The organism is Methylomarinovum caldicuralii, from assembly GCF_033126985.1.
In the GTDB taxonomy this organism is placed as follows: Bacteria; Pseudomonadota; Gammaproteobacteria; order Methylococcales; family Methylothermaceae; genus Methylohalobius; species Methylohalobius caldicuralii.
This window is the reverse complement of record NZ_AP024714.1, coordinates 1565439-1620270: the sequence shown is the minus strand read 5'-3', so window position 1 is coordinate 1620270 and position 54832 is coordinate 1565439. Positions and strand designations below refer to the sequence as shown.

At 63.9% G+C, this 54832-nt stretch carries 57 protein-coding genes and 1 pseudogene (2 of these 58 only partly in view); 30 read left to right on the top strand and 28 right to left on the bottom strand.

The annotated features are described in order from the left end of the window. On the bottom strand, positions 1 to 98 hold the start of the coding sequence (gene oadA, locus MCIT9_RS08300; RefSeq protein ID WP_317704435.1) for a sodium-extruding oxaloacetate decarboxylase subunit alpha. The gene continues 1675 nt to the left of window position 1, outside the view; the window shows 98 of its 1773 coding nt (coding positions 1-98); the start codon lies at positions 96 to 98; its stop codon lies beyond the left edge, outside the window. A 26-nt stretch (positions 99 to 124) separates the two neighbouring features. Then, a complete protein-coding gene (locus tag MCIT9_RS08295; protein WP_317704434.1) occupies positions 125 to 364 on the bottom strand; it encodes an OadG family protein in 240 nt (79 codons plus the stop codon). Positions 365 to 603: 239 nt separating this feature from the next. Here MCIT9_RS08295 and ftsH point away from each other — a divergent pair, with 239 nt between their 5' ends. The 11 genes from ftsH (at position 604) to MCIT9_RS08240 (ending at position 10785) form a co-directional block, all read left to right on the top strand. Then, entirely contained in the window at positions 604 to 2463 is a 1860-nt protein-coding gene (gene ftsH, locus MCIT9_RS08290; protein WP_317704433.1) for an ATP-dependent zinc metalloprotease FtsH, read from the top strand. 9 nt (positions 2464 to 2472) lie between these two features. Further along, positions 2473 to 2847, top strand: a complete 375-nt coding sequence (locus tag MCIT9_RS08285) for a (2Fe-2S) ferredoxin domain-containing protein (protein WP_317704432.1) — start codon at positions 2473 to 2475, stop codon at positions 2845 to 2847. A 315-nt stretch (positions 2848 to 3162) separates the two neighbouring features. Further along, positions 3163 to 4521, top strand: a complete 1359-nt coding sequence (locus tag MCIT9_RS08280; protein WP_317704431.1) for a Na(+)-translocating NADH-quinone reductase subunit A — start codon at positions 3163 to 3165, stop codon at positions 4519 to 4521. Beyond that, entirely contained in the window at positions 4521 to 5726 is a 1206-nt protein-coding gene (locus tag MCIT9_RS08275; protein ID WP_317704430.1) for an NADH:ubiquinone reductase (Na(+)-transporting) subunit B, read from the top strand. Before MCIT9_RS08280 ends, MCIT9_RS08275 begins: the two co-directional genes overlap by 1 nt. Next, a complete protein-coding gene (locus MCIT9_RS08270; protein ID WP_317704429.1) occupies positions 5719 to 6582 on the top strand; it encodes a Na(+)-translocating NADH-quinone reductase subunit C in 864 nt (287 codons plus the stop codon). The genes MCIT9_RS08275 and MCIT9_RS08270 overlap by 8 nt, the downstream gene beginning before the upstream one ends. Positions 6583 to 6593: 11 nt before the next feature. Then, positions 6594 to 7292, top strand: coding sequence for an NADH:ubiquinone reductase (Na(+)-transporting) subunit D (locus MCIT9_RS08265; RefSeq protein WP_317704428.1), 699 nt, complete (start codon positions 6594 to 6596; stop codon positions 7290 to 7292). Beyond that, on the top strand, positions 7292 to 7900 hold the full coding sequence (gene nqrE / locus MCIT9_RS08260) for an NADH:ubiquinone reductase (Na(+)-transporting) subunit E (RefSeq protein WP_317704427.1): 609 nt from the start codon (positions 7292 to 7294) through the stop codon (positions 7898 to 7900). Before MCIT9_RS08265 ends, nqrE begins: the two co-directional genes overlap by 1 nt. A 17-nt stretch (positions 7901 to 7917) precedes the next feature. After that, entirely contained in the window at positions 7918 to 9135 is a 1218-nt protein-coding gene (gene nqrF / locus MCIT9_RS08255; RefSeq protein WP_317704426.1) for an NADH:ubiquinone reductase (Na(+)-transporting) subunit F, read from the top strand. Between the two features lie 7 nt (positions 9136 to 9142). Beyond that, a complete protein-coding gene (locus tag MCIT9_RS08250; RefSeq protein WP_317704425.1) occupies positions 9143 to 10180 on the top strand; it encodes an FAD:protein FMN transferase in 1038 nt (345 codons plus the stop codon). Then, the gene (locus MCIT9_RS08245) at positions 10177 to 10377 is read left to right on the top strand and encodes a DUF539 domain-containing protein (RefSeq protein WP_422880172.1); all 201 of its coding nucleotides are present in this window, start codon (positions 10177 to 10179) and stop codon (positions 10375 to 10377) included. Before MCIT9_RS08250 ends, MCIT9_RS08245 begins: the two co-directional genes overlap by 4 nt. A gap of 15 nt (positions 10378 to 10392) precedes the next feature. Next, positions 10393 to 10785, top strand: coding sequence for a CBS domain-containing protein (locus MCIT9_RS08240; protein ID WP_317704424.1), 393 nt, complete (start codon positions 10393 to 10395; stop codon positions 10783 to 10785). A 15-nt stretch (positions 10786 to 10800) separates the two neighbouring features. Here the strand turns inward: MCIT9_RS08240 and MCIT9_RS08235 are convergent, their stop codons facing one another. Both MCIT9_RS08235 and MCIT9_RS08230 read right to left on the bottom strand, forming a co-directional pair. After that, entirely contained in the window at positions 10801 to 12636 is a 1836-nt protein-coding gene (locus tag MCIT9_RS08235; protein WP_317704423.1) for a Gldg family protein, read from the bottom strand. 4 nt (positions 12637 to 12640) lie between these two features. Then, complete coding sequence (locus MCIT9_RS08230) at positions 12641 to 13366, bottom strand: ABC transporter permease subunit (RefSeq protein ID WP_317704422.1); 726 nt, start codon at positions 13364 to 13366, stop codon at positions 12641 to 12643. On the opposite strand from MCIT9_RS08230, the gene MCIT9_RS08225 reads away from it, so the two are divergent. Both MCIT9_RS08225 and MCIT9_RS08220 read left to right on the top strand, forming a co-directional pair. Next, positions 13353 to 13646 (top strand): AbrB/MazE/SpoVT family DNA-binding domain-containing protein, encoded by a 294-nt coding sequence (locus MCIT9_RS08225; protein ID WP_317704421.1) that lies wholly within the window; start codon positions 13353 to 13355, stop codon positions 13644 to 13646. The two genes, MCIT9_RS08230 and MCIT9_RS08225, sit on opposite strands and share 14 nt — an antisense overlap. Beyond that, positions 13643 to 14038, top strand: coding sequence for a PIN domain-containing protein (locus MCIT9_RS08220; protein ID WP_317704420.1), 396 nt, complete (start codon positions 13643 to 13645; stop codon positions 14036 to 14038). Before MCIT9_RS08225 ends, MCIT9_RS08220 begins: the two co-directional genes overlap by 4 nt. Before the next feature lie 6 nt (positions 14039 to 14044). On the opposite strand, the gene MCIT9_RS08215 is transcribed toward MCIT9_RS08220, so the two are convergent. The 11 genes and pseudogenes from MCIT9_RS08215 to queD all read right to left on the bottom strand — a co-directional run bounded on the left by MCIT9_RS08215 (position 14045) and on the right by queD (position 23845). Continuing rightward, the gene (locus MCIT9_RS08215; protein WP_317704419.1) at positions 14045 to 15037 is read right to left on the bottom strand and encodes an ABC transporter ATP-binding protein; all 993 of its coding nucleotides are present in this window, start codon (positions 15035 to 15037) and stop codon (positions 14045 to 14047) included. Continuing rightward, on the bottom strand, positions 15027 to 15290 hold the full coding sequence (locus MCIT9_RS08210; RefSeq protein ID WP_317704418.1) for a hypothetical protein: 264 nt from the start codon (positions 15288 to 15290) through the stop codon (positions 15027 to 15029). The genes MCIT9_RS08215 and MCIT9_RS08210 overlap by 11 nt, the downstream gene beginning before the upstream one ends. Before the next feature lie 71 nt (positions 15291 to 15361). Then, positions 15362 to 15787, bottom strand: coding sequence for a hypothetical protein (locus MCIT9_RS08205; RefSeq protein WP_317704417.1), 426 nt, complete (start codon positions 15785 to 15787; stop codon positions 15362 to 15364). A 126-nt stretch (positions 15788 to 15913) separates the two neighbouring features. Beyond that, positions 15914 to 16504, bottom strand: a pseudogene (locus MCIT9_RS08200) (transposase); the annotation flags it as partial. A gap of 39 nt (positions 16505 to 16543) precedes the next feature. Next, positions 16544 to 17863 carry an IS4 family transposase gene (locus tag MCIT9_RS08195; protein ID WP_317706717.1) on the bottom strand — a complete coding sequence of 440 codons (1320 nt, stop codon included), beginning with the start codon at positions 17861 to 17863 and terminating at the stop codon, positions 16544 to 16546. A 36-nt stretch (positions 17864 to 17899) separates the two neighbouring features. Next, positions 17900 to 18664 carry a CobW family GTP-binding protein gene (locus tag MCIT9_RS08190; protein ID WP_317704416.1) on the bottom strand — a complete coding sequence of 255 codons (765 nt, stop codon included), beginning with the start codon at positions 18662 to 18664 and terminating at the stop codon, positions 17900 to 17902. A gap of 26 nt (positions 18665 to 18690) precedes the next feature. Continuing rightward, positions 18691 to 19107 (bottom strand): phosphoribosyl-AMP cyclohydrolase, encoded by a 417-nt coding sequence (gene hisI / locus MCIT9_RS08185; protein ID WP_031432563.1) that lies wholly within the window; start codon positions 19105 to 19107, stop codon positions 18691 to 18693. After that, on the bottom strand, positions 19104 to 19889 hold the full coding sequence (folE2, locus tag MCIT9_RS08180; RefSeq protein WP_317706716.1) for a GTP cyclohydrolase FolE2: 786 nt from the start codon (positions 19887 to 19889) through the stop codon (positions 19104 to 19106). Before folE2 ends, hisI begins: the two co-directional genes overlap by 4 nt. 17 nt (positions 19890 to 19906) lie before the next feature. Further along, positions 19907 to 21367 carry an IS66 family transposase gene (gene tnpC, locus MCIT9_RS08175; RefSeq protein WP_317704415.1) on the bottom strand — a complete coding sequence of 487 codons (1461 nt, stop codon included), beginning with the start codon at positions 21365 to 21367 and terminating at the stop codon, positions 19907 to 19909. A gap of 121 nt (positions 21368 to 21488) precedes the next feature. Continuing rightward, entirely contained in the window at positions 21489 to 22823 is a 1335-nt protein-coding gene (gene ltrA, locus MCIT9_RS08170) for a group II intron reverse transcriptase/maturase (RefSeq protein ID WP_317704409.1), read from the bottom strand. A gap of 392 nt (positions 22824 to 23215) precedes the next feature. Next, the gene (queD, locus tag MCIT9_RS13690; RefSeq protein ID WP_422880171.1) at positions 23216 to 23845 is read right to left on the bottom strand and encodes a 6-carboxytetrahydropterin synthase QueD; all 630 of its coding nucleotides are present in this window, start codon (positions 23843 to 23845) and stop codon (positions 23216 to 23218) included. 18 nt (positions 23846 to 23863) lie between these two features. On the opposite strand from queD, the gene MCIT9_RS08160 reads away from it, so the two are divergent. Then, the gene (locus MCIT9_RS08160) at positions 23864 to 25198 is read left to right on the top strand and encodes an IS4 family transposase (RefSeq protein WP_317706686.1); all 1335 of its coding nucleotides are present in this window, start codon (positions 23864 to 23866) and stop codon (positions 25196 to 25198) included. Here the strand turns inward: MCIT9_RS08160 and MCIT9_RS08155 are convergent. The 6 genes from MCIT9_RS08155 to MCIT9_RS08130 all read right to left on the bottom strand — a co-directional run bounded on the left by MCIT9_RS08155 (position 25164) and on the right by MCIT9_RS08130 (position 31831). Beyond that, positions 25164 to 25790, bottom strand: a complete 627-nt coding sequence (locus MCIT9_RS08155; RefSeq protein ID WP_317704413.1) for a hypothetical protein — start codon at positions 25788 to 25790, stop codon at positions 25164 to 25166. The two genes, MCIT9_RS08160 and MCIT9_RS08155, sit on opposite strands and share 35 nt — an antisense overlap. Continuing rightward, positions 25735 to 27411: a formylmethanofuran dehydrogenase subunit A gene (locus MCIT9_RS08150; RefSeq protein WP_317704412.1), complete on the bottom strand. Its 1677-nt coding sequence runs from the start codon at positions 27409 to 27411 to the stop codon at positions 25735 to 25737. The genes MCIT9_RS08155 and MCIT9_RS08150 overlap by 56 nt, the downstream gene beginning before the upstream one ends. A 10-nt stretch (positions 27412 to 27421) precedes the next feature. Continuing rightward, positions 27422 to 27910, bottom strand: coding sequence for a DUF1826 domain-containing protein (locus MCIT9_RS08145; protein ID WP_317704411.1), 489 nt, complete (start codon positions 27908 to 27910; stop codon positions 27422 to 27424). Next, positions 27907 to 29367, bottom strand: coding sequence for an IS66 family transposase (gene tnpC, locus MCIT9_RS08140; RefSeq protein ID WP_317704410.1), 1461 nt, complete (start codon positions 29365 to 29367; stop codon positions 27907 to 27909). The genes MCIT9_RS08145 and tnpC (MCIT9_RS08140) overlap by 4 nt, the downstream gene beginning before the upstream one ends. A 121-nt stretch (positions 29368 to 29488) precedes the next feature. After that, positions 29489 to 30823, bottom strand: a complete 1335-nt coding sequence (gene ltrA / locus MCIT9_RS08135) for a group II intron reverse transcriptase/maturase (protein ID WP_317704409.1) — start codon at positions 30821 to 30823, stop codon at positions 29489 to 29491. Between the two features lie 495 nt (positions 30824 to 31318). After that, the gene (locus MCIT9_RS08130) at positions 31319 to 31831 is read right to left on the bottom strand and encodes a ZIP family metal transporter (RefSeq protein WP_317704408.1); all 513 of its coding nucleotides are present in this window, start codon (positions 31829 to 31831) and stop codon (positions 31319 to 31321) included. Between the two features lie 169 nt (positions 31832 to 32000). On the opposite strand from MCIT9_RS08130, the gene MCIT9_RS08125 reads away from it, so the two are divergent. Next, the gene (locus tag MCIT9_RS08125; protein ID WP_317706715.1) at positions 32001 to 33335 is read left to right on the top strand and encodes an IS4 family transposase; all 1335 of its coding nucleotides are present in this window, start codon (positions 32001 to 32003) and stop codon (positions 33333 to 33335) included. Positions 33336 to 33505: 170 nt separating this feature from the next. Here MCIT9_RS08125 and MCIT9_RS08120 read toward each other — a convergent pair whose 3' ends face one another. Together MCIT9_RS08120 and MCIT9_RS08115 are read right to left on the bottom strand one after the other, a co-directional pair. Further along, positions 33506 to 35647: a type I restriction-modification system subunit M gene (locus MCIT9_RS08120; RefSeq protein ID WP_317704407.1), complete on the bottom strand. Its 2142-nt coding sequence runs from the start codon at positions 35645 to 35647 to the stop codon at positions 33506 to 33508. After that, positions 35644 to 37353, bottom strand: coding sequence for a proline--tRNA ligase (locus MCIT9_RS08115; protein ID WP_317704406.1), 1710 nt, complete (start codon positions 37351 to 37353; stop codon positions 35644 to 35646). The genes MCIT9_RS08120 and MCIT9_RS08115 overlap by 4 nt, the downstream gene beginning before the upstream one ends. A 43-nt stretch (positions 37354 to 37396) precedes the next feature. On the opposite strand from MCIT9_RS08115, the gene MCIT9_RS08110 reads away from it, so the two are divergent. After that, positions 37397 to 38086 carry an ABC transporter permease gene (locus MCIT9_RS08110; protein WP_317704405.1) on the top strand — a complete coding sequence of 230 codons (690 nt, stop codon included), beginning with the start codon at positions 37397 to 37399 and terminating at the stop codon, positions 38084 to 38086. A 1-nt stretch (position 38087) separates the two neighbouring features. Further along, positions 38088 to 39044 carry an ATP-binding cassette domain-containing protein gene (locus tag MCIT9_RS08105; protein ID WP_317704404.1) on the top strand — a complete coding sequence of 319 codons (957 nt, stop codon included), beginning with the start codon at positions 38088 to 38090 and terminating at the stop codon, positions 39042 to 39044. Positions 39045 to 39047: 3 nt separating this feature from the next. On the opposite strand, the gene MCIT9_RS08100 is transcribed toward MCIT9_RS08105, so the two are convergent. Continuing rightward, a complete protein-coding gene (locus tag MCIT9_RS08100) occupies positions 39048 to 39464 on the bottom strand; it encodes a hypothetical protein (RefSeq protein ID WP_317704403.1) in 417 nt (138 codons plus the stop codon). A 69-nt stretch (positions 39465 to 39533) separates the two neighbouring features. Between MCIT9_RS08100 and MCIT9_RS08095 the strand changes: the two genes are divergently transcribed. The 3 genes from MCIT9_RS08095 to MCIT9_RS08085 are packed head-to-tail and all read left to right on the top strand — an operon-like array spanning position 39534 to position 40800. Then, the gene (locus MCIT9_RS08095; protein ID WP_317704402.1) at positions 39534 to 39854 is read left to right on the top strand and encodes a hypothetical protein; all 321 of its coding nucleotides are present in this window, start codon (positions 39534 to 39536) and stop codon (positions 39852 to 39854) included. Beyond that, the gene (locus tag MCIT9_RS08090) at positions 39851 to 40393 is read left to right on the top strand and encodes a hypothetical protein (protein ID WP_317704401.1); all 543 of its coding nucleotides are present in this window, start codon (positions 39851 to 39853) and stop codon (positions 40391 to 40393) included. Before MCIT9_RS08095 ends, MCIT9_RS08090 begins: the two co-directional genes overlap by 4 nt. A 5-nt stretch (positions 40394 to 40398) precedes the next feature. Next, entirely contained in the window at positions 40399 to 40800 is a 402-nt protein-coding gene (locus tag MCIT9_RS08085; RefSeq protein ID WP_317704400.1) for a TraR/DksA family transcriptional regulator, read from the top strand. 12 nt (positions 40801 to 40812) lie between these two features. Here MCIT9_RS08085 and MCIT9_RS08080 read toward each other — a convergent pair whose 3' ends face one another. Continuing rightward, complete coding sequence (locus tag MCIT9_RS08080; RefSeq protein ID WP_317704399.1) at positions 40813 to 41055, bottom strand: hypothetical protein; 243 nt, start codon at positions 41053 to 41055, stop codon at positions 40813 to 40815. Between the two features lie 106 nt (positions 41056 to 41161). On the opposite strand from MCIT9_RS08080, the gene glnE reads away from it, so the two are divergent. The 9 genes from glnE to MCIT9_RS08035 are packed head-to-tail and all read left to right on the top strand — an operon-like array spanning position 41162 to position 50516. After that, the gene (glnE, locus tag MCIT9_RS08075) at positions 41162 to 44044 is read left to right on the top strand and encodes a bifunctional [glutamate--ammonia ligase]-adenylyl-L-tyrosine phosphorylase/[glutamate--ammonia-ligase] adenylyltransferase (protein ID WP_317704398.1); all 2883 of its coding nucleotides are present in this window, start codon (positions 41162 to 41164) and stop codon (positions 44042 to 44044) included. A 2-nt stretch (positions 44045 to 44046) separates the two neighbouring features. After that, complete coding sequence (locus MCIT9_RS08070) at positions 44047 to 44976, top strand: branched-chain amino acid transaminase (RefSeq protein WP_317704397.1); 930 nt, start codon at positions 44047 to 44049, stop codon at positions 44974 to 44976. Between the two features lie 4 nt (positions 44977 to 44980). Then, positions 44981 to 45193 carry a DUF4236 domain-containing protein gene (locus MCIT9_RS08065; RefSeq protein ID WP_317704396.1) on the top strand — a complete coding sequence of 71 codons (213 nt, stop codon included), beginning with the start codon at positions 44981 to 44983 and terminating at the stop codon, positions 45191 to 45193. A 55-nt stretch (positions 45194 to 45248) separates the two neighbouring features. Then, positions 45249 to 46946, top strand: coding sequence for a type II secretion system ATPase GspE (gene gspE, locus MCIT9_RS08060; RefSeq protein WP_317704395.1), 1698 nt, complete (start codon positions 45249 to 45251; stop codon positions 46944 to 46946). 2 nt (positions 46947 to 46948) lie between these two features. Then, on the top strand, positions 46949 to 48163 hold the full coding sequence (locus MCIT9_RS08055) for a type II secretion system F family protein (RefSeq protein ID WP_317704394.1): 1215 nt from the start codon (positions 46949 to 46951) through the stop codon (positions 48161 to 48163). Continuing rightward, entirely contained in the window at positions 48147 to 48599 is a 453-nt protein-coding gene (locus MCIT9_RS08050) for a GspH/FimT family pseudopilin (protein WP_317704393.1), read from the top strand. Before MCIT9_RS08055 ends, MCIT9_RS08050 begins: the two co-directional genes overlap by 17 nt. Continuing rightward, positions 48596 to 49000 (top strand): type IV pilus modification PilV family protein, encoded by a 405-nt coding sequence (locus MCIT9_RS08045; protein WP_317704392.1) that lies wholly within the window; start codon positions 48596 to 48598, stop codon positions 48998 to 49000. The genes MCIT9_RS08050 and MCIT9_RS08045 overlap by 4 nt, the downstream gene beginning before the upstream one ends. After that, on the top strand, positions 48997 to 49608 hold the full coding sequence (locus MCIT9_RS08040) for a type II secretion system protein GspJ (RefSeq protein WP_317704391.1): 612 nt from the start codon (positions 48997 to 48999) through the stop codon (positions 49606 to 49608). The genes MCIT9_RS08045 and MCIT9_RS08040 overlap by 4 nt, the downstream gene beginning before the upstream one ends. Then, complete coding sequence (locus tag MCIT9_RS08035) at positions 49605 to 50516, top strand: type II secretion system minor pseudopilin (protein ID WP_317704390.1); 912 nt, start codon at positions 49605 to 49607, stop codon at positions 50514 to 50516. The genes MCIT9_RS08040 and MCIT9_RS08035 overlap by 4 nt, the downstream gene beginning before the upstream one ends. Here MCIT9_RS08035 and MCIT9_RS08030 read toward each other — a convergent pair. Together MCIT9_RS08030 and MCIT9_RS08025 are read right to left on the bottom strand one after the other, a co-directional pair. After that, positions 50414 to 50914 (bottom strand): SRPBCC family protein, encoded by a 501-nt coding sequence (locus MCIT9_RS08030; RefSeq protein ID WP_317704389.1) that lies wholly within the window; start codon positions 50912 to 50914, stop codon positions 50414 to 50416. The two genes, MCIT9_RS08035 and MCIT9_RS08030, sit on opposite strands and share 103 nt — an antisense overlap. Next, positions 50911 to 51813 carry a TIGR01777 family oxidoreductase gene (locus tag MCIT9_RS08025; RefSeq protein WP_317704388.1) on the bottom strand — a complete coding sequence of 301 codons (903 nt, stop codon included), beginning with the start codon at positions 51811 to 51813 and terminating at the stop codon, positions 50911 to 50913. Before MCIT9_RS08025 ends, MCIT9_RS08030 begins: the two co-directional genes overlap by 4 nt. A gap of 83 nt (positions 51814 to 51896) precedes the next feature. On the opposite strand from MCIT9_RS08025, the gene MCIT9_RS08020 reads away from it, so the two are divergent. Further along, on the top strand, positions 51897 to 52487 hold the full coding sequence (locus MCIT9_RS08020) for a DUF4202 domain-containing protein (RefSeq protein ID WP_317704387.1): 591 nt from the start codon (positions 51897 to 51899) through the stop codon (positions 52485 to 52487). Here MCIT9_RS08020 and MCIT9_RS08015 read toward each other — a convergent pair. Further along, positions 52463 to 54832, bottom strand: the 3' portion of a protein-coding gene (locus MCIT9_RS08015) for an efflux RND transporter permease subunit (RefSeq protein ID WP_317704386.1). Its footprint extends 687 nt past the window's final position; 2370 of the gene's 3057 nt are visible here — the last part of the coding sequence; its start codon lies beyond the right edge, outside the window; the stop codon is at positions 52463 to 52465. The genes MCIT9_RS08020 and MCIT9_RS08015 overlap by 25 nt on opposite strands.

The following is a 54832-nucleotide window of genomic DNA, read 5'->3' as shown; positions in this document are numbered from 1 at the left end:
CAGATGGGCAGCATGTCCTCCAGGCGGAGACGGGTGGCCAGCAGGGACTGGTGGGCATCGCGCAGGACGACTTCGGTGATCCCCAGGGAATTGCTCATGGTCGGAAGGCTCCTTGTGGATGAATTCAGCGGCAACGGTGACGATAGCGGTGCACGGCGGCGCTGATGGCGGCGATCAGCTCGTCCTCCTCGGCAGGGGGCGCCGGCTGCGGACGGGCTGGCGCTGTGGGCGCCGCTTCGGCGAAGAAGCGCTGGATGATCCAGGACATGGCGCTGACCAGAATCACCAGCAGGGTCAGGAACAGGAACACGATTCCCATCCCCAAGCCCAACAGTTCCAGCGCGTTCGTGAACAGGCTCGTCATGGTTCGACCTTCAGAATTTTTTCTTCGTGATTGCCTGAAAGGCAAAAACCGCATAAATCTAGCATTTCGGACGTCAAAAATACACCGCGGCGACTTTGAAACCGCCGCCCTCGTCCCCAAATCCGTACAGATGACACCACGAAACGGAGGCGGCCATGGGTGACGACAAAGTCCCCCGATCGAACCGTTTTCTTGATAATCTGAAAGCCATTCTGGAATCGTTGCAAGGGATCGGACCGATGCGCAAGAAACCTGAAATCGAGATCAACAAGCCGGGAAAAGGCCCGTTCTGGCAGGATCCACGCTACAACTGGATCGCCTACCTCATCCTCGCCGTTCTGCTGCTGTCGCTGATGCAGAACTTCCAGCAGATGCGCGAGGTGGAGATCCCCTACAGCCAGTTTCTCCAGTACGTGGAGGCGGGCCGGGTGGACAAGGTGGTGGTCAGCGACAAGAAGATCACCGGTCTGCTCAAGCCTGAGGAACCCGAGGGCAGACCCCGGCCTTTCTTCACCGTGCCCCTGTGGGACGCCAACCTGACGGAGCTGCTGCAGAAGCACGGGGTCGAATTCGTGGTCCGCCCCGAGACCACCAACTGGATCGCCTATTTCTTCTTCAGCTGGTTCCTGCCGCTGCTGCTGCTGTTTTTGCTGTGGAGCTGGATGGCCCAGCGCATGGCCGGCGGGCGCAATTTCCTCAGCCTCGGGCGGCGGGCCAGGATCTATGCCGAGTCCGACGTCAAGGTCAGGTTCGACGACGTGGCCGGCTGCGAGGAGGCCAAGCAGGAGCTGAAGGAAGTGGTCGAATTCCTCAAGGATCCCAAGAAGATCCAGCGCCTCGGCGGCCGTCCACCCAAGGGGGTGCTGCTGGTGGGGCCCCCGGGAACCGGCAAGACTCTGCTGGCGCGCGCCGTGGCCGGGGAGGCCGGGGTGCCGTTCTTCAGTATTACGGGGTCCGAGTTCGTGGAAATGTTCGTCGGGGTCGGCGCCGCCCGGGTCCGCGACCTGTTCGAACAGGCGCGCCAGAAAGCCCCCTGCATCATCTTCATCGACGAGATTGATGCCATCGGCCGGGCGCGCGGTGCCTCGCCCATCAGCCACGAGGAGCGCGAGCAGACCCTCAACCAGCTGCTGGCGGAGATGGACGGTTTCGACCCCGCCGCCGGGGTGGTGGTGATGGCGGCCACCAACCGTCCGGAAATCCTCGACAAGGCCCTGCTGCGCCCGGGGCGTTTCGACCGCCAGATCGTGGTGGACAAGCCGGATCTGGCCGGCCGCGAGGCGATCCTCAGGATCCATACCCGCAACAAGAAACTGTGCCCGGACGTGGACCTGCACGTCATCGCCCTGCGCACGCCGGGCTTCGTCGGCGCCGAGCTGGAGAACGTCTGCAACGAGGCGGCGATCATCGCCGTGCGCCGGGGTCACGACTGCATTGCCATGGAGGACTTCGAGGCCGCCATCGACCGGGTCGTGGCCGGGCTGGAACGCAAGACCCGGGCCCTCTCGCCCGAGGAGAAGGCGCGGGTGGCGTTCCACGAATCGGGGCACGCCATCGTCGCCGAGATCGTCCCCACCGGCCAGCCGATCCACAAGGTGTCGATCATTCCCCGCGGCATCGGCGCCTTGGGCTACACCCTGCAGCTGCCGGTGGAGGAGAAGTTCCTGGCCACCGAAGAGGAGCTGAAGGACCAGCTCGCCATCCTCCTGGGCGGCCGCAGCGCCGAGGAAATCATCTACGGCAATGCCTCCAGCGGGGCCCAGAACGATCTGGAGAAGGCCACCGAAATCGCCCGCAACATGATCTGCTATCTGGGCATGAGCCGCAAACTGGGGCCGGCCACCTGGGGCCAGCGCCAGCAGCTGGCCTTCCTGGAGGGCAACGTCCAGGAAGTGCGCAACTACAGTGAGGAAACCGCCCGTCTCATCGATGCCGAAGTCAAGGAATTCATCGACGAGGCCCACCGGCGGGCGCGCACGATTCTGGAGGAACGGCGTGCGGCGCTCGATGCCCTGGCCGAGCGGTTGCGGGAGAAGGAGGTCCTCGGCGGCGAGGAGGTCAAAAAGATCATCGAGGAACATTCCCGCGCCGGCGGGTGAGGAGGCAAGGTGGATAAGGCACTGCAACAGCGGCTGGCGGCGGTCGTGGACGGACTCGGGCTGGCGCGGACCCGCCGCCACCTCTTTCTCTGCTGCGACCAGAGCACCCCTAAGTGCTGCAGCCGGGAAGCCGGGCTGGAATCGTGGGACTACCTCAAGCGCCGTCTTGCCGAGCTGGGACTGGCCGGCCGCGGCGGCATCCAGCGCACCAAGGCCAACTGTCTGCGGGTCTGCCTGGCCGGTCCCGTCGCGGTGGTCTATCCCGACGGGGTCTGGTATCACAGCTGCACCCCGGAGGTGCTGGAACGCATCATCCAGGAGCACCTGATCGGGGGGCGGGTGGTGGAGGACTACTGCTTCGTCCGCCCCGACAGCGGTGCGTAGCAGGAAACGCTGCGTTTCCTGGGTTCGGGAGGCTTCGGGCCGCGGGTTTGACCTGGATCAAAACGCCCCGCCTGGGAACGGCTAGACTGTTTCTCAAAGCCTCCTTTCCTGTCGTGAAACAGGACCTTTCAGCCATTTATCCTCTGGGAAGGGTTTGAGCGGGTGCCACGTGCCCCGCTCTTTTTTTTTGCCCTGCCGGGGTGGCGGGGCTTCATTGTCCGGTCTAGGCTTTTGTGATGTAATACCAAGAGTTTGCCTCGGGTCCGGGGCGCTGTTTTCTTACATCAACTCCATCTTCTAGCAGGCTCGAAATCTATGGCGATAAAAATCAAAAAAGGATTGGACCTGCCTGTCGCGGGGGAACCTGAACAGAAGATTTACGAGGATGGGGGTGCGGTCAAATCGGTCGCCGTCATCGGCCCGGATTTCATCGGCCTCCGTCCCTCGCTTCAGGTTCAGGTGGGGGACCGCGTCAAGCTGGGACAGCCGCTGTTTCTGGAAAAGAAGCATCCGGAGATCAAGTTCACCGCGCCCGGCGCCGGCACCGTGACCGCCATCCACCGCGGCGCCCGCCGGGCGTTGCAGGCGGTGGTCATTGAGCTCGACGGCGACGACGAGGAAACCTTCAACGCCTACAGCGCCGACGCGCTTCCGGAGCTGTCCGCCGCTCAGGTCAGGGAGAACCTGCTCAATTCCGGTCTCTGGACGCGGCTGCGCACCCGGCCCTACAGCAAGGTGCCCGTGCCGGACACCGAGCCTCATTCCATTTTCGTCACCGCCATCGACACCCATCCCCTGGCGGCCGATCCTGCAGTGGTGATCGCTGAGCGGGCCGACGATTTCCGCAACGGTCTGACCGTGCTCGCTCATCTGACCCAGGGCAAGGTTTTCGTCTGCAAGTCGCTGGCGACGGACGGTTTCCCGGCGGTGGCGTCGGAAAAGGTCGAAGTGGTCGATTTCGAAGGTCCCCATCCGACCGGTCTGCCCGGCACCCACATTCATTTCCTCGATCCGGTGAACGCGGAAAAGACCGTCTGGCATCTGGACTACCAGGCGGTGCTCGCCATCGGTGCCCTGTTCACCACAGGGCGTCTCAACGTCGAAAAGGTCGTTTCCCTGGCCGGGCCGATGGTCAAGCGCCCGCGCCTGCTGCGGACCCGCGTCGGTGCCAATCTTCACGATCTGACCGCTGGGGAGCTGGCGGAAGGGGAGGCGCGCATCATTTCCGGCTCGGTCCTGGGCGGACGCCGCGTGCGCGACTGGTCGGCCTGGCTGGGCGCCTACCACAACCAGATCAGCGTGATCGAGGAATATCACGAACGCGAGCTGTTCGGCTGGATCGAGATGAAAGGGTCGGACAGGAAGTTCTCGATCCTCAACGTCTTCCCGCTGCAGCGGGAAAAGCCAAAGAAGTATCGGCTGACCTCGGCCCTGTTCGGCAGCCCCCGCGCCATCGTGCCCATCGGGGTCTACGAGCGGGTGATGCCCCTCGACATTCTGCCGACCCAGCTGCTGCGGGCGCTGGTGGTGGGGGACACCGATACCGCCCAGCAGCTTGGCTGTCTGGAGTTGGATGAGGAGGATCTGGCCCTGTGCACCTTCGTCGATCCCGGCAAGCACAACTTCGGTCCGGTCCTGCGCAGGAATCTAACCCAAATCGAGAAGGAAGGCTGATGTCAAAGACACGCGAATTCCTGGACAAAATCCATCCGCTGTTCGCCAAGGGGGGCAAATACGAGAAGCTGTATCCACTGTACGAGATGGTGGATACCTTCCTGTATTCGCCGGCGGACACCACGCCCGACCCGGTCCACGTGCGCGACGCCATCGACCTCAAGCGGGTCATGGTGTACGTCTGGCTGGCGACATTCCCGGCCATCTTCATCGCCTGCTACAACACCGGCTATCAGGCCAACCAGGCGATGCAGGCCATGGGGCTGGAGACCATCGCCAACTGGCGCGGGCCGATCATGGACATCTTCGGCTACAACCCGTCCAATCCGCTGTCGTGTTTCCTGCACGGGGCGTTGTACTTCTTCCCGGTCTATATCGTGACCTTCGTGGTCGGTGGGCTGTGGGAGGTGCTGTTCGCGGTGGTGCGCAAGCACGACATCAACGAGGGCTTCTTCGTCACCTCGATTCTGTTTTCCCTGTCGCTGCCGCCGTCGATCCCGCTGTGGATGGTGGCGCTCGGGATCACCTTCGGGGTGGTGCTGGGCAAGGAAGTGTTCGGCGGCACCGGCAAGAACTTTCTCAACCCGGCCCTCACCGGCCGCGCCTTCCTCTTTTTCGCCTATCCGGCCTTCATGAGCGGGGACACGGTGTGGGTCGCGGTGGACGGCTACAGCGCCGCCACGCCGTTGGCTCTCGGCGCCGCCGGGGGCTTGCCGGCGATCCAGGAAGCCGGTTATTCCTGGGGACAGACCTTCTTCGGCTTCATGCCCGGTTCCATGGGGGAAACCTCGGTGATCGCGATTCTGCTGGGGGCAGCGTTCCTGCTCTACACCGGCGTCGCCAGTTACCGCATCATGGCCGGGGTGCTGATCGGCGTCATCGCCACCGCATTGCTGTTCAACCTGGTCGGCAGCGACACCAATCCCATGTTCGGCCTGCCGTGGTACTGGCATCTGACCCTGGGCGGCCTGATGTTCGGCCTGGTGTTCATGGCCACCGACCCGGTCAGCGCGGCGATGACCGATACCGGCCGCTGGATCTTCGGGATCCTCATCGGCGTGATGACGGTGTTGATCCGCGTGGTCAATCCGGCCTTCCCCGAAGGGACCATGCTGGCGATCCTGTTCGCCAACATCTTCGCACCGCTGATCGACTACTTCGTGGTTCAAGCCAACATTAGAAGAAGGGCCAAACGTTATGTCTGAGAACACTCAAGCTACCAGCCAACTGGCGGAAAAATGGCAGGTCTGGCGGGCGAAGGCCGAGGCCTATTACCAGCGGCTCCTGTCCCTGCCCAACGACAGTTTCGAAAAAACCCTGGCGGTCGCTTTCTGGCTGTGTCTGATTTGCGCCGTGGTGGTCTCCTTCGCCGCCGTGGCCCTCAAACCGCTGCAGGAAGCCAACAAGGCCGCCGACATGAAGCGCAACATCCTCGAAGTCGTCGGCCTCTACGAGCCGGGTATGGATGTCGATGCGGCCTTCAAACAGTTCGAAATCAAGGTGGTGGATCTCAAGCGCGGCGATTTCGTCGAGGATATCGATCCCAACACCTACGACATGCGCAAGGCCGCCCGGGACCCGAAGCTGAGCGCGCCGGTTCCCAAGGAACGGGACATCGCCCAGGTCAAGCGCAAGCCCAAATACGCCACGGTCTATCTGCTCAAGGACGAAAACGGTGAGCTGAAGGCAATCGTGCTGCCGGTCTGGGGTTACGGGCTTTGGTCCACCATGTACGGCTTCCTGGCCCTGGAGCCGGACTGCAACACCGTCATCGGCATCAACTTCTACGATCAGGGGGAAACGCCGGGTCTCGGTGGCGAAGTGGTCAACCCCGCCTGGCGCGCCCTGTGGAAAGGCAAGAAGGTTTACGATGAAAGCGGCCAGCCGGTGCTGCGCCTGGTGAAGGGCAACGTCAGTCCTGACCAGCCCGGTGCCGAATACATGGTGGACGCCCTGGCCGGCGCGACACTGACCAGCAACGGGGTCAGCAACCTGATCCGCTTCTGGCTCGGGGAGGACGGCTACAAGCCGTTCCTGGACAAATTCTGCGGCAAGCTTTGAGGAGAACAGCCATGAGTGACGAAATTCAGGCAGTGGAAGAGGAAGAATTCGATTTCGAGAAGGTGAAGCCGGTCCTGGTGGAGCCGCTGGTGGACAACAACCCCATCATCATGCAGGTGCTGGGGATCTGTTCCGCCCTGGCGGTCACCTCCCAGCTATCGACCGCGCTTATCATGAGCATCGCCCTCACCTCGGTGGTGGCCTGCTCCAACACCGCGATCTCGCTGATCCGCAACCACATTCCGGCGAGTATCCGCATCATCGTGCAGATGACCATCATCGCCTCGCTGGTGATCGTGGTGGACCAGATCCTCAAGGCGGTGGCCTACGACATCAGCAAGCAGCTGTCGGTGTTCGTCGGTCTGATCATCACCAACTGCATCGTCATGGGCCGGGCCGAGGCCTATGCGATGCAGAACCCGCCGCTGGCGAGCTTTTTCGACGGCCTCGGCAACGGTCTGGGTTACAGCCTGATCCTGATCACCGTCGCCACCATCCGCGAGCTGTTCGGCTCCGGCAGTCTGCTGGGAAAGGAGATCCTGCCGCTGGTGAAGAACGGCGGCTGGTACGAGCCCAACGGTCTGCTGCTGCTGCCGCCGAGCGCCTTCTTCATCATCGGCCTGCTCATCTGGGCGGTGCGGAGCTGGAAGCCGCAGCAGGTGGAAGCGCCTGAATTCAAGATCCTGCCGGCAGACGGGGAGGTGGCGTGATGGAAGGTCTGATCAGTCTGTTTGTCAAATCGGTCTTCATCGAAAACCTGGCCCTGGCGTTCTTCCTGGGGATGTGCACCTTCCTGGCGGTGTCCAAGCGCATCGCCACCGCCATCGGCCTGGGGATCGCGGTGATGGTGGTGCAGACCCTGACCGTGCCGGCCAACCATCTGATCCACGCCTACCTCCTCAAGGAAGGCGCGCTGGCCTGGGCCGGGCTTCCCGACGTGGATCTGAGCTTCCTGGTCTATCTGGCCAGCATCGGCGTGATCGCCGCCATCGTCCAGATTCTGGAGATGGTGCTGGACCGCTTCTTCCCGGCCCTTTACAACGCCCTGGGGATTTTCCTGCCCCTGATCACGGTGAACTGCGCCATCCTCGGCGGCAGCCTGTTCATGATCGAGCGGGAATACAACCTGGCCGAGAGTGCGGTGTATGGATTCGGCAGCGGTTTCGGCTGGGCGCTGGCGATCACCGCCATGGCCGGCATCCGGGAGAAGCTGAAATACAGCGACATCCCCGCCGGATTGCAGGGACTTGGGGTCACCTTCATCACCGCAGGGCTCATGTCGCTCGGCTTCATGGCCTTCTCGGGAATTCAGCTCTAAATTAGGGAAAAGACAACATGTTGGAGATCATCTTAGGCGTATTCTTCTTCACCGTCATCGTGCTGGCGCTGGTGATGGTGATTCTCGAAGCCAAGAAGCATCTGGTGCCCCAGGGGGATGTGGAGATCGTCATCAACGACGAGAAGACGGTCAAGGCTCCCGTGGGCAGCAAGCTGCTGATGGCCCTAGCCAATGCCGGCTTGTTTGTGCCGTCGGCCTGCGGCGGCGGCGGCACCTGCGGCCAGTGCCGGGTCAAGGTGCTGGAGGGGGGCGGTGATCTGCTCCCCACCGAGGCCAGCCACATTACCAAGCGCGAGGCCCGTGAAGGCGAGCGCCTGTCGTGCCAGGTGACTGTCAAGCAGCCCATGAAGATCGAGGTGCCGAAGGAGGTCTTCGGGGTCAAGAAGTGGGAGTGCACCGTGCGTTCCAACAGGAACGTGGCTTCCTTCATCAAGGAACTGGTCCTCGATCTGCCGGAAGGGGAGACCATCGATTTCCGCGCCGGCGGTTACATCCAGATCGAATGCCCGCCGTACCACGTCAAGTTTTCCGAGTTCGACATCGACGAGGAATACCGCGAGGACTGGGACAAGTACGATCTGTGGAAGCTGGAGTCCAAGGTGGACGAGCCGGTGGTGCGGGCCTACTCCATGGCCAACTTCCCGCTGGAAAACGACATCGTCATGCTCAACGTGCGCATCGCCACCCCGCCGCCGGGGCTGGACGTGCCGCCGGGCAAGATGTCGTCCTACATCTTCAGCCTCAAGCCGGGTGACAAGGTCACCATCTCCGGGCCGTTCGGCGAGTTCTTCGCCCGCGACACCGACAACGAGATGGTCTTCGTCGGTGGCGGGGCCGGGATGGCGCCGATGCGTTCGCACATCTTCGACCAGCTCATCCGCCTCAAGTCCAAGCGCAAGATGACCTTCTGGTACGGTGCCCGCAGCCTGCGCGAGGCCTTCTACATCGACCACTTCAACAAGCTCCAGGAAGAGCACGACAACTTCAAGTGGTTCCTGGCGCTGTCGGAACCGAAGCCGGAAGACAACTGGACCGGCTACACCGGCTTCATCCACGAAGTGCTGTATGAAAACTATCTCAAGGATCATCCGGCCCCGGAAGACTGCGAGTACTATCTCTGCGGTCCGCCGGTGATGAACGCCGCGGTGATCAAGATGCTGACCGATCTCGGGGTCGAACGGGAAAACATCCTTCTGGACGACTTCGGAGGCTGATCCGAGCATGGTCGGGCATCGTTTGCGGGGAGCCTTCGGGCTCCTCGTTTTGTTTCTGCTGACCGCCTGCCAGCCGGCGCCGCCCCAGGTCCGGTTCGCGCACCGCGGCCTGGTGATGGGGACCACCTTTTCCATCAAGGCCACCCGTCTGCCGGATGGGGTCGATGCCGGGGCGTTGCGCCGGGGGCTGGACCGGGTATTGACCGAAGTGGATGCCACCATGTCCACTTACCGGCAGGACTCGCCCCTGTCCCGTTTCAATCGCAGCGCCAGCACCGACTGGCAGCCCGTGCCGCCGGCGCTGGCCCAGGTGGTGGCCGAGGCGCTGCGGGTCAGCCGCTGGAGCGACGGGGCCTTCGACATCACCGTGGGACCGTTGGTGAATCTGTGGGGCTTTGGCCCCGACCCGCGCCGCCAGGAGCCGCCGTCAGCGCAGGCCGTTGCGGCCGCCAAGGCCAGGATCGGTCATGACAAGCTGGAGGTCCGTCTCGATCCGCCGGCGCTGCGCAAGCGCATCCCGGATCTTTATGTGGATCTCTCCGGTATCGCCAAGGGTTTTGCAGTCGATCAGGCGGCCGGCTATCTGGAAAGCCAGGGAATTTCCGATTACATGGTCGAAATCGGCGGTGAGGTTCGGCTAAAGGGTCAGAGCCCCCGGGGCGGTCCCTGGCGCATCGCCATCGAAAAGCCGGTGCCAAAGGTGCGCGAGATCGAAAAAGTCCTCAGCTTGACCGACATCGCCCTGGCCACCTCCGGCGACTACCGCAACTATTTCGAGGTCGGCGGCAGGCGTTTCTCCCATACCATCGATCCGCGCACTGGCTATCCCATCGCTCACCGTCTGGTATCGGTGACGGTGTTGCGTCATACTACGATGGAAGCCGACGCCCTGGCCACTGCCTTCATGGTGCTGGGGCCGGAGGCAGGCTTCGCCAAGGCCGAAGCCGAGAACATGGCCGTGCTGTTCATCGTCAAAGAGGACGACGGTTTCGTGGAACGGCCCACCTCGGCCTTTCGCCAATTCATCAAAGGAGGTGCATCATGATGACCCTGTTTCTCGTCACATTCGCCGTCATCGCCGTCATCGTCGGCATCATGGCCATCGGAGTAATGTTTGGTCGTCCGGCCATCAAGGGCAGCTGCGGCGGCGTCGGTGGTGGAGAGTGCCTGTGCGCTCGGGGCAAGAAGGGCTGCGATACCGGTCTGCCCGGGGATGCCAAGAAAGACAGTCTGCAGGCCTGATCGGGGGGAGCTGTCATGTTGAGGAATATCGCCGTCCGCGACTACATGGCCACCAATCTGGTGACCTTCACTCCGGAAACCGGCGTCTTCGACGCCATCCGCCAGCTGCTCAAGCACAAGATCACCGGCGCCCCGGTACTGGAAAACGGCAAGCTGGTCGGTTCGTTTTCAGAAATGGACTGCCTGCACGTGGTGCTGGACGCCGCCTATCACGAGCAGATGGGCGGCAAGGTGGGCGAATACATGAACAGGAATCTGGTCACCGTCAGCCCCGACGACAGCATCATAGAGGTGGCCGAGCGCTTCCAGAAGTCGCTGCTGCGGCATTTTCCGGTGGTGGAAGACGGCAAACTGATCGGTCTGATCAGCCGGGTGGACGTGCTGCGGGCCCTGGTCAGCCTGTACTGAGCGGGGGCCGCCTCGTCAATCCGCCGCCCGGGCCTGTTTGGCCCGCCAGCGCTTCCAGGCGCCCCAGAGCAGCACCAGGACAGTCAGTGCCAGCGGCACCCCCAGGATGTTGATCAGCTTCAACCGGGTGCCCAGAGATTCGATTTCCTGATTGTACTGGTGCTGCAGGCGCCTAAGTTCCTTGCGAATTTTAAGCCGTTCCTGCTGGAACTGGGCGATGGCCTGTTGTCTGGCCGCATCCAGCGGCGCATTCTTGCCTTCGTCCGTTTTCATTTGCGCCAGCTTGGCCTCGGTCTGCTGCAGTTTCTGCTGCAGTTCCTCCACTTTGGCCTGGAACTGGCGCTGGGCCTTGGCGCGCAACCGTTCCACCACCTCGAAGGGACGCTCGTAGCGGCCGCGGCCGCGGATGCCGATGAGATCCGGATTGCCGGTCAGGTGGTCGCTGGCGTTGATGAGAAAGCTGCCGTTGTCGGCGAAGGGAACGACGGTACGGTTGCCGTCGGGGCCGGTTTCGATCCGGGCCCACAGGCGGTTGGCAAGCAAATCGGTGTCGCCCACCACGATCAGATGCGCCGGGGTGGTGCCGCTCTTGACCGGTTGCCCGGAAACGCCTTCTGGTGCCTCCTGGAAGGCGCTTTTCAGCCTGCCGTCGATCTGGGCCGCCAGCACGAACGGCTTGCCGCCGGGCTTGAAGGCCTCCATCAGCATGTTGGGATCGAACAGATAGTCCAGGGCGGCGGCGGGAATCAGCATCGACTCGGGGCTGGAGTGGAGCAGGGGGGTGAAGGCGATTTTCGCATCCGGCAGTTTACGCAGGGCCCCGGCGGAGGACAACACCAGTTTGTCCAGATGGGCGAGGAGGGGGGTGTCGGCCATCGCCGCCTTGTCCAGGGTCAGCAGCCCCAGGTGGCGCGCCGGTTTGCCTCCCCCCACGGTGACCCGGGAGGCGTAGCGGTCATCGCCGACGAAGCCCTTCGACGTATGCTCGAAACCCCAGGCCCGGAACAGGGGGTTGAGGTCCGAGGACTTGACCCGCCCCGGCTGCACGAAGGCCGGCGGGCCGTCCAGTTCCGCGTAAGGATCGACGAAGATCAATGCCCGGCCGCCCTTGACCACGTACTGATCGACGGCATACAAGGTTTTGGGAGGGAAACCCTTGGGATGGATCAGAAGCAGCAGCTCGGTGCCGGCGGGAATCTGTTCGAAGTCCCTGGGCAGCCAGGTGACGTCGTAGAAGCGGCTGAGGGACTCCAGCGCCACCCACGGTGGCTGGGGCTGGCGGTTGAAGGGGTTGATGCCACCGCGCACCAAAAGGTCCGGCTCGGCGTAGATGGCCAGGCGCGGGCGGTGGTCGCGGTCGAGTTCGACCAAAAGCTCGCTGACGTCGTACTCGAGCCAGTTCTCCCGCTCGCGGTTGAAGAAGGGGATGACTGCGGTCTTGTCGCCGCGTACCGCCGCCAGGCCGAAATACACCGGCGGGCTGCCGGGGGCCAGCGCCGCGCCGCGCAGCCCACGGGCCACCGCCTGGTCTTCTTCCTCCGAGAAAGGCTGCGGGTCGATGACCTTCAGGGTGATGCGGCCGTCGCCGAGGCGCCGGTACTCCTCCAGCAGGGCCCGCACCCGGCGGGCGTAATCGCGCAGCAGCGGCATGTCGCGGCTGGCGCGGTCGGAGAAGTAGAATTCGAAAGTCACCGGGCCCTTCAGATGCTGGATGATGTGGCGGGTGCCGGGCGACAGAGTGTAGAGCTTGTCTTCGGTCAGATCCAGGCGCCAGTCCGGCAGCCGGGCCAGCGCGGCGAGGATCGTCAGCGTCACCAGGGCGATCAGCAGCAGCGCGAACGGTCGGCGCATGGTGTCAGGCCTTCTTTTGTTCGATGACCACGGCACAGGCGGTTAGCCAGGCGGCGATCATCACGGTGAAAAACAGGATGTCCTTGAGATCGAGGACGCCGCGGCTGATGGCGTGGAAGTGGGTCAGGAAACTCAGGGAAGCGATGCCGTCCACCAGCCAGCCGGGAGCCCAGCGGTAGAAGGCGTCGAGCACCACCGGGGAACCGGCGGCGGTGAAGGTGAAACACACCACCCCGGTGAGAATGAAGGCGATCACCTGATTGACCGTGGCCACCGACAGGCACTCGCCGATGGCCAGATAGGCGCCGGCCATCAGCCAGCTGCCCAGGTAGGCGGCCAGTATTATACCGTTATCTGGATCGCCCAACCAATTGGCCGTCAGCCACAGCGGGAAGGTCAACCCCAGGGCCAGGGCGGTGAAGCCCCACGCGGCGAAGAACTTGCCGAGCACCGCATCCCGCAGCCGCACCGGCAGGGTCAGCAGCAGCTCGATGGTGCCGCTCTTGCGCTCCTCGGCCCACAGGCGCATGGACACCGCCGGAATCAGGAACAGGTACAGCCAAGGGTGATAGTCGAAGAACGGCTGCAGATCCGCCTGCCCCCGCTCGTAGAATCCCCCCAGATAGAAAGTGAACACCCCGCTGAGGATCAGGAACATCACCAGGAACACGTAAGCCAGCGGGGTGGCGAAATAGCTGGCCAGTTCACGGCGGCAGATGATCCAGGTCATTATCTTACTTATAATAGCGATGACTGAAATATCTTATCAGGTAGGAATAATGCAGTCGATCCTTACCAGCAAGGGCCAGGTCACCATCCCCAAAAGCATCCGGGATGCCTTGAAAATGGCCCCGGGTGACAAAATTGAATTCATCCTGCGCGATGGCGAGGTGATTCTGGTCCCCTTGCGTTCAGCCCGTTCTCTCAAAGGGATGCTGCCGGCGCCAGAGCGCCCGGTTTCCCTGGAGGAGATGGAACAGGCAGTCGAACAGGGGCGGGGGAGGGCATGATCTGCATCGATACCAATGTTCTGGTCCGTTATCTGGTGCAGGATGACCCCGAGCAGTCGGTATTGGCCAACCGCCTGATCGATGGGCTGAGCGCTGAATGTCCCGGATTCATCGCGCTATTGACATTGGCGGAACTGGTCTGGGTTTTGCGCCGGGCTTACGGTTACCGGCGTGAGCTGATCCAACAAGCGCTGGCCGCCATCCTGACGACGGTGGAATTTCATATCGAGGATCGGCCGCTTGCTCTGGCTGCCCTGCAGGCTTATGAGAACGGGTGCGGCGATTACGCGGATTGCCTGATCGTCCATGGCGCCCTGAGGGCCGGTTGCGAGACGATTTATACCTTTGACCGCAAGGCAGCCCGGCATGCCGGGTTTCGATTGCTGGCATAGCGGGAGTCAAGCGTTCTCCTGCTCCCCGATCGATTCGACCTGCGCTTCGGCAGCAGCCGGTCGCCCCCGGCTTGAGAGCGGTTCGAAACCGGTCAGCCGCTGGAAGACTTCATCCAGCCGTCCCCGTTCCACCGTCAGTTCCTCTACCTCCAGGCGGCGTTCGGCGATGAAGTTGCGCACCCTGGGATAGAGATCGACACCTGCCTCGGGAATCAGCCAGCAGCGCCCGGGGATGCGGGGGTCGTGCTCCACGCCGGCCAGTCCCGGCAGCAGGGCCAGATCGGGCGGCAGGCCGCCGCATAGCTTCACACACACGGCGCCGTGGTAGCGGGAGCGCCGTTCCAGATCCGCCGGGGTTCCGTCGGCCAGGATGCGGCCGCGGGCGATGATCAGGGCGCGGGTGCAGACGGCGCTGACTTCCTCGAGGATGTGGGTGGAGACGATGATGAGGGCGTGGCCGGACAGTTCCTGAATCAGCTGACGGACCTCGTGTTTTTGGTTGGGATCGAGCCCGTCGGTGGGCTCGTCCAGGATCAGCGCCGGCGGCCGGTGCAGGATGGCCTGGGCCAGCCCTACCCGGCGCTTGAAACCCTTGGACAGGGTATCGATGGGCTGGTGTAGCACTTTTTCCAGCGCCAGCCGCTGCACCACCTCGTCGAGGCGGCGGCGCTTGTCCATGCCCTTCAAGCCGCGGACCGCGGCGATGAAGTTCAGGAAGGCGAGGGGCGTCATTTCCCCGTAGGCCGGCGCCCCCTCCGGCAGATAGCTTAAGTTTGCCTTGGCCTGAAGCGGCGCTTTGCGGATGTCGTGGCCGAACACCCGCACCGTGCCCCGGTCCGGATGCAGGAAGCCGGTGATCATCCGCATGGTGGTGGTCTTGCCGGCTCCGTTGGGGCCGAGGAACCCCAGCACCTCGCCGGGCTTGACGGTGAAGGACAGGTCCTCCACCGCCACGAAATCCCCGAAGCGCTTTTGGAGACGGTCAATTTCAATGGTCATGATCTTTGAGGAAGGTGAGATAACGCTTTTCAATGGCGGTGAAGAGAAAACCGAGGCCGATAACCAAGGCGATCAAGGCAATCACCAACCAAAACAATACCGGAAGCAGAAGGGTTGCTGTTTCCAGTTGGCTTCGGGTCAGCGTGCCCTGACGCAGGGTTTCGGCGACAAATAGGGGGTTGGCCAGGAAGGGGACCCGGAACCAGATCCAGACCCCGAAAGCGCCCAGTCCTGCCAGCAGCCCAGTGGCCACGATAGGCCAGGAAGCCACCAGGCGCCTTCGCCGGCTGAGGAAAGCCTGATCGTTTTCAGAAAGCATATGGATTATGGCATATATGTTGCGATGAAGATCGTATCACTCAACCACTTCTTGAATGACGGGTTGTCGCTGAACTGTTTGAACAATTCCGTGTGGTCTGCCAGTAGCTCCAGGATGACCCGCTGCAATGCCTTGTCATGCTCGATGCGCGCGTTCTGTCTGTCTGAATGCTTTATGGCATTCTGATAGGCCGGATCGGCTGCCACCTTGGCCGGGATCTCCTCGGCGATCACCTTGCGGATCTTGTCAGCGTCTTTCCAGTCGATGTTGCCGAACTGATCGTTGAACGACTTGATGATGTTACTGAGCTGATCCAGTTCGGGTTCCGGCTTGAAGCCGCCACCGCCCGTGGGCACAGGCTCCAGTTCACCCTCCTCATCCACAAGCCCGATACGCAGGCTGGACTGCACCTCGACCCGGTAGCTGTCCATATCGATAGTCTCCAGGATGCCCTTGGAAAGGTCTTCTTCCTTTGGAGCAGGCAGCTTGGGAATCAGGAAATTGAGGAAGATTGAGTGTAAAGCCCCCGAATATCTGGCCACTGTTTTGCACAAAATTCATGCTGCCTCCGCGACTGGTTGGTACGCGGCGCGCACCTGGGCCGGGGTGGCATAGCCATGCCGTTGCAGCAGCCAATGTCTGTTGAACTGCTCCTTGAACGCCAGCAGCGCCTGCCGGAGCTCCTCGACGGTGTCGAAGGTCCGCACCCACAGCAGCTGCTCCTTTAAGGTGCGGATGAAGCGCTCGGCCACCCCGTTGCCTTCCGGGGCCCTGATGAAGCTGGGGCTGGATTCGATGCCCAGGAATCGGAGTTCCTGCTGGAAGGTGTGGCTCACGTACTGCGGACCATGGTCGTGCCGCAGCACCAGGCCGGTGGCGATGCCCTGGGACAGGGGGCCATAATGGTCCCGGATTCCCTGGTGAATGGGCTCCAGGGCCTCGAAGCGCGTCCCGGGTCGGGCGGCATGGATGCCGACCACATCGCCGACGAAGTGATCCACGGCCACGAACACGGTGGCCGTGCCCTCCCGGCGGGTTGCCACCTGGGTGGCGTCGGTGCCCCACATCCGGTTGGGAGCGTCCGGGATGATGGTGCCGTCATGGATGCGTGGACCCCGGTCGGCACCTGGGCTGTGTGGGGCCCTAAGACCACCCTATTACCCACATCTTCCCCCTTCTCATAGGAATCAATGTCTTATCCGTTTTCTCTGAGGGAACTTGATCTCGGCCGCCCGGATGGCGGTCACGGCCTCCACGTAGGCGCTCAGTTTGGTCATGCCCTGCCACAGGGCTTTGGGACCGGGCGGGGGATCGTTCTTGCGCCCCAGCCAGCCGCCAAAGCCGGCCACGATGCGGACGATGGTGCCCAAATCCGGCGGCGTCGCGGGCGGCGGGGTGCGATGGTGGATGGCCCAGGCGGTCTGCCATTCTTCGACAGAGAACACCACTTCACAGCACCACTCGGGATGTTCCCGCCCGAGCGTCATCAGCATCAGGATGCGCCAGGCGACGATCAGATACAGCACCAGGGCCCGTTCCAGGCGTTCCCGGGTGCGAAGTTGCAGGGCTTCGATGCGGCAGCCGCTTTTGAGGATGCGGAAGTAGACCTCGATCCACCACCGTTTGCGGTACCATTCGATGCGCGCTCTGGCCTGTTCCAGGGTGGTGATTTCTTCGTTGGTGATCAGGCACCATTCGACCGCTTCCTGGCCTTCGGGGGGCGCCTCTTCCCGGGCCAGGATGACGGTGACTTGGGGACCCGGGCCGCTTCGGGTCTTCAGTTCGACCCGGGCGAGCCGGATTGTTTGTGTGACCTGCCGGGCCGGGCGGTTGCCGCCGGCCGGCAGGTCAAAGGCGATCGTCCCCAACACCGGCTGGGCTTCGACCGCGGCCCGCAGTTTGCCATCGAGGGGGTCATTGAGCTTACGGTCGTGCTGCACCCGGATCAGGTAATCGGCGGCAAAGCCCAGCTGTTCGGCCCGGTCGATCAGGGCCCGAAGGTCACCTTCGCGGTCGGCGACATACACCAGCCGGGTCTCGGGCGCCAGGGCGGCCATCTCGGCCACCCGCTCATAACCTTCCACCCAACGCAGGCTTTCGGCCAGGTCCGGCTCCCCCTTGGGCAAACGCGCCCAGTGCCAGCAGTCGGTCACCCCCAGGGCCACGCCCGCCTCACTGATCACCAGTGTCGGATGCAGGTACAACCCCTGACGCTGCTCGTAATTCAGCCTTCCCAACCCCGCCATCGACGGCCACCCGGAATAATCCAGCTCGGTGGTGTCCTGCAGGCACAGCACCCGCGACTGCTGCCGGATCCGTTCCAGGGTCGGCACACTGTGGGCCCGCAACACCTCCCGAAAATCCAGCCTGGCATTGTCCAGCAGCCGGTAGGCCGCCTTGGTCTCCGCCCAGCCACCCCCGCAAACGTTGGGAACGCTCGCCATCGGATCGTTTGCCATCGCTTCTATCACCCGGCACAGCCGCCGGTTCAGGCGGGCATCGCCCAGCGCCAGGGAAAAAATTCTTGTTCAGCCCAGCTCATGTCAACGCCTATCCAAAGAAATCAATATCTTACTGCAGGGGCGAGAGATGTGGGTAATAGGGTGGATGTCGTCCTCGTGTTCGTGGCTGACATCTTCTAGAAAGTCCGGTTCGATTTTCAGGATGTCGTCCAGATTGAAGCCGTCGATGTCCAGGATGTCGTGCAACTCGGTGGCGCCGAAATGTACGCGTTTGATCGGCGCTCTTGGGTTCATCGCTCGCAAGCGGGTTTCCAGATCGGCGACCACTTCGGCTTCCTGCAAATCGGTTTTTGACAACAAAATCCGATCAGCGAAGCCGACTTGTTCTTGCGCTTCGTGGTGTTCTTGCAGTTGTTGATGGGCATGCACCGCATCAACCACGGTGACAATGGCATCCAGTTTGTAGTTTTCGGCGATGTCCTGCTCGATGAAAAAGGTTTGCGCCACCGGCGCCGGATCGGCCAGACCGGTGGTTTCGATGATCACCCGCTCGAAATGCACGTCGCCGTTTTCTCGGCGCTCGGACAATTCGCCCAGGATGCGTACCAGATCGCCGCGTACCGTGCAACAGATACAACCGTTGTTCATGGTGACGATTTGCTCGTCGGCTTGCACCAGCAACTCGTTGTCGATACCGGTTTCGCCGAATTCGTTTTCGATCACCGCAATGCGCCGACCGTGATGTTCGGTGAGAATGCGGTTCAGTAACGTGGTTTTACCAGCGCCTAGAAAGCCGGTCAGGATGGTGACTGGCACCGGGTAGTTGAGTTTTGGGGCGGTATTCATGAACGAGATTTCTCCAAAGAAGTGAATTAAGCGGTGTTCTGCGGTGCGCTGTTCATAACCACGCGATCACCCTGCACCGTATGATAGAAACAGCTGCGGCGCCCGGTGTGACAGGCTGGCCCTTGCTGATCGACCAGCAGCAACAAGGTGTCGCCGTCGCAATCGATGCGCAGTTCTTTCAGCGTTTGATAATGCCCGGACGTCTCGCCTTTGCGCCATAAGCGTTGCCGCGAACGCGACCAATAGCACACCCGGCCGCTACTCAGGGTTTCCAGGATGGCGGCGCGGTTCATCCAAGCCAGCATCAATACTTCTCCGCTGTCGACTTGCTGGGCAATGGCCGGTAACAGGCCGTCGGCGTTGAAGGGTAGCTCAGCCAAGACGGCTTCCCAGGACAGGCTGTCACCAACGGCCAGGGTTTCCGCATGTTTGAACAGATTCATTTCACCCGCTCGATCAAGGCATACGCCGAATGATTGTGAATCGACTCGAAGTTCTCGGATTCCACGATGTAAGCCGTGATGCGAGGTTCAGCTTCCAGTCGGGCGGCCACGTCGCGAACCATGTCTTCGACGAATTTGGGGTGGTCGTAAGCGTATTCGGTCACGTATTTTTCGTCGGGACGCTTCAGCAAGCCATAGATGGGCGACGAAGCCTCGGACTCGACCAGCGCAATCAATTCTTCCAGCCAGATGAATTCCCTGGTCGCAATTGTCACGGTCACGTGCGAGCGCTGGTTGTGAGCGCCGCGCTCGGAGATTTCCTTGGAACACGGGCACAGGCTGGTCACCGGCACCACGATTTTGACTTTGGTGCGGCAGCCTTGGGCGTCGATTTCGCCGATGAAGCTGACCTGATAATCCAGCAGACTGCGCACGCCGCTGACCGGCGCGGCTTTTTCGACAAAATACGGAAAGCGCATGTCGATGTAGCCGGATTCGGCTTCCAACCGCTGCAGCATTTCTTGCAACATGATCGGGAACGAGGCGATGCTGATTTCGCGGTCGTGGCTATTCAAAATCTCGACGAAACGCGACATGTGAGTGCCCTTGAAGTCGTGCGGCAGATTCACGGTCATGTCGAAGCGGGCCACGGTATGTTGCTCGCCGCCGCATTTATCCTGTACCCGCACCGGATGCAGGATGTCCTTGATGCCGACTTTGTCGATGGCGATGCGGCGACTGTCGGCGCGACCTTGGATGTCTTCGATAACACAATTGTTCATGCAGCGATCGTTACCGTTCACGGGCTTGCCACTGGAAGTGGTTGAGGTTCCGGCAGGGGCAGGCGGAAGGTGACCTCGCCCTCTGCCATGCCCTGGGCGCAGATGGTCCGCAGGGTCTGATAGACGCCGATCTTGAGGCGCTTGCAGGTTTCGACCAGCGACAGGATCATGGGTCGGAAGCAGTCACCGCGATGCGACTGGCTGAAGAAACTGGTCTTGCGCCAGATGACATAGGGGCGTAGGGCACGCTCTGCCGTGTTGTTGGTCATCGGTACCCCGGGATGGTCCGGGAAGGTCCAGAACCTGGGAAAATCGTCCAACAACTTGCGGCAGCTGCGACCGGTTTTGTTGTCGCCATGTCTTTGGGCGGCCTGTTCCAGTTCGCGCCGGAAGAGGGCTTTGAGGCGTTCCAATCGCCTTCGGTAGCGGTCGGATGGGTAATGGCTCTGTTGCCAGAGCTTGCCGCAGTGAACCGTCAGGCGGGCGGCCCGGAGCAGGCGTTCGCCATCTTCGCCGGCCTGTCCCTTGCGCCCGGCGATCCGTTCCAGGTTGCGGATGAGATGCGCCCAGCAGTATTGGTGTGAGTCCTGGGGATGGTCGTTGTAGGCCCCGTGGCGGTCGGTCACCAGGATTCCCTGGAAATCCCCCAACAGCTCACCGGCCGCACCCTTGCCGCGGGAATAATGGGTCAGGAAATACGCCATCTGATCGGTCGTCAGCGCCCACAGCCAATAGATGCTGCGGCCCCGGTAGGGGCGGGTCTCGTCGGCATGGGCGATCAGCGCTTTTCTGACCGCTTCGCCAATCTGGTTGTAGACCGGACCCAGCCACGCCTGCAGCGGGATCTGGCTCTGGCTGATCGCCCCCAGGCTGAATCTCAGACCCCATTGTTCTTCCAGCAGCGCTTCGACTTCCCGCAGCGACAGGTGATAGCGCCCCGTCATCAAGCCAATCCACGCCACCAGCCCAGGTCCCATCTGGCCGCGGGGCACCTCATCCGGTAGCCGCCCCTGGTGCTTCTGACCACAACACCCACAGCGGCCTTCATACACCCGGTGTTCGACCACCCGGTAACGAATCTCGGGCAGGTCGAACACCTGATGGGGACGGAATCCCCGCACCGCCACCGACCCACCGCACTCACAGCGGCCATGGGGAAAGTAATGCCGGACCTCGTCCACTGCTTCTGCCGGAACCAGAGCCCGCTCGTGCCTGGGATGTCCCACCTGCGCCCCTTTCTTGCGTCCCGTCGGTCGCTTGCCCTTGCGCTCGGCGCGCTTCTTCGGGCTGTCCTGGGAAGGTGGTTGGGAGGAATTGTCGGACCCCAAGGCCAACTGTTCCTCCAGTTCTTCCACTCGCGCCTGGATCTGCTGAAATTCTCCCAGCGCCCGCCAAAGCGCTTCGATCACCCGGTGGCATTCCTCCACCGTCCCGGGCAAGGGAGGTGGGCGGCTCAGGTCCAGATCAAGTCTTTCCATGGCCCGCATTCTCCTGAATCTTCAGGCACTTGGCAAGACCGGCCGGGTGACCGCGGGCGATTGCTCACCCGCGGTTCCCACAGATCCGGACGTGCCCGATTAAGGCATCCGGCTCCTCGGACTATGGCGTCGCTACGCAACGGGAAATTCCGTGAACCACGCGCGGTGGGGGGAGTGGGTATCGTTTGTACAGCCGCCCAAAATGGTCCCGGTTCATCCGTTCCCGGTTGCGGCGGGACAACCATTTGTACCAGCGCCGTCTGACCTCGTACAGGAAGCGGGCCAGCGATTGGCTGTTGCCGACGATCCCATAGTAGGCATAATGCCCCTTGAGTTTGCGGCTCAGGGCCGCTTGTTGGTCTGCAACCGGCCAGTGGCGGTGCATCCGGCACCCGTGGTTGATCGCCTGCAGGGAGCGGCTGAGCCGGGCTTGGGCGGTCTTGCGTTTGACGACCCAACGCCCTTTCCCTGAGCGTCCCCAGTAGTGGGTGAATCCCAGGTATTGGAAGCTCTGGCCTTTCCGTCCGGGTTTTCTGAAGTCGAGCAGGCGGGTTTTGTCCGGGTGCAGGCGCAGGCCGTATTTGGCCAGGCGCTTGCCCGGAACGGCCAATACCCGCCGGGCGTCTTCTTCCCGTTCGAACACCAGGACCGCATCGTCGGCGAACCGGACTTCGAAGGCGCTGCCTTGCAGTCGCGGTTTGACCGTCTGCTCGAACCACAGGTCGAGCACGTGATGCAGGTAGAGGTTGGCCAGCAGCGGGGAGATCACCCCACCTTGCGGTGTCCCTTGTTCGGGGTAGTGAAGCTGTCCGCTCTCCATGACGCCGGCATTCAGCCATTTACCGATCACGCGGCAGATCACGCCGTCGCGCACCCTCTGCCCCAGAAAGTTCCGCAGCCGGTCCCGGTCCACGTCGTCGAAGAAGTTTTGGATGTCCAGGTCGATGACCCAGCCACCGCCCATGGCCATCAGCCCGCCCCATAGCCTCTCCAGGGCCTGGTGGGCACTGCGTCCGGGCCGGAACCCGTAGGCGCAGTCGAGAAAGTCCTGCTCGAAGATGGGTTCCAGCGCCATCAGCACCGCCCGTTGCAGCACCTTGTCTTCCAGCGTGGGAATGCCGATCGGGCGGGTCTTTCCCGTTCCCGGCTTGGGCAGGTGGACGCGCCGTACCGCAGGCGCCCGATACCGGCCGGTCTTGAACCGTTCCAGCAGGCGCGTCAGGTTCTCCTCTAAGGCGGCTGCGTATTGGGATGCAGTCACGCCGTCCACCCCGGCGGCCCCGTCCTTGCGGGTGCGCCGCCAGGCTTCTTCCAGCCACACCACGTCGATGTGGTGGGCAATCGTGGTCAGTTCCAGCTTCGGTTCGATCCGGGCCAGTTCCACTAGCTTCCGTTGTCGTGTTGAGATGTTTTCCTGGCTCGATGTCCCGGCCATCTGCCCCTCCGAAAGCCCCATCGTCCGACCTGCCGCTTCCCTCCATCGGGTCCCTTGGGGCAGGTTCCCCGACTTCCCAGGTACTATCGGCAGGCTCCGATTGCTCGATCACCTTCCCAGCGCGCTTCGTCGCCTTCGCGCGCCGGTACCCTGCTTCGTGTCCCGTTCGCTCCCATCGGCCGGACACCGCTCCGATGGGCCTGGGCCTTTTCTCACACGGCGCCCGCACCGCTCTTCCCGCAAGGAGTGATCGAGCCCTCCCAGGTTCCTGGGCGACCCTTGCCCTGCATGCCCCGCTCTTCGACCCCGGCGGAGGGATGATGCCAGGCCAGTACAGCACCACCCCTGTTGCCTTCCGTCCGTTCAACAACGTCGGCTCCGCATTCCGTACTTTCGAGGCTCCATCACGCGGCCTACAGGCCCCCTGTGTACGCTTCGCAGTCGGGATCGCTCCTCGACCACGCAACACTCGGTTCCGGCTGGTGGCCAGCCTTGGCCGGACAGGACTTGCACCTGTCAGGTCGCTCTGAAGGTTTCAGCGATGTCTTTCCTTCTACATAACTTCCTCCTTCTCCAGGCTTGGCCTGGCGCAATGAACGGGTACTGCAGCGATCTCCTTGTAGCGGACGCAGGCGGTGTCGGTTTCCCAGATCGTGACGGCGCTGACACTGACGCCGCTGCCATTCAAGATTTTCGAATTGCCGGTAAAACCAGGCCGCCAGGTTTTCGGCGCTGGGGTTGATGCGGTCGAAGGGTTCGATGTCGTTCAAAAACCGGTTATCCAGGCTATCGGCCAAAGTCCGGGTGGCCGCCTTGATGGCTTTGAAATCGATGGCAATACCGATGTCATTCAGCACTTTGGCTTCTACCTCGGTTTCGACTTTCCAGTTATGCCCATGCAGGCGGCGGCAATCGCCGGGGTAATCGCGCAAGGCATGGGCGGCGCAAAATTGGGCCTGGATTTTCAGGGTATAGAGCACCCTATTACCCACATCTCTCGCCCCTGTAGTAAGATATTGATTTCTTTGGATAGGCGTTGACATGAGCTGGGCTGAACAAGAATTTTTTCCCTGGCGCTGGGCGATGCCCGCCTGAACCGGCGGCTGTGCCGGGTGATAGAAGCGATGGCAAACGATCCGATGGCGAGCGTTCCCAACGTTTGCGGGGGTGGCTGGGCGGAGACCAAGGCGGCCTACCGGCTGCTGGACAATGCCAGGCTGGATTTTCGGGAGGTGTTGCGGGCCCACAGTGTGCCGACCCTGGAACGGATCCGGCAGCAGTCGCGGGTGCTGTGCCTGCAGGACACCACCGAGCTGGATTATTCCGGGCGGCCGTCGATGGCGGGGTTGGGAAGGCTGAATTACGAGCAGCGTCAGGGGTTGTACCTGCATCCGACACTGGTGATCAGTGAGGCGGGCGTGGCCCTGGGGGTGACCGACTGCTGGCACTGGGCGCGTTTGCCCAAGGGGGAGCCGGACCTGGCCGAAAGCCTGCGTTGGGTGGAAGGTTATGAGCGGGTGGCCGAGATGGCCGCCCTGGCGCCCGAGACCCGGCTGGTGTATGTCGCCGACCGCGAAGGTGACCTTCGGGCCCTGATCGACCGGGCCGAACAGCTGGGCTTTGCCGCCGATTACCTGATCCGGGTGCAGCACGACCGTAAGCTCAACGACCCTCTCGATGGCAAACTGCGGGCCGCGGTCGAAGCCCAGCCGGTGTTGGGGACGATCGCCTTTGACCTGCCGGCCGGCGGCAACCGCCCGGCCCGGCAGGTCACACAAACAATCCGGCTCGCCCGGGTCGAACTGAAGACCCGCAGCGGCCCGGGTCCCCAAGTCACCGTCATCCTGGCCCGGGAAGAGGCGCCCCCCGAAGGCCAGGAAGCGGTCGAATGGTGCCTGATCACCAACGAAAAGATCACCACCCTGGAACAGGCCAGAGCGCGCATCGAATGGTACCGCAAACGCTGGTGGATCGAGGTCTACTTCCGCATCCTCAAAAGCGGCTGCCGCATCGAAGCCCTGCAACTTCGCACCCGGGAACGCCTGGAACGGGCCCTGGTGCTGTATCTGATCGTCGCCTGGCGCATCCTGATGCTGATGACGCTCGGGCGGGAACATCCCGAGTGGTGCTGTGAAGTGGTGTTCTCTGTCGAAGAATGGCAGACCGCCTGGGCCATCCACCATCGCACCCCGCCGCCCGCGACGCCGCCGGATTTGGGCACCATCGTCCGCATCGTGGCCGGCTTTGGCGGCTGGCTGGGGCGCAAGAACGATCCCCCGCCCGGTCCCAAAGCCCTGTGGCAGGGCATGACCAAACTGAGCGCCTACGTGGAGGCCGTGACCGCCATCCGGGCGGCCGAGATCAAGTTCCCTCAGAGAAAACGGATAAGACATTGATTCCTATGAGAAGGGGGAAGATACGGGTAATAGGGTGGCCGTAGATGCGTTGCAGCATGGGCTGGCGATGATCGCCGCGCCAATAAGCGCCCGCCAGCTTCAGTAATTTAAAGGCAAGTCCAATTTGCCCGGTATCCGCGCCGTGCGGGCCACGGCACAGGTCGGTAAATTCGCCCTGCCGGTAGACGCTGATGGTCTCGTGTTCCGGAATGGCGACCAGCAACTCTTGTTTAAAGCGTTCGCCTGTTGCGGCGAAAAACGCATCGGCTTCGGCACGGGGCCATTCTTCCCGCCGAATGGGTTCGCGGCGGAAAACGATCTCGCGCATGCGCTGCTCGATGGCCGGCAATTCGTCGGCGGTCAACGGCTCTGGAAACGCAAAATCGTAATAAAAGCCGTGTTCGAAGGCCGGACCGATGGCGACTTGGACGGCCGGATATAACTCCTTGACGGCTTGCGCCAACAGGTGGGCGCAGTCGTGGCGCAAGGTTTCCAGATCGGTTTCGAGTGTTGAGCGATTTGATGGCATAGGTTGGCTAAGACAAGGCAATATTGCGGAAACGCGGCTGCCCGAGATAATCGAAATCGGCATCGTTGACCCCGTATTGACTGAGTTTCAAACTGTAAAAACGGTCGAAATGCTGTTTGACGGTGCGGGTGATGCCGGTGTCGTAGATCGGGCTGACGGTTTGCGCCAGACCGGTCGGCCGCTCGATCACCACACCGTCCTGCACCACCAGGCGGCCGTTTTTGAACAGCAGTGCGGCGTTAGCGAACATGGCTTGGTAATCGGGACGAGAACCAGCGGCTTGGTCGGATCGCGTGTGCGGATCGTAAACCACAATGTCGGCGATGGCGCCAGGGGCGAGATGACCGCGATCGTTGAGGCCCAGCAATTTGGCAGCGGCGGAGCGGGTCATGGTGGCAACTTCGCTCAAGCTCAGTTCGCGCTTCAAATTCGGCAGCAGGGTCAGTGCCAAGGCTTCCTGATTCAGACGTGCCATGCACTGCTGCCGGTAGTCGGCGTCCATCAGTAAGCGCAACAGTTCCGGGTAGGCGGTAAATGGTGCGCCATTGGGGTGGTCGGTGGTAAAAAACAGCCGTTCCGGCGCCTCGGCCAGTAAAAACAGTTCCAAACCGATCGCCCATTGCAGGGTGTTGACGAAGCTGGCTTCGCGGTAACGGTACGGCACCACGCCGCCGGAGCCTTCTGTTTCGGCGTCCCACATCACGTATTTGCTCGGGCTGGCGTCGGCGTGGCGGCTGTATTGGGCAATTACATCGCCGGAGATCGTCACCGTTTGGCCGAACAGCACTTGGCCGACGTCCATGGTGATGTTGGGGTGGCGATTGAAGGCTTCCAGCAGTTTGGCCGCCGCCGACGAAAAGCCTTTCGCGCCTTCGCTGCCGTAGGCGTAGAACTGCACGTGGGCAAGGTGCATCGGCAAGCCTTGCGCGGCGTCCATGGTGGCAACGATGGTGTCGACGTTGCCGGGAATGCCGAGGTTGTTGCAATGGACGTGCAGCGGATGCGGTACGCCGATCTGGCAGGCGGCAGTTTGCAGGGTTTGCAGAATTTGCCGCGAGCTGACGCCGTAATCCGGCACGATGTCGTCCAGGCCGAATTGGCGGACGTTACTTTTAAAGGCGTTGGCGCCGCCGGCGTTGATGATCTTCAGGCCCATCGCGCGGGTGGCGTTCAAGGTCCAGGCCACGTAATCGTTGATCTGGTTCTGGCTGGCCTTGGACCGCATCAACCGCAGCAATAAATCGTCGTTGCCCAGTATCGCCAGCGCGGCGGTGTCCAGAATTGGAATGTCGGCCATTTGCAGATGCACGTCCAACGCGTCGACCGGCAGCATCGCCGGTTCGACCACGGTGGTGTAGCCCATGCGGGCGTAGCGGTAGCCGGTGTCGGTGGTAGACCATTTGGCGGTGCTGAAGGGATGGTTAAGCCGCCGGGCCATGTGGTTGCGATGCTGTTCCGGTAGCAACAGCCGGGCAGTGTTGACGTTACCGCCGGCGATGTGGCTGTGAATGTCGATGGCCCCGGCCATGACAATTTTGCCCGCCAGATCATAAACCGCGTCGAAGTGCGCATCCGGACCGGGATCATTTGCCATCAGTCCATCTTGAATGAACAGGTCACGCTGTTCGCCGTGTAGGTTTTGCGCGGGATCGTAAATCCGCCCACCCGTTAACTTGATCAGCAAATCCGTCTCCCTACAGCATATCCAGAGTCAACAACAATCTGCGTGGCTGCACGGCGGTTGGCTGCGGCGAGCGATGCACTAAGCCATGACCTTCGTTGCCTTCCCAGTTTTCGCCTTTCATCAGTCCCACCGCGTAAGCGGGCATTTGCCGGATTGCGGTGGGATCGGCAATCAGGCCGGATTCGGCATCCGGAAAGCCGCAACCGCCCATGCCCAATTTGGCGCGCTCGAATGCATATTCCGGTAGCCATTCGGTACCGATGCCGCCGTAACTGCAAATCATCCGCGCCGGCACCCGGTCGACGTGGAAGCGCGGGCACATGGCTTTATCCAGTGTCCTTAGGCGTAAACCGGCTTCACGGCGTTCGAACAGTTCGCAGAACGCCGTGACCAGTAACTCGACATCGGCCAGCCAGTCTCGATAACCGGGTATTTGTGCGGTTGCCGGCCATAGCTTGTTGAAGTCGAATTGCAGCGGATCGACCGGGTTACCGTTCACGGTCTTGCCACTGGAAGTGGTTGAGGTTCCGGCAGGGGCAGGCGGAAGGTGACCTCGCCCTCTGCCATGCCCTGGGCGCAGATGGTCCGCAGGGTCTGATAGACGCCGATCTTGAGGCGCTTGCAGGTTTCGACCAGCGACAGGATCATGGGTCGGAAGCAGTCACCGCGATGCGACTGGCTGAAGAAACTGGTCTTGCGCCAGATGACATAGGGGCGTAGGGCACGCTCTGCCGTGTTGTTGGTCATCGGTACCCCGGGATGGTCCGGGAAGGTCCAGAACCTGGGAAAATCGTCCAACAACTTGCGGCAGCTGCGACCGGTTTTGTTGTCGCCATGTCTTTGGGCGGCCTGTTCCAGTTCGCGCCGGAAGAGGGCTTTGAGGCGTTCCAATCGCCTTCGGTAGCGGTCGGATGGGTAATGGCTCTGTTGCCAGAGCTTGCCGCAGTGAACCGTCAGGCGGGCGGCCCGGAGCAGGCGTTCGCCATCTTCGCCGGCCTGTCCCTTGCGCCCGGCGATCCGTTCCAGGTTGCGGATGAGATGCGCCCAGCAGTATTGGTGTGAGTCCTGGGGATGGTCGTTGTAGGCCCCGTGGCGGTCGGTCACCAGGATTCCCTGGAAATCCCCCAACAGCTCACCGGCCGCACCCTTGCCGCGGGAATAATGGGTCAGGAAATACGCCATCTGATCGGTCGTCAGCGCCCACAGCCAATAGATGCTGCGGCCCCGGTAGGGGCGGGTCTCGTCGGCATGGGCGATCAGCGCTTTTCTGACCGCTTCGCCAATCTGGTTGTAGACCGGACCCAGCCACGCCTGCAGCGGGATCTGGCTCTGGCTGATCGCCCCCAGGCTGAATCTCAGACCCCATTGTTCTTCCAGCAGCGCTTCGACTTCCCGCAGCGACAGGTGATAGCGCCCCGTCATCAAGCCAATCCACGCCACCAGCCCAGGTCCCATCTGGCCGCGGGGCACCTCATCCGGTAGCCGCCCCTGGTGCTTCTGACCACAACACCCACAGCGGCCTTCATACACCCGGTGTTCGACCACCCGGTAACGAATCTCGGGCAGGTCGAACACCTGATGGGGACGGAATCCCCGCACCGCCACCGACCCACCGCACTCACAGCGGCCATGGGGAAAGTAATGCCGGACCTCGTCCACTGCTTCTGCCGGAACCAGAGCCCGCTCGTGCCTGGGATGTCCCACCTGCGCCCCTTTCTTGCGTCCCGTCGGTCGCTTGCCCTTGCGCTCGGCGCGCTTCTTCGGGCTGTCCTGGGAAGGTGGTTGGGAGGAATTGTCGGACCCCAAGGCCAACTGTTCCTCCAGTTCTTCCACTCGCGCCTGGATCTGCTGAAATTCTCCCAGCGCCCGCCAAAGCGCTTCGATCACCCGGTGGCATTCCTCCACCGTCCCGGGCAAGGGAGGTGGGCGGCTCAGGTCCAGATCAAGTCTTTCCATGGCCCGCATTCTCCTGAATCTTCAGGCACTTGGCAAGACCGGCCGGGTGACCGCGGGCGATTGCTCACCCGCGGTTCCCACAGATCCGGACGTGCCCGATTAAGGCATCCGGCTCCTCGGACTATGGCGTCGCTACGCAACGGGAAATTCCGTGAACCACGCGCGGTGGGGGGAGTGGGTATCGTTTGTACAGCCGCCCAAAATGGTCCCGGTTCATCCGTTCCCGGTTGCGGCGGGACAACCATTTGTACCAGCGCCGTCTGACCTCGTACAGGAAGCGGGCCAGCGATTGGCTGTTGCCGACGATCCCATAGTAGGCATAATGCCCCTTGAGTTTGCGGCTCAGGGCCGCTTGTTGGTCTGCAACCGGCCAGTGGCGGTGCATCCGGCACCCGTGGTTGATCGCCTGCAGGGAGCGGCTGAGCCGGGCTTGGGCGGTCTTGCGTTTGACGACCCAACGCCCTTTCCCTGAGCGTCCCCAGTAGTGGGTGAATCCCAGGTATTGGAAGCTCTGGCCTTTCCGTCCGGGTTTTCTGAAGTCGAGCAGGCGGGTTTTGTCCGGGTGCAGGCGCAGGCCGTATTTGGCCAGGCGCTTGCCCGGAACGGCCAATACCCGCCGGGCGTCTTCTTCCCGTTCGAACACCAGGACCGCATCGTCGGCGAACCGGACTTCGAAGGCGCTGCCTTGCAGTCGCGGTTTGACCGTCTGCTCGAACCACAGGTCGAGCACGTGATGCAGGTAGAGGTTGGCCAGCAGCGGGGAGATCACCCCACCTTGCGGTGTCCCTTGTTCGGGGTAGTGAAGCTGTCCGCTCTCCATGACGCCGGCATTCAGCCATTTACCGATCACGCGGCAGATCACGCCGTCGCGCACCCTCTGCCCCAGAAAGTTCCGCAGCCGGTCCCGGTCCACGTCGTCGAAGAAGTTTTGGATGTCCAGGTCGATGACCCAGCCACCGCCCATGGCCATCAGCCCGCCCCATAGCCTCTCCAGGGCCTGGTGGGCACTGCGTCCGGGCCGGAACCCGTAGGCGCAGTCGAGAAAGTCCTGCTCGAAGATGGGTTCCAGCGCCATCAGCACCGCCCGTTGCAGCACCTTGTCTTCCAGCGTGGGAATGCCGATCGGGCGGGTCTTTCCCGTTCCCGGCTTGGGCAGGTGGACGCGCCGTACCGCAGGCGCCCGATACCGGCCGGTCTTGAACCGTTCCAGCAGGCGCGTCAGGTTCTCCTCTAAGGCGGCTGCGTATTGGGATGCAGTCACGCCGTCCACCCCGGCGGCCCCGTCCTTGCGGGTGCGCCGCCAGGCTTCTTCCAGCCACACCACGTCGATGTGGTGGGCAATCGTGGTCAGTTCCAGCTTCGGTTCGATCCGGGCCAGTTCCACTAGCTTCCGTTGTCGTGTTGAGATGTTTTCCTGGCTCGATGTCCCGGCCATCTGCCCCTCCGAAAGCCCCATCGTCCGACCTGCCGCTTCCCTCCATCGGGTCCCTTGGGGCAGGTTCCCCGACTTCCCAGGTACTATCGGCAGGCTCCGATTGCTCGATCACCTTCCCAGCGCGCTTCGTCGCCTTCGCGCGCCGGTACCCTGCTTCGTGTCCCGTTCGCTCCCATCGGCCGGACACCGCTCCGATGGGCCTGGGCCTTTTCTCACACGGCGCCCGCACCGCTCTTCCCGCAAGGAGTGATCGAGCCCTCCCAGGTTCCTGGGCGACCCTTGCCCTGCATGCCCCGCTCTTCGACCCCGGCGGAGGGATGATGCCAGGCCAGTACAGCACCACCCCTGTTGCCTTCCGTCCGTTCAACAACGTCGGCTCCGCATTCCGTACTTTCGAGGCTCCATCACGCGGCCTACAGGCCCCCTGTGTACGCTTCGCAGTCGGGATCGCTCCTCGACCACGCAACACTCGGTTCCGGCTGGTGGCCAGCCTTGGCCGGACAGGACTTGCACCTGTCAGGTCGCTCTGAAGGTTTCAGCGATGTCTTTCCTTCTACATAACTTCCTCCTTCTCCAGGCTTGGCCTGGCGCAATGAACGGGTACAGTCCCATGACCGGATCGGCCAGAAAGCTACCCGCGATCAGAATGCCGTCGACAAAGTTATGCATGGCATCGCCGATCAGATTCATTTTGGCCAAAGGCAAAATGTGATCGGTGGTTGGGCGGGTGTCGACGTTGTGGTCGTGACGCCAGCGCACGCCTTTTTCCAACATGAAAAAAACAAACATACCGATTAGCACGGTCAGACAGACCTCGCTGACTGCCCCATGGCGCTGAATGGCATCGGGAATCAGATGAATGAAGGCATCGCCCAGCAGTACACCAACAGCCAAGGCCACCAGATTGGGTACCAGCCATTTTAATGTCTCAGGTTTTAGCCAGAGCGCAATCGCACTCGACAGCGAGCATAAACTGACGGCGAGACAGGCGGCAATTGTGCCGGTTACGGTCGTTAAGACAATGGTCATGTTCTGCCCAGGGCCGGTGTTTTTATGGAACGGTATTCGTGGTGCGAGCTGTAGATGAACGCGGCGATTTTGCCGGGTAATAAGTCACCCTATTACCCACATCTCTCGCCCCTGCAGTAAGATATTGATTTCTTTGGATAGGCGTTGACATGAGCTGGGCTGAACAAGAATTTTTTCCCTGGCGCTGGGCGATGCCCGCCTGAACCGGCGGCTGTGCCGGGTGATAGAAGCGATGGCAAGCGATCCGATGGCGAGCATTCCCAACGTTTGCGGGGGTGGCTGGGCGGAGACCAAGGCGGCCTACCGGCTGCTGGACAATGCCAGGCTGGATTTTCGGGAGGTGTTGCGGGCCCACAGTGTGCCGACCCTGGAACGGATCCGGCAGCAGTCGCGGGTGCTGTGCCTGCAGGACACCACCGAGCTGGATTATTCCGGGCGGCCGTCGATGGCGGGGTTGGGACGGCTGAATTACGAGCAGCGTCAGGGGTTGTACCTGCATCCGACGCTGGTGATCAGTGAGGCGGGCGTGGCCCTGGGGGTGACCGACTGCTGGCACTGGGCGCGTTTGCCCAAGGGGGAACCGGACCTGGCCGAAAGCCTGCGTTGGGTGGAAGGTTATGAGCGGGTGGCCGAGATGGCCGCCCTGGCGCCCGAGACCCGGCTGGTGTATGTCGCCGACCGCGAAGGTGACCTTCGGGCCCTGATCGACCGGGCCGAACAGCTGGGCTTTGCCGCCGATTACCTGATCCGGGTGCAGCACGACCGCAAGCTCAACGACCCTCTCGATGGCAAACTGCGGGCCGCGGTCGAAGCCCAGCCGGTGTTGGGGACGATCGCCTTTGACCTGCCGGCCGGCGGCAACCGCCCGGCCCGGCAGGTCACACAAACAATCCGGCTCGCCCGGGTCGAACTGAAGACCCGCAGCGGCCCGGGTCCCCAAGTCACCGTCATCCTGGCCCGGGAAGAGGCGCCCCCCGAAGGCCAGGAAGCGGTCGAATGGTGCCTGATCACCAACGAAGAAATCACCACCCTGGAACAGGCCAGAGCGCGCATCGAATGGTACCGCAAACGGTGGTGGATCGAGGTCTACTTCCGCATCCTCAAAAGCGGCTGCCGCATCGAAGCCCTGCAACTTCGCACCCGGGAACGCCTGGAACGGGCCCTGGTGCTGTATCTGATCGTCGCCTGGCGCATCCTGATGCTGATGACGCTCGGGCGGGAACATCCCGAGTGGTGCTGTGAAGTGGTGTTCTCTGTCGAAGAATGGCAGACCGCCTGGGCCATCCACCATCGCACCCCGCCGCCCGCGACGCCGCCGGATTTGGGCGCCATCGTCCGCATTGTGGCCGGCTTTGGCGGCTGGCTGGGGCGCAAGAACGATCCCCCACCCGGCCCCAAAGCCCTGTGGCAGGGCATGACCAAACTGAGCGCCTACGTGGAGGCCGTGACCGCCATCCGGGCGGCCGAGATCAAGTTCCCTCAGAGAAAACGGATAAGACATTGATTCCTATGAGAAGGGGGAAGATGTGGGTAATAGGGTGTCCTTAATATGCTTGTCTACATTACTCACCTTCAGTTCAACCGCGTTCCGAAGTCGTTGCAGCCGCCATGTGGCAGGTATTTCCTCAAGCCACGACACCCCCGAATCCTTGTACTCCGGATAAGGCCTGAGCTTCATTGCGCCACCTCCACCAGAATGTCATCCAACAATCCTTCAGTTTCCCGCTCCAAGGCGCGGATGTCGGCGACGATCTCCTCCAGCGACCGCATGGGCGCGGGTTTGTAGAACTCGCGGGTGAAGCTGATTTCGTAGCCGATCTGGGTTTTGCTCTCGTCGATCCAGGCGTCGGGTACATAGGGCAGCACCTCGCGGCGGAAAAAGGCTTCGATGCCGCCTGCTTCCAGCAGGGGCACCTGCTCGCTGTCGCGCAGGCTGGTGTCGGGCTCGTATTGAACGATGGCGGTTTTGCCGTCGATTTCCGCTTCGAACCGGCCGTGCAGCGGGTCGGGCTCGGCCTTGCCGGGCTTGTGCGCCTTTTTGATGACCGGCTCGGCGTTCTCGTCGGTTTCGGTCAGGTGTTCGCGCAGCAGTTTTTCCTTTTTGGCGGTCCAGCGCAGGCCCGGGGCCTTGGCCTCGGACTTGGCGCGGGCGATGAAGGTGTTGTAATCCATCAGCGGCTCGGCACCGAAGTGTTCGGCCAGTTTCAGGGCAAGGCGCGGCAGGTCGGGTTCCCTGGCCTGCTCGCAAGCCTCGTTCAGCGCCACCAGGCGGTTTCCGACAAGGTCCACCCGCAAGCGCAGGGGTCGCTCAACAATAATCTTCCAGTACCCGAAGTGTTCATTGGGGAAGAGCTTGCTCTGTTCGGTCTCGCGCGGGTTGACGATCAGATCGCAGATGTGCCGGATGTGCTCCTCGCCCAGGCGGCAGTTCTTTTTTCCTAAGTTCTTGCGCAGGGGTTCGAACCATTGGGTGGCGTCGATGAGCTGGACCTTGCCCCGGCGTTCGGGCGCCTTGCGGTTGGTGAGCAGCCAGATGTAGGTGGCGATGCCGGTGTTGTAGAAGAGGTTTTCCGGCAGGGCGACGATGGCTTCCAACCAGTCGTTTTCGATGATCCAGCGGCGGATGTTGCTCTCGCCGGAGCCGGCATCGCCGGTGAACAGGGCCGAGCCGTTGTGCACCTCGGCGATGCGGCTGCCCAGCGGGGTGTCATGCTTCATCTTGGCCAGCTTGTTGACCAGGAACATGAGCTGGCCGTCCGAGGAGCGGGTGATCATCTTGTATTCGGGGTCGCCGGCGTGTTCGACCACGAAGCGCGGATCGGTGATGCCATCCTTGCCGCCGAGGCGTTCCAGGTCGGTCTTCCAGCTCTTGCCGTAGGGCGGATTGGAGAGCATGAAGTCGAAGGTTTTCTCGGGGAAGGCGTCGGCGGAGAGGGTGGAGCCGTGCTTCATGTTGTCCGCCTCCATGCCCTCGCCCTTGAGCAGCAGGTCGGCCTTGGTGATGGCGAAGGTTTCGGCGTTGATCTCCTGCCCGAACAGGTGAATGGAAACCCGCTTGCCGTGCTGGTCGGCCAGTTGCTGCAGGCGCTCCTCGGCCACGGTGAGCATCCCGCCCGTCCCGCAGGCGCCGTCATAGACCAGATAGGTGCCGGATTCGATCTTCTCGGCGATGGGCAGGAAGATGAGGTCGGCCATCAGGGTGACCACATCGCGGGGGGTGAAGTGCTCGCCAGCCTCCTCGTTGTTCTCCTCGTTGAAGCGGCGGATCAGCTCCTCGAAGATGGTGCCCATGGCGTGGTTGTCCAGGGCCGGCAGGCGCTCCGTGCCGTCGGGGTTTAGCACCGGGTTGGGGCTGAGATTGATGGTGGGGTCGAGGAACTTTTCGATCAGGTGGCCGAGGATGTCGGCCTCCACCAGGGTGTCGATCTGGTTGCGGAACTTGAACTTGTCCAGGATCTCCTGCACGTTGGGCGAGAAACCATCCAGATAGGCCTCGAAATCGGCCCGCAGTTGCTGCGCCTTGGCGCGGGCCTTGAGATCGCGCAGGGTGAAGGGCGAGGTGTTGTAGAAGGCCTGTCCCGACGCCTGACAGAGCGCCGCGTGCTGGTTGGCGATGCCGGCCTCGTCAAGCTGTTGCTTCATGGCCAGCACAGCCGGTTTGGTAGGCTCCAGCAGGGCATCGAGCCGCCGGATCACCGTCATGGGCAGGATCACGTCCCGATACTTGCCGCGCACATAGACATCGCGTAGCACGTCGTCAGCGATGCCCCAGATGAAACTGACGATACGGCTGTGAAGGTTGGCGATTTTGCTCATCGCGCCAACATTTCCCGCAGCATTGCCACGATCTCCTCCCGCGCCACCGTGCGCGCCTCGGCATCCTTGCGGCCTTTGTATTCCACCTCGCCGGCGTCGAGCAGGCGGTCGGAGAGCACCACCCGGTGGGGGATGCCGATCAGCTCCATGTCGGCGAACATGACCCCGGGGCGGGCGGGGCGGTCGTCGAACAGGACGTCGAGGCCGGCCTGCTTCAGTTTCTCATAGAGCTTTTCAGCCTCGTCGCGCAGGCGCTGGGACTTGGGCATGTTGACCGGCACCAGCGCCACCTGGAACGGGGCCAGCTCCTGCGGCCAGGCGATGCCACGTTCGTCGTGGTGCTGTTCGATGGCGGCGGCCACCACCCGGCTGATGCCGATGCCGTAGCAGCCCATGATGAGGTATTCCTCGCGGCCGTTCTCGTCGAGGATGGTGGCGCCCAGGACCTCGGAATACTTGGTGCCGAGCTGGAAGATGTGGCCCACTTCGATGCCGCGGCGGATCACCAGGGTCCCCTTGCCATCGGGGCTGGGATCGCCTTCCCGGACGTAGCGGATGTCGGCCACTTCCGGCAGCGGTACGTCCCGTTCCCAGTTGACCCCGGTGTAGTGCCTGCCGTCCTGATTGGCGCCGCAGACGAAGTCGGCCAGCACAGCGGCACTGCGATCGCAGACCATGGGCAGATCCAATCCAATGGGACCGAGGGAGCCGGGACCGCAGCCGACGACCGCATGGATTTCCGCTTCGCTGGCAAACTCCAACGGGGCTGACACCTGCGGCAGCTTCTCCGCCTTGTGGGGGTTGAGCTCATGGTCGCCGCGCAGCAGCAGGGCCACCAGATGGCCTTCCTCGCCCCTGACCACCAGGGTCTTGAGGATCTGCTGTGGCGGCACCTTGAGGAAGCGGCTGACTTCCTCGATGCTGTGCTGATTGGGGGTATCCACCAGCGCCAGGGGCTGGCCCGGCTCGGGGCGGGGTTCGGGGGGGGCGACCGCCTCGGCCAGCTCCACATTGGCGGCATAGTCGCTCTCGGTGGAGAAGGCGATGGCGTCCTCGCCGGAGTCGGCCAGGACGTGAAACTCGTGGGACAGATGTCCGCCGATGGCGCCGGGATCGGCCAGCACGGCGCGGAAGTCCAGCCCCAGGCGGGAGAAGATGGCGCTGTAGGCCCGGTACATGGCTTCGTAGGTCTGTTGCAGTGAGTCCATGTCCCGATGGAAGGAGTAGGCGTCCTTCATGATGAACTCGCGGGCGCGCATGACCCCGAAGCGGGGACGGATCTCGTCGCGGAACTTGGTCTGGATCTGATAGAAGTTGAGCGGCACCTGCTTGTAGCTCTTGATTTCGGTGCGCACCAGGTCGGTGATGACCTCCTCGTGGGTGGGGCCGAGGCAGAACTCGCGTTCGTGGCGGTCCTTGAGGCGGATCAGCTCCGGGCCGAACTGGTCCCAGCGTCCCGACTCGCGCCACAGCTCCGCCGGCTGCAGGGCCGGCATCAACAGCTCCAGGGCGCCGGCGCGGTCCATCTCCTCGCGCACTACCTGCTCCACCTTGCGCAGCACCTTGAGGCCCAGCGGCAGCCAGGTGTAGAGGCCGGCGGCCAGTTTGCGGATGAGCCCGGCGCGCAGCATCAGCTGATGGCTGACGATCTCGGCGTCGGCCGGGGTTTCGCGAAGGGTGTGAAGCGGAAACTGACTGGTGCGCATGGTTGTCTTCCCTGGATTGAACGAAACTGTTATTGTAACGCGAATGGATTTTTTTGAAGCCTCCCTGCGTGCCGCCTGGAAGCTGGTGCTCAGCGGCGATCCGCAGCTGTGGCGCATCGTCTCCACTTCCCTGAAGATTTCCCTGACGGCGGTGGCGGCGGCCGCCCTGATCGCCGTGCCCGCGGGGGTGTTGATCGGCATGCGGGCGTTTCCCGGGCGGCGCTGGCTGCGCCAGCTGCTCGCTTCCCTGACGGCGCTGCCCACCGTGGTGGTAGGGCTGCTGCTCTACGCCCTGCTGAGCCGGCGGGGACCGCTGGGGGACTGGGGCCTGCTCTACACCCCGGTGGCGGTCGTCATCGGTGAGGCGGTGCTGATCCTGCCGCTGCTGCTCCACTGGATCAGCACCGCGGTGCTGAGCGCCGACCCTCGCCTGCTGCCCACCCTGGAAGCGCTGGGGGCGGGAGGGTTGCACAAGCTCTGGTATCTGGCCTCCGAATTGCGTACCGGCATCGCCGCTGCCCTGGTGACCGCCTTCGGCCGCGCCATCGCCGAGGTGGGGGTGGCGATGATGCTGGGGGGCAACATCGCCGGTTTCACCCGTACCATGACCACCGCCATCGCCCTGGAAACCGGCAAGGGCGAGTTCGAGCTGGCCCTGGCGCTGGGCATGATCCTGCTGGCGGTCGCCTTCGCCGTCAACGCCCTGCTGGCCTGGTTGCAGGAAGGAGACTGACATGGTGTACCGGCTGGAGGCGGTCCGCCACGGTTATGATGGACGCACGGTGCTGGCGATTGAGCGGCTGGAGATCGTCCCGGGCGTGACCGCCTTGGTGGGGGAGAACGGCGCCGGCAAGAGCACCCTGTTGCGGCTGCTGGCTGGCATCGAGGCACCGCGGCGGGGGCGGGTGCTGTTTCAGGGCAAACCGTTGACCTGCGCCGACCGGCGCCGCATCGGCTGGGTGATGCAGCACCCCTATCTGCTGCGGGGGTCGGCGCTGGACAACGTCATGCTGGGCTTGCGGTTTCGGCGCGGCGGCGACCGCCGCCGGCGGGCGCTGGCCGCCTTGGAGACGGTGGGTTTCCGCGCCGATCCGGATCGGCCGGCAGCCATGCTTTCCGGTGGCCAGCGCCAGCAGGTTGCCCTGGCGCGTTGTCTGGTGCTGGAACCGGAGGTGCTGCTGCTCGACGAGCCCTTCAGCCATCTGGACGCAGCCACCCAGCGCTGGCTGGAGGGGTGGCTTCCGGCCTGGGCGGTACAGGGGCGGGCGGCGGTGTTCAGCGATCATGCGGCCGAGCGCTGCCGGATCCTGGCCCGGCAGGTGATCGCCCTGTCCCAGGGGCGTTTGGTGCCGGCGCCTGCCGCCAACGTGTTCCGCGGCCGTTGCGAGGGAAACCGTTTCCTCACAAAAGGGCTGGCCCTGTGGCTGCCGGAGCCGGTCACGGCGACCCACGTGGCCATCGATCCCCGCGACATCGTTTTGTCCCTGCGGCCGCTGCAATCGAGCATGCGCAACCGCTTCCGGGGGCGGGTGGTGGCGCTGGCGGAGACAGGCGGCGAGGTGCGGGTGACGGTGGTGGCGGGAGAGCGCTTCGAGGCCGTGGTGACCTTGGCCTCGTGCCGGGAGATGGGGCTGACGCCGGGTCAGCCCGTGTGGGTCAATTTCAAGTCCACGGCGGTGCGGACGTTTTGAGAATTATTCCTCGAATGCGTGCTCGGGCCGCTCGCGGCCGATCACCCGCGGGGTGTTCTTGGTCAGCGTGGCGACCATCTGGTCCCAGGACTGGTATTTGGCGAAGCGCTTGTCGCCCTTGAGAATGCGGGCGTTGACTTCCTCCTTGGCCAAGGCGATGATCTCGTCGGCGGTCTTGCCGTCGATGGTTTTCAGGAACAGTTTGGTGCCGCCTTCCTCCGTCTTGAGCTGCTGGAGGGTGCCGATGGCGATTTGGAATTCCAGTTTTTTGGAATCGTCCTGAATATAGTTTTTCACCTTGCGGACGGAGTCATAGGCGCTGCGCAGGGAGGATGCATGGATCTTGCCGCGGCCGGAACAGGCCACCGGCAGGACGAAAATCACACCGAGAACGATGATGACGGCGATCACGGATTTCATGGGTTTTCGTTCTCCAAGCGTCTGGATAATGAATAACCCCATTATAAATTATTTCCTGACAGGAAAGGCATGATTCGAAACCGGGCATTGGTGCGCCTGCAGCGCCGCCGCTGGCGTGTACTGCAGCGTTACCGGCGCCGCCGGGCGCGGCTGCGCCGGCGCGGGGAAGGTGCTTTCTGGCGTCTGTGGCGCCAGCAGATCCGGGCCCTGTGGCACCGGTCCCGCAAGGCTTTGCCGTCCCCGCTGCGCCGTGAGGGTCGTCGCTGGATCCGCCGGCGGCTGGCGCAGCGGGATTATCGGGCCCTGACTGAACTGTACCTGACCTTGTTGCCCTTGGTGGACGAACGCTGGGGTCGCGAATGCGCGCTGATTTTGAAACCGTCGGGATGACCTGGGGCCAACGCCTGCGGCAGATGCTGCGGGGGATTCGCGGGGAAAGGCGGCGCTGGCGCCGCGAACGGGAAGCGGATCTGCTGGCATGGCGTCGCCGCCAGCTCGAAGTGGAGCTGGATCTGGAGGCCGAGCGGCGCAAGCGCCAGCTCCATCTGGAGCAGGAACTGGAACGCATGCGGCGTCAGTTCGAGCTGGAATTGACCCTGCTGGAAAAGAAGCAGAAACAGGAGCTGCGGGACTACGAGCGTTATCTGGCGGCGATCGATCAGCTGCAGGTGCAGCTGCGTCATGCCTTTTCCCAGGCGCCGGAGGTGATCGTGCTCACGCTGCACCACCATGCCAAGCGGTTGCTGGATCGGATGTGGGAGGCGGAAGATTTGCAGCAGCGTTTGCAACGGGAGCAGGAATTTGTCAAATTCCTCACCACGGTCTATGAGGACACCCTTCAGGCGACCGCTGCCGAAGGCACGGAACCGCTGCTTCCCAGACGGGCGTTGCGGTTGATGTTACACACGGAAACGGACAAGGAGACTTGATCATCATGACAGGACCGGTATTGACGGACGCGCAACTTAAGGAATTCGAGCGCTTGTTGAAGCAGCGCTATCGGGAATTGCGCGAAGAGATCCGGCAGGAGCTGCTGCGTAGCGACAACGAGCAATTCATCGAGCTTGCCGGCCGGGTGCACGATCCGGAAGAGGCTTCCCTCGCTGATCTCCTGGTGGATTTGAACCTGGCTGCCATTGACCTGCACATCAAGGAGCTGCGGGAGATCGACGAGGCCCTGATCCGGCTCTACAAAGGCACCTACGGCATTTGCGAGGACTGTGACCAGCCCATTGGCCTGGACCGGCTGCGGGCCAATCCCACGGCGCGGCGTTGCATCCAGTGCCAGGAGATCTACGAGAAGACCCATGCCGGGGTGTCTTCCCCCAGCCTGTGAGGACGGGCGGCCTTAAAGGCCGCCTGTTTCCTGCGCGTGGACGCCCTCCACCTCGGTCCAGGGGAAGAAGCTGCGGCGGCGCCCGAGCATGTCGCAGCTTCCCTGTTCGATGACGTCGAGGATCAGGGCGGATTCACCGTCCAGTTTCTCCCACAGATACTGGTGGGTGGCGAATTTGCTGCCGATCTCCAGATCGTCGAAGCGGTGTTTGCCGCCGAGGCGGATACGGCGGAAACGTTCGAAACGCTGGCGCATCGTGCTTTTCCCTCCTGGGTCATTAGGATGATCCAGCTAAGTAATAGCGGACTTCAGGCCTGCCGGCCAGGTAAATCCAAGGAAACGTGAAGGAGGTTCCATTTCCATGACCTTGCCCCCGCCGGATTTCAGCGCTTTGCCCCCGGAGCTTGCCGAATCGGTTCAGCCGCGTTGGCAGCAGTTCATCGAAGCCTGTGAGCGGGAGGCGGTGACGCTGGCCACCGGCGACTGGCTGGCCAGCCTGCCCCGGGTCTGGGCCTGCAGCGAGTTCGTCGCCCATCAGTGCATCCGTCATCCGCTGCTTTTGGCCGATCTGGTGGCCAGCGGCGATCTTTTCCGGGCCGAACGCCGCGGCGTCTACCGCAGTGAGCTGGAGCGCCTGCTGGGCGCGGCTGAAACTCCTCAGGACCTCCACCGTATCCTGCGCCGTTTCCGCAACCGCGAGATGGTCCGCATCGCCTGGCGCGACATCTGCGGCTGGGACGCCATCGAGGACGTGCTCTGCGATCTCTCCCTGCTGGCGGAAAGCTGCATCCAGGCGGCCCTGGACTGGCTGTTCGCCCGGGCCTGCCAGCGTTACGACACCCCCCGCCGTCCCGACGGCCAACCCCAACTGCCGGTGGTGCTGGGGATGGGCAAACTGGGGGGCTGGGAACTGAATTTTTCCTCCGACATCGACCTGATCTTCGCCTACGAGTACGACGGCGTGCTGGAAGACCGGCGCAGCACCAGCTATCAGGAATTCTACCTGCGCCTGTGCCGCGATCTGGTCAAGGCGCTCAACGCCCAGACCGAGGACGGTTTTGTGTTCCGGGTGGACACCCGCCTGCGTCCCTTCGGCGATACCGGTCCCCTGGTGTGGAGCTTCGATGCCATGGATCTCTACTATCAGGGGCAGGCGCGTGACTGGGAGCGCTACGCCATGATCAAGGCGCGTCCGGTGGCCGGCGATATGGATGCCGGCGCGCGGTTGATGGCGCTGCTCAAACCGTTCGTCTATCGCCGTTATCTCGATTACCGCGCCCTGGAGGCCCTGCGCGCGCTCAAGCGCAAGATCACCGCCGAACTTCAGCGCCGCGACCGCCTCGACGACGTCAAGCTCGGACCCGGCGGCATCCGCGAGATCGAATTCATCGCCCAGGTGTTTCAGCTGATTCACGGCGGCCGCCGCCCCCAGCTGCAGGAACGCCGCCTGCTGCCGACCCTGGCCCGGCTGGGGCAGATGGGGCTGTTGCCCCGTGAGGACAGCGACGACCTGATCGGGTCCTACCGATTCCTGCGCCGGGTGGAAAACCGCCTGCAGCAGTGGCGCGACCAGCAGACCCAGAAACTGCCGGAAACGGAAGTGGAATGGCAGCGTCTGGCCTTGGGACTGGGTTTCGACGATGCCGCCGGCCTGCGCCGGCACCTTGAGGCCGTGCGGGGGCGGGTGCAGCAGTGCTTCGATCAGGTGTTCGCCGAACCGCAGCCGCAGGCCGGCGGCGCCGGTGAACGGGTCTGGCAGCTGGTGGCCGAAACAGAGGCGCTAGGGGAAATCCTGACCCAACTGGGATACCGGGACGCTGGGGCTGTCCTCAGGCGTCTTGAAGCGCTGCGCCAATCGCGTGCGCTTCAGTCCCTGGGGGCGGAGGCGGAACAGATTCTGGACCGCCTCATGCCCGCCCTGATCGAGGCGGCGGGCCGCAGCGACCAGCCCGATACCACGTTGCTTAGAATGCTCGATCTGATCGAGGCCATCGCCGGCCGCAGCGCCTATCTCTCCCTGCTGGCGGAAAACCCCCAGGCGCGGGCGCATCTGATCCGTCTGGTGGGCGCGAGTCCCTGGATCGCGCGGTTGCTGTCGCGTCATCCGGCCTTGCTCGACGAACTGCTCGACCCGCGCCAGCTCTATGCCCCCTTAAAGCGCGCCCAGCTGCAGGCGGAGCTGGAGGCGCAGCTGGCCGTCCCCGATCCCGAGGACGAGGAAGCCGTGCTCAATCAGCTGCGTTATTTCAAGCATGCCCAGGTACTGCGGGTGGCGGCCGCCGATCTGAGCGGGGCGATCCCCACCAACGTGGTCAGCGACTATCTCACCGAGATCGCCGAGGTGATTCTGGCCAAAACCCTGGAACTGGCCTGGCGCCACGTGAGCGCCAAACACGGCCCGCCCCCGGGCGCCACCGCTGATGCCCCGAAGGATTTCGCCATCATCGGCTACGGTAAACTGGGCGGCATCGAGTTGGGATACGGTTCCGACCTGGATCTGGTGTTCCTGTACCAGGGCGACGCCAACGCCGAGACGGGGGGACCTCGGCCGGTGGCGGTGAGCGAGTTCTTCATCCGCCTGGGGCGCCGCATCATTCATATCCTGACCACGCCGGTGTATCACGGGGTGCTGTACGAGATCGACATGCGTCTGCGCCCCAGCGGCAACGCCGGCCTGCTGGTCACTTCCCTGGCGGCGTTCGCCCGCTATCAGCGGGAGGCAGCCTGGACCTGGGAGCATCAGGCGTTGGTGCGGGCCCGTCCGGTGGCCGGAGACGCGGAATTGGCCCAGGAGTTTGCCGCCGTGCGCCGGGAGATTCTCTGCCGCGAGCGCGATCCGACCACGTTGCGCCGCGAGGTGATCGACATGCGCCTGAAAATGCGCGAACACCTCGACCGCAGCGATGCCGAGCGCTTTGATCTCAAGCAGGGCGTCGGCGGTATGGTGGACATCGAGTTTATAGTACAATTCGGCTGTTTGGCCCACGCCCGTCGGCAGCCGGAGGCCTTCCGCTGGAGCGACAATCTGCGCCTGCTGGACGCCCTGGCGGCCATCGGCTGGCTGGAAGGGGACGATGCCGCCTTCCTGCAGCAAACCTACCTCGACTACCGCAGCCGGGCCCACCGCCTGGCGCTGCAGGAACAGCCGGCGCTGGTGCCACAGAGCGAATTCCGCGACCGCCGCGCCCGCGTCGAGGCGCTCTGGCGGCGACTCATAGAAGAAACGGCGACAGGAGAAGCATAAGGATGCCGACACACGACCGCGACGGGGAAATCTGGCTCGATGGACAATGGCTGCCTTGGCGCGAGGCCAAGGTGCACGTGCTGACCCACACCCTCCATTACGGCGGCGGGGTGTTCGAGGGCTTGAGAGCCTACTACGGCCAGCAGGGGACCGCCATCTTCCGCCTCCAGGAACACACCGACCGCCTGTTCCGCTCCGCCCACATCATGGGGATGCGGATTCCTTACGACAAGGACACCCTGGGCCGCATCCAGTGCGAGGCCGTGTTCCGCAACCGCCTCGACAGCGCCTACATCCGCCCCATGTGTTTCTATGGCGCCGAGGGGATGGGGCTTAGGGCCGACAATCTCAAGGTCCACGTCATGGTGGCGGCCTGGGAATGGGGCGCCTATCTGGGTTCGGAGGCGCTGGAGCAGGGCATCCGGGTGCGGACCTCCTCCTTCACCCGCAATCACGTCAACAGCCTGATGTGCAAGGCCAAGGCCAACGGCAATTACGTCAATTCCATGCTGGCCCTGCAGGAAGCCCTCGACTGCGGCTACGACGAGGCCCTGCTGCTGGATCACGAAGGCTATGCGGCCGAAGGCAGCGGCGAGAACCTGTTCATCGTCCGCGGCGGCAAGCTCTACACCCCGGATCTCACTTCGGTGCTCGAAGGCATCACCCGCGACACGGTGATGACCATCGCCCGCGAGCTTGGTATCGAGGTGATCGAAAAGCGCATCACCCGCGACGAGGTGTACGTCGCCGACGAGGCCTTTTTCACCGGCACCGCCGCCGAGATCACCCCGATCCGGGAGCTGGACGGCCGCACCATCGGCAGCGGCCGCCGCGGGCCGGTCACCGAGCGGCTCCAGAGCCTGTATTTCGATTACGTCCACGGCCGCCGCACCGACCATCCCGAGTGGCTGACGCCGGTGACGCCGGAATGAGCCGATGCGGATAAGATTCTACCGCCGCATTCCCATCGTTCCCGGCTGGGTGTATCTGAACCTGAGCAAGGGCGGGGTTTCCCTGTCGCTCGGGCGGCGCGGCTTCTGGCTCACCTTCGGTCGTCACGGGGTGCGGGTGACCACCGGCCTGCCGGGAACCGGGCTGTCGGCCTCCGAACAACGCAAGTATTCCGACATCTTCCGTTCCGGGCGCTGACGGGAACCCGGGGCCGGACGCACGATCCAAACGCAAAAACTTCGGAGCCTTGGTCATGGCCGTTGCCCTCGAAACCTACCTTTCCCCGCCCGATTACGAGACCTTCGCCGCCCGTCTGCTGGAAACCGGCAGGCTGCGCCCGGCCGATCTCAACCGCGCCAGACGCCTGCTGGAAGAGGGCGACGACAGCCTGCCGCTGCTGCTGGTCAAGCTGGGGCTGGTGGCCGAGCGTGACGTGGCCGAGGCCCTGGCCCAGGTGACCGGCCTACCGCTGGCCGATGCGAACGCCTATCCCGACGCCCCGGTGCTGCCGGAAACGGTATCCTTGCGCTTTCTCAAGACCTGGCGGGCGGTGGGGCTGGCGGCCACCGAGGCCGGTTACGAGGTCGCGGTCGCCGATCCCCTCGATGGCTATCTGCGCCAGGCGCTGCAACTGGCCTGCGACCGGCCGCTGAGCTTCAGGGTCGGGCTGGCCTCCGACATCGACAACGCCCTGCGGCGTCAGTACGAGCAGGAAGCGGCGGCGCCGGACCTGACCGAGAGCCTCGACGATGCCGATGTCGAGCACCTGCGCGACATGGCCTCCGAGGCGCCGGTGATCCGCAGCGTCAACCAGATCTTGCAGCAGGCGGTGGAACTGCGTGCCTCCGACATCCACATCGAACCCTTCGAGGACCAGCTCCAGGTGCGCCTGCGCATCGACGGCATCCTCCGTCCCATCGATGCCCCCCCGGTGCGTTCGGCGGCGGCGGTGATCTCGCGGGTCAAGCTGATGGCCAACCTCAACATCGCCGAGCGCCGTCTGCCCCAGGACGGGCGCATCAAGGTCCAGGTGCAGGGGCGGGAGCTGGACCTGCGCGTCTCCACGGTGCCGACCCTGTACGGCGAAAGCGTGGTGATCCGCCTGCTCGACAAGGAACAGGTGACCCTGGATTTCGCCACCCTGGGGTTTGCCGACGACACCCTGGCGCGCTTTCTCAAGGTCCTGAACCTGCCCCACGGCATTCTGCTGATCACCGGGCCCACCGGCAGCGGCAAGAGCACCACCCTCTACACCGCCCTCGACAAGCTCAACACCGCCGAGCGCAAGATCATCACTGTGGAGGACCCGGTGGAGTACCAGCTCACCGGCGTCAATCAGATCCAGGTCAAGCCCGACATCGGCCTGGATTTCGCCGGCGCCCTGCGCGCCATCGTGCGCCAGGACCCGGACGTGATCATGATCGGGGAAATGCGCGATCTGGAAACCGCCCGCATCGCGGTGCAGTCGGCGCTCACCGGCCACCTGGTGCTCTCGACCCTGCACACCAACGACGCCGCCGGCGGCGTGACCCGATTGCTCGACATGGGGCTGGAGGACTATCTGATCTCCTCCACCGTCAACGGCATTCTGGCCCAGCGTCTGGTGCGGCGCCTGTGCGATCACTGCAAACAGCCCAAGGAACTGTTGCCGGAGGCGGTGGAGGAGACCGGTCTGGCGAAGCTGTTGCGGCCGGGTCAGAAGCCGGTGCTGTATCAGGCGGCAGGTTGCGACCATTGCAACGGCATCGGCTACCGCGGCCGGCTGGCGATCCACGAATTTCTCGAAGTCTCCGATACCATCCGCCGTCAGATCCTCCAGCACGCCCAGGCCCGCGAGATCGAGCAGACCGCTCTGTCCGAGGGGATGCGCACCATGTATCAGGACGGTCTGCTCAAGGCTTTGGCGGGGCAGACCACCCTGGAGGAAATCCTGCGGGTGACCTGTGACTGACCATGCCTGATTATCTGGTCAAGGCGGTCAGCCGCCGCGGGGAAACCCTGGAAACCCTGCGCAGCGCCCCCGACGAGGCGGCGCTGATGCGCCAGCTCCAGGAGGAGGATCTGCTGCCGCTCAAGGTGGTGCCGGCGGAGAAGGCCTCGTGGCTGGGGCTGTGGCGCCACGGCGGGCGGCGCCTGCGCCAGAAGGAGGTGCTGGCCTTCACCCGTGAACTGGCGACCCTGCTCGGGGCAGGCCTACCCCTGGACCGCTCCCTCAAGGTGCTGCTGGAGCTGTTTCCGGAGGACTCGGCGCTGCACCAGATCAGCGCCCGGATTCTGGAGAAGGTGAAGGGCGGGGCGCAGCTGTCGGCGGCCCTGGAGGCGGAAGGCAAGGCGTTCTCGCGCCTCTACGTCAACATGGTGCGCGCCGGCGAGGCCGGCGGCACCCTGGATCAGGTCTTGCAGCGGCTGGCCGATTACCTGCAGCGCAGCCAGGAACTGCGCGCCAGCGTGATTTCCGCATTGATCTATCCGGCGATTCTGGTGGTGATGGCGGCCGCCTCCCTGCTGGTGCTGCTCACCTTCGTGGTGCCCCAGTTCGAGGAGATGTTCGCTAGCGCCGGCAAGGAACTCCCCCTGCCCACCCAGATCGTGATGGCGGCGGCGGACGGGGTGCGCCGCTACGGCTGGCTGGCCTTGATCGCCGTGCTGCTGGCGATTCGCGGTTTCCAGTACTGGCTGGCCGATCCCGGTCACCGTTACCGTTTCCACCGCTGGCTGCTGAACCTGCCGCTGCTGGGGCCGTTGCTGATCCGGGTGGAGGTGGCGCGCTTCAGCCAGACCCTGGCGACGCTGCTGACCTCCGGCGTGGCGCTGTTGCCGGCGCTGGAGATCGTGCGCGAAACCCTTTCAAACCGGGTGCTGCGCGAGGCGGTCGGCGAGGCGGCGGAAAAGCTCCGCGCCGGCGGCGACATTTCCACAGCCCTGGAGGAAACCGGCCATTTTCCGGTGATGGCGCTGCAGATGATCCGCATGGGGGAGGAAACCGGCCAGTTGCCGCAGATGCTGACCCGCATGGCGGACATCTACGAGGACGAGGTGCGCACCGCCATCCAGCGCCTGCTGACCCTGCTGGAGCCGGCGCTCATCGTCGGTCTCGGGGTGGTGATCGCTGCCATCATCGTCTCCATCCTCATGGCGGTGGTGAGCGTCAATGAACTGGCGTTCTGATTCCGGTTTTTCTTTGCTGGAACTGACCGTGGTGCTGGCGATTCTGGGGTTGGGATTCGCCTTCGTCGCCCCCCATTTCGCCCGCAGCTACGACGGCCTGCGCTTCCGCGCCGCGGTGCGCGAGGTGGCCGACGGCCTGCGCGGTGCCCGCGGCATCGCCCTGTCCCAGGCGCGTGAGGCCGTGTTCGTGCTCGACGTGGATGCCCACCGCTACCGCATCGACCGCAGGCCCTTCAAACCGTTGCCGGATTTCATCGACCTGACCCTGGAAACCGTCGCCGGGGAGCGGGAGGATTCGGGACGCGGGCGGATCCGTTTCTTCCCCGACGGTTCCGCCACCGGCGGGCGGGTGATCCTCGCCTGGAAGGAACGCCGCCGCCGGGTGGACGTCAACTGGCTCACCGGCCGGGTTGCAATCGCGGAGATGTCGCCGTGAAGCGCCAACGCGGTTTCACCCTGCTGGAAATCATGGTGGCCTTCACCCTCATGGCCCTGTCGGCGGCGGTGTTGCTGCAGGCTTTCGGCGGCGGGGCGCGGCTTTTGGGCCGTGCCGAAACCGTCACCCGCGCCGCGGCCCTGGCCGAATCGCAGCTGGCGCGGGTCGGCAGCGAATGGCCCCTGGAGGAAGGCGAGCGCGAAGGGGAATGGCAGGGGCTGCACTGGCAGGTCGCTCTGACCCCAGTGTCTCTGAACCAGCTTGATCCGCAGGTGGGGGAGAATGTCGAAGAGATCGGCAACCAGCGCCTGTGGCAGGTGACGGTCGTGGTCGGCTGGCGGGAAGGCGGCCGCGGGCGCCGTTATCGTCTGACCACCCTGCGTCTGGCGCCGGCATTGTGAACGCGCGCGGCTTCACCCTGGTGGAAGTGCTGATCGCCCTGGCCCTGTTCGGGCTGATGCTCACGCTGGTGTTCGGCGTGCTGACCGTCGGCGCCCGCAGCTGGGAGGCGGCCGAGCCCCAGGCGGCGGCCCTGGATGACCGCCTGAGTTTGGGAAGGTTCCTGCGCCGCCGGCTTGCCGCTGCCCTGGTCTGGCCCGACAACCGCGACGAGCCGCCGCTGCAGGGGGAGGCGACGCGGTTGCGTTTCATCGCCTTTCCTCCCCTGGTAATCGACCTCAAAGGGCCGCAGCGTTTCGAACTCTACCGCAGGGGCGAGCAGCTTGTGGTCGAGGTGTTGCCGCTCGACGGTGAGGTATCCGAAGCCGAGGTGGAAATGCGCCGGCTGGTGCTGTTGGAAGGGGTGGAACACGTCCGGTTCCGCTATTTCGACGGGGAGGACTGGTTCGACACCTGGGACGAGAACCGCCTGCCCCAATTGGTGGAAGTGGCCGTGAAGGCGGCGGGTCCGGCCTGGCCGCCGTGGGTCGTGCGTTTGCGTCACGGACAAAGCGGCGCGGGGGTCGTTACAGGCAATCCGTTCGAATTCGGCGGGGTGCCCATCCGATGAGACAGCACGGCGTCGCGTTGGTCGTGGTCCTGTGGGTGGTGGCGCTTTTGAGCCTACTGGCGGCCAGTTTCGGCCTGGGGGTGCGGCGCGAGGCACGGCTGGCCGGTTACCACGTCCAGGTGCCCCACTGGCGGGCGGTGGCCGAGGCGGCGATCCACTACGCCGCCTACCGTCTGAAGCTGCCCGACCCCCAACTGCGCTGGCGGGCCGAAGGCAACGTCTATGACTGGCGCTGGGACGGGGTGCCGGTCAGGCTGCGGCTGGCGGACGAAAGCGGCAAGGTGGATCTCAACCAGGCTCCGGCTCTGTTGCTGCAGACGGCCTTGAAACTGGCCGGCGCCGACGAACAGCAGGCGGTGGAGCTGGCCGACGCCATTCTCGACTGGCGTGACGGCGATGACGATACCCACCCCCACGGGGCCGAGGCCGACGACTATGCGGCGGCAGGCCTGGACTACGGGCCGGCCAACCGTCCCTTCCGGGCCGTGGAGGAGGTGGGCATGGTGTTGGGCATGACCCCGGATCTTACCCGCGCCCTGCTGCCCTGGGTGACGATCCACAGCCATCGAAACGGCATCGACCCGTTTTCGGCGCCACCGGCGCTGCTCAGGGCCCTGCCGGGAATCGATCCCGAGGCGGTGGAGGTGTTTCTCCGGGGCCGCCGCGAGGGCAAGAATCCGCCGTTTCCGGTGATTCCGGGCATTCCCATCCACCGCGGCCAAAGCCAGGTGGTGTCGATGCAGCTTCGGGTCGGCGAAGGCTACGCCCTCCAAGTGGCGGTACGAATCGGGCCGGAAAGGCTGGATTATCTCGAGTGGCAGGAGGTGCCGCTGGCGGACGAGCTGTTCGCTGCCGAAGACAGCAGCGCCGCCAAGGCCGCCTCCCCGGAGGCCATGAGCCGGGAGTGATTCCACACAAACGCCGGTTTCGCCAGCGCTGAAATGCGGTTCATCCAGGCTTTGGTGGTGTGGACGTGCCAATCGACGCGCACCACGGTCATGTTGCCGGCACCCCGCAGGAGGCAGCGCCCCCGGCCGACCAGATCGCCGCTCACGCGGGTGTCCACCCGCCTCAAAGGCTCGAGGCGGAGCACTTCCAGCTCAAAGCACAGCCGGTAGCCCAAACGGGTGCGCCAGTGATGGCGGTGACGGGCCCCCACGCCGACGGGGTTTTCCGGGGTGAGGATTTCGACCTTTTCCACCTCCGGCCACCACCGGGGCCAGCTTTGCGCCTGTGCCAGCACGTTCCAGACCCGCGCCGGCGATGCCGGCAGGCGCCAGACCGTCACCAGGTCGTAGCGAATCATCCCGTCTGGAGGATGGCGCGCAGTGCCGGCTCCAGGGTCTGGAAACGAAATTGAAAGCCGGCCTCCTGCAGGCGTTTGGGAACGGCCCGCTGACTGCCGAGGAGGATTTCCGCCATTTCGCCCATCAGCAGTCTGAGCACGGAGGCCGGCACGTGGAAGAAGGCCGGGCGCTTCAGCAACCGCGCCAGGGTGGCGGTGAATTCGGCATTGGTGACCGGATGGGGGGCGGTGACGTTGAAGGGGCCCGAAAGGGTGGGGTGGGCCAGCAGAAATTCGCTGGCACGGACGTGGTCGTCGATGTGAATCCAGGCGAGCCACTGCCTGCCGTCACCCAGGCGGCCCCCGAGCCCCAGTTTGAAGGCCGGCAGCATCCGCGCCAACAGGCCGCCGTGGCCCAGTACCGGGCCGGTCCGCAGCAAACATACCCGCACCCCGGCATCCTCGGCTTTGCGGGCGGCCGCCTCCCAGGCGGCGCAAAGCCGCTGGCCGAATCCACTTTCCACCGGCGGCGTGTCTTCGTCGAGGACCCGGTCCCCCTGGTCACCGTAATATCCTACTGCCGAACCGGAAAGCAGTGCCTGCGGTTTGGTTTCGGAGCGGGCGATCCAGTCCGCCAGCCGTTCGGTCAGGGTGACGCGGCTGTCCCACAGTCGCCGTTTGCGCGCCTCGCTCCAGCGCGGGCCGATGATGGGTTCGCCGGCCAGATTGATGATGGCGTCGAAGCGGTGGGCCGGGGTCAGTTCCTCCAGACTGTGGATCACGGCGACATCGCCGCAGATCTCCCGCACCCGGTTGTCCGGCCGGCGGCTCAGCACCGTCAGGGTATGGGACTGCTCCAGCAGCGAGCGGCACAGGTTCCGGCCGATGAAACCGGTGGCGCCGGTGATGAAAATGTGCATGATGTACCTCCCGAATCGTGGCTGTCCGGTTGAGGTTGTAGGCCGGATCGGGAAGGTTGTCAATCCAAACCGTCGAGGGGATGATGGACCCGCACCGTTTCGTGACCGCCGTCGGTCTGATCGACCAGGCCAATGCCAGCGATCCCGTATGGGAAACCTGGCGCGGGAAACCCTATCCCCGCACCTGGCTGTACGGCATCCGCATGACCGACTGGCTGGTGCGGCTCTATCCCGACGCCCCGGAAACCGCCTTTCTCGCCGCCCGCGCCCAGCACGTGTGCCGCTGGCTGATCCCCCGCGACCGTTATCCGTCGGGACGGCGGGGTTATCTGGCATGGCGTACCTTCCTGTACCGGCTGCATGGAGAAACGGCCGCCCGGTTGCTGCGCCGGGCCGGCTCCGGTGAATCCGCCATCGGGCAGGTGAAACGCATCCTGATGAAACGCGGCCTCAAGCGCGACCCCCAGGTGCAGATGGTGGAGGACGCCGCTTGTCTGGTGTTCCTGCAATATTACTTTCTCCCCTTCGCGCAGGACTACAGCGACGACAAGCTCATCGACATCGTCGGCAAGACCTGGAAAAAGATGTCGCCGCAGGCGCAACAGGCCGCTATCAAGCTGCCGCTGTCAGGGCGGGAGGCGCGACTGGTTCAGCAGGCGTTGAAACGCCCGTAACGCAGCAGCAGCGGCGGCAGCAGCAGCAGGGTCAGGGCGGTGGAGGAGAGCAGGCCGCCGATGATGATGGCCGCCATCGGGCCCATGATCTCCCGCCCCGGGTTGTCGCTGCCCCAGGCCACCGGCAGCATCGCCAGGGCGGTGACCAGGGCGGTCATCAGCACCGCCGGCAGACGGTCGGTGGCACCGTCGAGGGCGGTGGCGGCGTTCCAGGGGCGCTTTTCCACCGTCACCAGGCGGCGGTAATGGGCGATGAGCATGATGGCGTTGCGCACGGTGATGCCGAACAGGGTCACGAAACCCACCATCGAGCCGACCGAGATGATACCGCCGCTCAGCCAGGCCGCCAGCACTCCGCCCACCAGGGCGAAAGGCAGATTGGCAAGAGTCAGAAGGGTATGGCGCCAGGAACCCAGCGCCACCTGGATCAGCAGCAGCACGCCGACGCCGGCGGCCAGGGCGTGGACCAGGAGCGCCTGACGGGCCTGGTGCTGCTGGACCGCCGCGCCGGTGAATTCCGTGGCGTAGCCGGGGGGGAAGTCGATTTCCGTCAGCACCCGCCGCCGCAGCTCGGTGAAAAAGGCATCCAGATCGCCTGCCGGATTGGCGGTCACCACCTGCAGGCGCTGGGCGCTGCGATGGATCAGGTTGTAGCGTCCCTCCACCTGGCGGATGCGGGCTACGTCTCCCAAGCGGACCAGACGGCCGTCGGCAGCGTTGAGGGGCAGCCGCGCCAGAGCGGTGGGATCGTGGCGCCACATCGGCGGCAGGATGGCGGTGACGGGGAAGGCGCGGTTGCCGGCGAAGGTTTCCCCGACGGTCACCCCCTGGAAGCTCTGCAGCGCCGTCACCAGATCGGCGGGGGAGAGGCCGAAGAGCGCCAGCGCTTCCGGGTCCGGATCGATCTCCAGCTGGGGCAGGGCGGTCTGGGCGCGGATGCGGATCTCGCGGGCGCCGGGGATTTGCGCCATCTGCGCCGCCACTTCGGCGGCGAGGCGGTCGAGCACCGCCAGTCTGGGGCCGTAGAGGTTGACCACCACCGGGGCGGTATAGCCGGACAGGGTCTCATCCACCCGTTCGGTAAGGAAGGTGTTGGCCTCGTAGGCGATGCCGGGGAAGCGTTCCAGCACCGCCTCCAGCCGTTCCAGCACCGCCCGTTGCGCCGGTCCTGACAGCGGCTGGAGATGGACCTCGTATTCGCTGTAATGACTGCCGTAGGTGTCGGCGCCGCGTTCGGCCCGTCCGGCCCACTGGGACACCGACACCACCCCGGGAATGGCCAGGAACGCTTCGGTCAGGCGCCGGCCCAGCTGCAGCGAGGCTTCCAGGGAGGTGCCCGGCAGGCTGGCGGTGTGGACGATGAAATGGCCCTCGCGCAGTTCCGGCAGAAAACGCCCGCCCAGCCCCGGCAGGCTGGCGAGCACCCCCAGACACAGCAGCGCAGCGATGGCCAGAACCGGGCGCGGACGGGCGAGGACGGCGCGCAGCAGGCGGCGGTAATGCCGCTGCAGCCAGGCGCTTACCGGCGCCTGCCGGGGCTGGCGGCGCTGCCCGAGCAGCAGGTAACCCAGAGCGGGGGTGACGGTCAGGGCCACCGCCAGGGAGGCGAGGATGGCGAGGATGTAAGCCACCCCCAGGGGAGCGAACAGGCGGCCGGCCACGCCGCCCAGGGTCAGCAGCGGCACGAACACCAAGGCGACGATGAAAGTGGCGTAGACCACCGAGCCGCGCACTTCCAAGGCCGATTCCAGCACTACCTGGTGAATGGGCCTGGGCACAGCGGCCTGGGCATTCAGACGCAGGCGGCGGAACAGGTTTTCGGTGTCGATGATGGCGTCGTCCACCACTTCCCCCAGGGCGATGGTGAGCCCGCCGAGGACCATGATGTTGAGGTTGACGCCGGCCTCCACCAGCACCAGGGCGGCACTCAGCAGGCTCAAGGGGATGGCCAGGGTGCAGATCAGGGCGCTGCGCCAGTCGGCCAGGAAGGCGTAGAGCACCACCATCACCAGCACCGCGCCGGCGAGCAGGTGGGCATCGAGGCTGCGGAAGGAGCGCTCGATGTAGTCGGCGGGACGGAACAGATGGGGGTGGAGGGTGATGCCCTGTTTCGCCAGCAGGGGCTGAAAATCCGCCAGCACCTGTTCCACCCGGCGGGACACGGTCAGAGTGTTGGCGCCGTATTGGCCGATGACCGTCAACACCAGACCCCGCTCGCCGTTGACCTGGGCGGCGCTGATGGGCGGGGCCTCGCCCCAGGTGAGGGTGGCCAGCTGTTCCAGGGTCAAAGGCGGGGAGACGGGCAGGTGGCGCAGCCGGGCTTCGAGCTCCCGGTCCAGGGGCAG

Excerpts from the sequence above, each read along its gene's own strand:
- tnpC (WP_317704415.1), bottom strand. The coding sequence starts at position 21,367 with ATGGAAAGACTTGATCTGGACCTGAGCCGCCCACCTCCCTTGCCCGGG.
- MCIT9_RS08080 (WP_317704399.1), bottom strand. The coding sequence starts at position 41,055 with ATGCGCCAGCGTTTCGAACGTTTCCGCCGTATCCGCCTCGGCGGCAAA.
- MCIT9_RS08265 (WP_317704428.1), top strand. The coding sequence starts at position 6,594 with ATGAGTGACGAAATTCAGGCAGTGGAAGAGGAAGAATTCGATTTCGAG.
- MCIT9_RS08120 (WP_317704407.1), bottom strand. The coding sequence starts at position 35,647 with ATGAGCAAAATCGCCAACCTTCACAGCCGTATCGTCAGTTTCATCTGG.
- MCIT9_RS08190 (WP_317704416.1), bottom strand. The coding sequence starts at position 18,664 with ATGAATACCGCCCCAAAACTCAACTACCCGGTGCCAGTCACCATCCTG.
- MCIT9_RS08240 (WP_317704424.1), top strand. The coding sequence starts at position 10,393 with ATGTTGAGGAATATCGCCGTCCGCGACTACATGGCCACCAATCTGGTG.
- MCIT9_RS08280 (WP_317704431.1), top strand. The coding sequence starts at position 3,163 with ATGGCGATAAAAATCAAAAAAGGATTGGACCTGCCTGTCGCGGGGGAA.
- MCIT9_RS08105 (WP_317704404.1), top strand. The coding sequence starts at position 38,088 with ATGGTGTACCGGCTGGAGGCGGTCCGCCACGGTTATGATGGACGCACG.
- nqrE (WP_317704427.1), top strand. The coding sequence starts at position 7,292 with ATGGAAGGTCTGATCAGTCTGTTTGTCAAATCGGTCTTCATCGAAAAC.
- MCIT9_RS08295 (WP_317704434.1), bottom strand. The coding sequence starts at position 364 with ATGACGAGCCTGTTCACGAACGCGCTGGAACTGTTGGGCTTGGGGATG.
- MCIT9_RS08065 (WP_317704396.1), top strand. The coding sequence starts at position 44,981 with ATGCGGATAAGATTCTACCGCCGCATTCCCATCGTTCCCGGCTGGGTG.
- gspE (WP_317704395.1), top strand. The coding sequence starts at position 45,249 with ATGGCCGTTGCCCTCGAAACCTACCTTTCCCCGCCCGATTACGAGACC.
- MCIT9_RS08270 (WP_317704429.1), top strand. The coding sequence starts at position 5,719 with ATGTCTGAGAACACTCAAGCTACCAGCCAACTGGCGGAAAAATGGCAG.
- MCIT9_RS08230 (WP_317704422.1), bottom strand. The coding sequence starts at position 13,366 with ATGACCTGGATCATCTGCCGCCGTGAACTGGCCAGCTATTTCGCCACC.
- MCIT9_RS08100 (WP_317704403.1), bottom strand. The coding sequence starts at position 39,464 with ATGAAATCCGTGATCGCCGTCATCATCGTTCTCGGTGTGATTTTCGTC.
- MCIT9_RS08030 (WP_317704389.1), bottom strand. The coding sequence starts at position 50,914 with ATGATTCGCTACGACCTGGTGACGGTCTGGCGCCTGCCGGCATCGCCG.
- glnE (WP_317704398.1), top strand. The coding sequence starts at position 41,162 with ATGACCTTGCCCCCGCCGGATTTCAGCGCTTTGCCCCCGGAGCTTGCC.
- MCIT9_RS08245 (WP_422880172.1), top strand. The coding sequence starts at position 10,177 with ATGATGACCCTGTTTCTCGTCACATTCGCCGTCATCGCCGTCATCGTC.
- ftsH (WP_317704433.1), top strand. The coding sequence starts at position 604 with ATGCGCAAGAAACCTGAAATCGAGATCAACAAGCCGGGAAAAGGCCCG.
- MCIT9_RS08025 (WP_317704388.1), bottom strand. The coding sequence starts at position 51,813 with ATGCACATTTTCATCACCGGCGCCACCGGTTTCATCGGCCGGAACCTG.
- MCIT9_RS08225 (WP_317704421.1), top strand. The coding sequence starts at position 13,353 with ATGATCCAGGTCATTATCTTACTTATAATAGCGATGACTGAAATATCT.
- MCIT9_RS08095 (WP_317704402.1), top strand. The coding sequence starts at position 39,534 with ATGATTCGAAACCGGGCATTGGTGCGCCTGCAGCGCCGCCGCTGGCGT.
- MCIT9_RS08020 (WP_317704387.1), top strand. The coding sequence starts at position 51,897 with ATGGACCCGCACCGTTTCGTGACCGCCGTCGGTCTGATCGACCAGGCC.
- MCIT9_RS08155 (WP_317704413.1), bottom strand. The coding sequence starts at position 25,790 with ATGCCGATTTCGATTATCTCGGGCAGCCGCGTTTCCGCAATATTGCCT.
- queD (WP_422880171.1), bottom strand. The coding sequence starts at position 23,845 with ATGTCAACGCCTATCCAAAGAAATCAATATCTTACTACAGGGGCGAGA.
- nqrF (WP_317704426.1), top strand. The coding sequence starts at position 7,918 with ATGTTGGAGATCATCTTAGGCGTATTCTTCTTCACCGTCATCGTGCTG.
- hisI (WP_031432563.1), bottom strand. The coding sequence starts at position 19,107 with ATGAATCTGTTCAAACATGCGGAAACCCTGGCCGTTGGTGACAGCCTG.
- MCIT9_RS08215 (WP_317704419.1), bottom strand. The coding sequence starts at position 15,037 with ATGACCATTGAAATTGACCGTCTCCAAAAGCGCTTCGGGGATTTCGTG.
- ltrA (WP_317704409.1), bottom strand. The coding sequence starts at position 22,823 with ATGGGGCTTTCGGAGGGGCAGATGGCCGGGACATCGAGCCAGGAAAAC.
- tnpC (WP_317704410.1), bottom strand. The coding sequence starts at position 29,367 with ATGGAAAGACTTGATCTGGACCTGAGCCGCCCACCTCCCTTGCCCGGG.
- ltrA (WP_317704409.1), bottom strand. The coding sequence starts at position 30,823 with ATGGGGCTTTCGGAGGGGCAGATGGCCGGGACATCGAGCCAGGAAAAC.
- MCIT9_RS08090 (WP_317704401.1), top strand. The coding sequence starts at position 39,851 with ATGACCTGGGGCCAACGCCTGCGGCAGATGCTGCGGGGGATTCGCGGG.
- folE2 (WP_317706716.1), bottom strand. The coding sequence starts at position 19,889 with ATGAACAATTGTGTTATCGAAGACATCCAAGGTCGCGCCGACAGTCGC.
- MCIT9_RS08110 (WP_317704405.1), top strand. The coding sequence starts at position 37,397 with ATGGATTTTTTTGAAGCCTCCCTGCGTGCCGCCTGGAAGCTGGTGCTC.
- MCIT9_RS08115 (WP_317704406.1), bottom strand. The coding sequence starts at position 37,353 with ATGCGCACCAGTCAGTTTCCGCTTCACACCCTTCGCGAAACCCCGGCC.
- MCIT9_RS08250 (WP_317704425.1), top strand. The coding sequence starts at position 9,143 with ATGGTCGGGCATCGTTTGCGGGGAGCCTTCGGGCTCCTCGTTTTGTTT.
- MCIT9_RS08235 (WP_317704423.1), bottom strand. The coding sequence starts at position 12,636 with ATGCGCCGACCGTTCGCGCTGCTGCTGATCGCCCTGGTGACGCTGACG.
- MCIT9_RS08220 (WP_317704420.1), top strand. The coding sequence starts at position 13,643 with ATGATCTGCATCGATACCAATGTTCTGGTCCGTTATCTGGTGCAGGAT.
- MCIT9_RS08130 (WP_317704408.1), bottom strand. The coding sequence starts at position 31,831 with ATGACCATTGTCTTAACGACCGTAACCGGCACAATTGCCGCCTGTCTC.
- MCIT9_RS08205 (WP_317704417.1), bottom strand. The coding sequence starts at position 15,787 with ATGGACAGCTACCGGGTCGAGGTGCAGTCCAGCCTGCGTATCGGGCTT.
- MCIT9_RS08050 (WP_317704393.1), top strand. The coding sequence starts at position 48,147 with ATGAACTGGCGTTCTGATTCCGGTTTTTCTTTGCTGGAACTGACCGTG.
- MCIT9_RS08070 (WP_317704397.1), top strand. The coding sequence starts at position 44,047 with ATGCCGACACACGACCGCGACGGGGAAATCTGGCTCGATGGACAATGG.
- MCIT9_RS08035 (WP_317704390.1), top strand. The coding sequence starts at position 49,605 with ATGAGACAGCACGGCGTCGCGTTGGTCGTGGTCCTGTGGGTGGTGGCG.
- MCIT9_RS08275 (WP_317704430.1), top strand. The coding sequence starts at position 4,521 with ATGTCAAAGACACGCGAATTCCTGGACAAAATCCATCCGCTGTTCGCC.
- MCIT9_RS08085 (WP_317704400.1), top strand. The coding sequence starts at position 40,399 with ATGACAGGACCGGTATTGACGGACGCGCAACTTAAGGAATTCGAGCGC.
- MCIT9_RS08055 (WP_317704394.1), top strand. The coding sequence starts at position 46,949 with ATGCCTGATTATCTGGTCAAGGCGGTCAGCCGCCGCGGGGAAACCCTG.